Annotated in this window: 32 protein-coding genes (2 of these 32 only partly in view); 22 read left to right on the top strand and 10 right to left on the bottom strand. The window is 72.0% G+C overall.

All coding sequences use genetic code 11. The features are described 5' to 3' along the window. The 4 genes from AB0I83_RS18940 to AB0I83_RS18925 form a co-directional block, all read left to right on the top strand. On the top strand, window positions 1-1,991 hold the 3' portion of the coding sequence (locus AB0I83_RS18940) for a DUF4118 domain-containing protein (protein WP_363305401.1). 553 nt of this gene lie to the left of the window's left edge; only the last 1,991 of its 2,544 coding nucleotides appear in the window; its start codon lies beyond the left edge, outside the window; it ends in the stop codon at window positions 1,989-1,991. 73 nt (window positions 1,992-2,064) lie between these two features. Further along, window positions 2,065-2,772 carry a response regulator gene (locus AB0I83_RS18935; protein WP_356530554.1) on the top strand — a complete coding sequence of 236 codons (708 nt, stop codon included), beginning with the start codon at window positions 2,065-2,067 and terminating at the stop codon, window positions 2,770-2,772. Between the two features lie 80 nt (window positions 2,773-2,852). Continuing rightward, a complete protein-coding gene (locus tag AB0I83_RS18930) occupies window positions 2,853-3,269 on the top strand; it encodes an OB-fold nucleic acid binding domain-containing protein (protein ID WP_356530555.1) in 417 nt (138 codons plus the stop codon). A 3-nt stretch (window positions 3,270-3,272) separates the two neighbouring features. After that, window positions 3,273-4,043, top strand: a complete 771-nt coding sequence (locus AB0I83_RS18925) for a DUF3159 domain-containing protein (protein ID WP_363305399.1) — start codon at window positions 3,273-3,275, stop codon at window positions 4,041-4,043. Between the two features lie 80 nt (window positions 4,044-4,123). Here AB0I83_RS18925 and AB0I83_RS18920 read toward each other — a convergent pair whose 3' ends face one another. Together AB0I83_RS18920 and AB0I83_RS18915 are read right to left on the bottom strand one after the other, a co-directional pair. Beyond that, window positions 4,124-4,804, bottom strand: coding sequence for a TrkA family potassium uptake protein (locus tag AB0I83_RS18920; protein WP_356530558.1), 681 nt, complete (start codon window positions 4,802-4,804; stop codon window positions 4,124-4,126). After that, the gene (locus AB0I83_RS18915; RefSeq protein WP_356530559.1) at window positions 4,804-5,472 is read right to left on the bottom strand and encodes a TrkA family potassium uptake protein; all 669 of its coding nucleotides are present in this window, start codon (window positions 5,470-5,472) and stop codon (window positions 4,804-4,806) included. Before AB0I83_RS18915 ends, AB0I83_RS18920 begins: the two co-directional genes overlap by 1 nt. Window positions 5,473-5,815: 343 nt before the next feature. On the opposite strand from AB0I83_RS18915, the gene AB0I83_RS18910 reads away from it, so the two are divergent. Then, complete coding sequence (locus AB0I83_RS18910; RefSeq protein WP_356530561.1) at window positions 5,816-7,867, top strand: APC family permease; 2,052 nt, start codon at window positions 5,816-5,818, stop codon at window positions 7,865-7,867. Window positions 7,868-7,970: 103 nt separating this feature from the next. Beyond that, window positions 7,971-9,329 (top strand): class I SAM-dependent RNA methyltransferase, encoded by a 1,359-nt coding sequence (locus tag AB0I83_RS18905; protein WP_363305398.1) that lies wholly within the window; start codon window positions 7,971-7,973, stop codon window positions 9,327-9,329. Between the two features lie 345 nt (window positions 9,330-9,674). On the opposite strand, the gene AB0I83_RS18900 is transcribed toward AB0I83_RS18905, so the two are convergent. From AB0I83_RS18900 to AB0I83_RS18875, 6 genes are all read right to left on the bottom strand, one after another. Beyond that, window positions 9,675-10,331 carry a contact-dependent growth inhibition system immunity protein gene (locus tag AB0I83_RS18900; RefSeq protein WP_363305396.1) on the bottom strand — a complete coding sequence of 219 codons (657 nt, stop codon included), beginning with the start codon at window positions 10,329-10,331 and terminating at the stop codon, window positions 9,675-9,677. 13 nt (window positions 10,332-10,344) lie between these two features. Next, entirely contained in the window at window positions 10,345-10,644 is a 300-nt protein-coding gene (locus AB0I83_RS18895) for an RNase A-like domain-containing protein (RefSeq protein WP_363305395.1), read from the bottom strand. Window positions 10,645-10,701: 57 nt separating this feature from the next. Beyond that, window positions 10,702-11,262 carry a hypothetical protein gene (locus AB0I83_RS18890; protein WP_363305394.1) on the bottom strand — a complete coding sequence of 187 codons (561 nt, stop codon included), beginning with the start codon at window positions 11,260-11,262 and terminating at the stop codon, window positions 10,702-10,704. A gap of 97 nt (window positions 11,263-11,359) precedes the next feature. Continuing rightward, window positions 11,360-11,929, bottom strand: coding sequence for a hypothetical protein (locus tag AB0I83_RS18885; RefSeq protein WP_363305393.1), 570 nt, complete (start codon window positions 11,927-11,929; stop codon window positions 11,360-11,362). Window positions 11,930-11,948: 19 nt separating this feature from the next. Beyond that, entirely contained in the window at window positions 11,949-13,724 is a 1,776-nt protein-coding gene (locus AB0I83_RS18880) for an RNase A-like domain-containing protein (protein ID WP_363305392.1), read from the bottom strand. After that, window positions 13,724-14,029 (bottom strand): WXG100 family type VII secretion target, encoded by a 306-nt coding sequence (locus AB0I83_RS18875; RefSeq protein ID WP_363305414.1) that lies wholly within the window; start codon window positions 14,027-14,029, stop codon window positions 13,724-13,726. Before AB0I83_RS18875 ends, AB0I83_RS18880 begins: the two co-directional genes overlap by 1 nt. Window positions 14,030-14,260: 231 nt before the next feature. Between AB0I83_RS18875 and AB0I83_RS18870 the strand changes: the two genes are divergently transcribed. From AB0I83_RS18870 to AB0I83_RS18860, 3 genes are all read left to right on the top strand, one after another. Then, window positions 14,261-14,647 carry a WXG100 family type VII secretion target gene (locus tag AB0I83_RS18870; protein ID WP_363305391.1) on the top strand — a complete coding sequence of 129 codons (387 nt, stop codon included), beginning with the start codon at window positions 14,261-14,263 and terminating at the stop codon, window positions 14,645-14,647. 109 nt (window positions 14,648-14,756) lie between these two features. Then, window positions 14,757-15,335, top strand: a complete 579-nt coding sequence (locus AB0I83_RS18865) for a TetR/AcrR family transcriptional regulator (RefSeq protein WP_363305390.1) — start codon at window positions 14,757-14,759, stop codon at window positions 15,333-15,335. Between the two features lie 366 nt (window positions 15,336-15,701). After that, complete coding sequence (locus tag AB0I83_RS18860; RefSeq protein ID WP_363305389.1) at window positions 15,702-17,012, top strand: cation:proton antiporter; 1,311 nt, start codon at window positions 15,702-15,704, stop codon at window positions 17,010-17,012. 169 nt (window positions 17,013-17,181) lie between these two features. Here AB0I83_RS18860 and AB0I83_RS18855 read toward each other — a convergent pair whose 3' ends face one another. Continuing rightward, the gene (locus AB0I83_RS18855) at window positions 17,182-18,150 is read right to left on the bottom strand and encodes a mannose-binding protein (protein WP_363305388.1); all 969 of its coding nucleotides are present in this window, start codon (window positions 18,148-18,150) and stop codon (window positions 17,182-17,184) included. A gap of 470 nt (window positions 18,151-18,620) precedes the next feature. On the opposite strand from AB0I83_RS18855, the gene AB0I83_RS18850 reads away from it, so the two are divergent. The 4 genes from AB0I83_RS18850 to AB0I83_RS18835 all read left to right on the top strand — a co-directional run bounded on the left by AB0I83_RS18850 (window position 18,621) and on the right by AB0I83_RS18835 (window position 25,457). Next, window positions 18,621-19,445: a type VII secretion system-associated protein gene (locus AB0I83_RS18850; protein WP_363305413.1), complete on the top strand. Its 825-nt coding sequence runs from the start codon at window positions 18,621-18,623 to the stop codon at window positions 19,443-19,445. Then, a complete protein-coding gene (locus tag AB0I83_RS18845; RefSeq protein WP_363305387.1) occupies window positions 19,442-20,755 on the top strand; it encodes a ricin-type beta-trefoil lectin domain protein in 1,314 nt (437 codons plus the stop codon). Before AB0I83_RS18850 ends, AB0I83_RS18845 begins: the two co-directional genes overlap by 4 nt. Window positions 20,756-20,901: 146 nt before the next feature. After that, on the top strand, window positions 20,902-24,213 hold the full coding sequence (locus AB0I83_RS18840; protein WP_363305386.1) for a right-handed parallel beta-helix repeat-containing protein: 3,312 nt from the start codon (window positions 20,902-20,904) through the stop codon (window positions 24,211-24,213). Beyond that, entirely contained in the window at window positions 24,210-25,457 is a 1,248-nt protein-coding gene (locus AB0I83_RS18835; protein ID WP_363305385.1) for a S8 family serine peptidase, read from the top strand. Before AB0I83_RS18840 ends, AB0I83_RS18835 begins: the two co-directional genes overlap by 4 nt. A gap of 67 nt (window positions 25,458-25,524) precedes the next feature. Here the strand turns inward: AB0I83_RS18835 and eccCa are convergent, their stop codons facing one another. Further along, the gene (eccCa, locus tag AB0I83_RS18830; RefSeq protein ID WP_363305384.1) at window positions 25,525-29,541 is read right to left on the bottom strand and encodes a type VII secretion protein EccCa; all 4,017 of its coding nucleotides are present in this window, start codon (window positions 29,539-29,541) and stop codon (window positions 25,525-25,527) included. A gap of 451 nt (window positions 29,542-29,992) precedes the next feature. On the opposite strand from eccCa, the gene eccD reads away from it, so the two are divergent. The 9 genes from eccD to AB0I83_RS18785 form a co-directional block, all read left to right on the top strand. Further along, window positions 29,993-31,399 carry a type VII secretion integral membrane protein EccD gene (eccD, locus tag AB0I83_RS18825; RefSeq protein WP_356530601.1) on the top strand — a complete coding sequence of 469 codons (1,407 nt, stop codon included), beginning with the start codon at window positions 29,993-29,995 and terminating at the stop codon, window positions 31,397-31,399. Window positions 31,400-31,448: 49 nt separating this feature from the next. Beyond that, the gene (gene eccB / locus AB0I83_RS18820; RefSeq protein ID WP_363305383.1) at window positions 31,449-33,062 is read left to right on the top strand and encodes a type VII secretion protein EccB; all 1,614 of its coding nucleotides are present in this window, start codon (window positions 31,449-31,451) and stop codon (window positions 33,060-33,062) included. A 468-nt stretch (window positions 33,063-33,530) separates the two neighbouring features. Next, a complete protein-coding gene (locus AB0I83_RS18815) occupies window positions 33,531-33,866 on the top strand; it encodes a hypothetical protein (protein ID WP_356530604.1) in 336 nt (111 codons plus the stop codon). A 90-nt stretch (window positions 33,867-33,956) separates the two neighbouring features. Then, window positions 33,957-34,265 carry a WXG100 family type VII secretion target gene (locus AB0I83_RS18810; protein ID WP_356530605.1) on the top strand — a complete coding sequence of 103 codons (309 nt, stop codon included), beginning with the start codon at window positions 33,957-33,959 and terminating at the stop codon, window positions 34,263-34,265. Window positions 34,266-34,419: 154 nt separating this feature from the next. Beyond that, window positions 34,420-34,884 (top strand): type VII secretion system-associated protein, encoded by a 465-nt coding sequence (locus tag AB0I83_RS18805; RefSeq protein WP_356530607.1) that lies wholly within the window; start codon window positions 34,420-34,422, stop codon window positions 34,882-34,884. Window positions 34,885-35,033: 149 nt separating this feature from the next. Next, the gene (locus AB0I83_RS18800; protein ID WP_363305382.1) at window positions 35,034-38,504 is read left to right on the top strand and encodes an AAWKG family protein; all 3,471 of its coding nucleotides are present in this window, start codon (window positions 35,034-35,036) and stop codon (window positions 38,502-38,504) included. 193 nt (window positions 38,505-38,697) lie between these two features. Then, the gene (locus tag AB0I83_RS18795) at window positions 38,698-39,150 is read left to right on the top strand and encodes a YbaB/EbfC family nucleoid-associated protein (RefSeq protein ID WP_363305381.1); all 453 of its coding nucleotides are present in this window, start codon (window positions 38,698-38,700) and stop codon (window positions 39,148-39,150) included. A gap of 2 nt (window positions 39,151-39,152) precedes the next feature. Further along, entirely contained in the window at window positions 39,153-39,524 is a 372-nt protein-coding gene (locus AB0I83_RS18790; RefSeq protein WP_363305380.1) for a hypothetical protein, read from the top strand. A gap of 81 nt (window positions 39,525-39,605) precedes the next feature. Then, a protein-coding gene (locus AB0I83_RS18785; RefSeq protein WP_363305379.1) for a lonely Cys domain-containing protein crosses the window boundary here: on the top strand, window positions 39,606-57,671 show its 5' end (the start). 19,689 nt of this gene lie beyond the right edge of the window; 18,066 of the gene's 37,755 nt are visible here — the first part of the coding sequence; it begins with the start codon at window positions 39,606-39,608; the stop codon falls past the right edge of the window.

Here is a 57,671-nt window from a genome sequence, read left to right as displayed (position 1 = left end):
CCGCCCTGTCCAACTACTTCCGCCCCGGCAACCTCACCGCCCTGCGCGAGCTGGCCCTCCTCTGGGTCGCCGACCGGGTGGACGAGTACCTCCAGCAGTACCGCGGCGAACACGACATCAGCGCCCCCTGGCAGGCCCGCGAACGCATCGTCGTCGGGCTGACCGGCGGCCCCGAGGGCCGAACCCTCATCCGCCGCGCCTCGCGGATGGCGGCCAAGGGCTCCGGCAGCGAGATCCTCGCCGTCTACATCGCCCGCAGCGACGGACTGACCTCCGCCTCACCCAAGGAGCTCGCGGTCCAGCGCACCCTCGTCGAGGACCTCGGGGGCACTTTCCACCACGTCATCGGCGACGACATACCCTCCGCCCTGCTCGCGTTCGCCCGGGGCGTCAACGCCACCCAGATCGTCCTCGGCTCGAGCCGGCGCAAGACCTGGCAGTACGTCTACGGCCCCGGGGTGGGCGCCACCGTCGCCCGCGAGTCCGGTCCCGACCTGGACGTCCACATCGTCACCCACGAAGAGGTGGCCAAGGGGCGCGGACTGCCCATCGCGCGCGGCGCCCGGCTCAGCCGCGCCCGGATCATCTCGGGCTGGCTGGCCGGGGTCGGGGGACCGGCCCTCCTGACCCTGCTCCTGCACGGACTGGAGAACGGGCCGGGGCTCGCCAACGACGTACTGCTCTTCCTCTTCCTGACGGTCGCCGCCGCGCTGCTCGGGGGGCTGGCGCCCGCGCTGGCCTCGGCCGCCGCCGGCTCGCTGCTCCTGAACTACTGGTTCACGCCGCCCACCCACACCCTGACCGTGCAGGACCCGGAGAACTTCGTCGCCATCGTGATCTTCTTCGCGGTGGCGGTGGCGGTCGCCTCCGTGGTGGACCTGGCTGCCCGACGCACGCACCAGGCGGCCAGACTCCGCGCCGAGTCGGAGATCCTCTCCGCCCTCGCAGGAAGCGTCCTGCGCGGCGAGACGGCCCTGGACGCCCTGCTGGAACGGGTCCGTGAGACCTTCGCCATGGAGTCCGTCGCGCTCCTGGAACGCAGCAGCGACGTCGACCCCTGGACCTGCGCCGGATCAGTCGGGCCCGCCCCGGTGGCCCGCCCCGACGACGCCGATGTGGACATGCCCGTCGGAGACCACATGGCTCTCGCGCTCTCCGGACGCGTGCTGCCCGCGGAGGACCGCCGGGTCCTCGGCGCGTTCGCCGCGCAGGCGGCCGTCGTGCTCGACCGGCAGCGACTGGTCGGAGAGGCCGAGGCCGCGAGGAGGCTGGCCGAGGGCAACCGGATCAGGACCGCGCTGCTCGCCGCCGTCAGCCATGACCTGCGTACCCCGCTGGCCGCCATCAAGGCCGCGGTGAGCTCCCTGCGCTCCGACGACGTCTCCTGGTCCGAAGCCGACGAGGCGGAGTTCCTCGCGGCCATCGAGGACGGTGCCGATCGCCTGGACCACCTGGTCGGCAACCTGCTCGACATGTCGCGCCTGCAGACCGGCACCGTCACCCCGCTCATCCGCGAGATCGACCTCGACGAGGTCGTCCCGATGGCGCTCGGCGGCGTACCCGAGGGCAGTGTCGACCTGGACATCCCCGAGACGCTGCCCATGGTCGCGGTGGATCCGGGGCTGCTGGAGCGGGCCGTGGCCAACATCGTCGAGAACGCGGTCAAGTACAGCCCCGGCCGTGAGCGCGTCGCGGTCGCCGCCAGCTCCCTCGGCGAACGCGTCGAGCTGCGGGTGGCCGACCGGGGCCGCGGCGTCCCGGACGATGCCAAGGAACGCATCTTCGAGCCCTTCCAGCGGTACGGTGACGCTCCGCGCGGTGCCGGCGTCGGCCTCGGGCTCGCCGTCGCCCGCGGCTTCGTGGAGTCCATGGGCGGCACACTGGACGCCGAGGACACCCCCGGCGGCGGGCTCACCATGGTCCTCACGCTCACCGCGGCGCCCGGCCAGGTACGTGCGGGCCCCGTGCCGCCCGCACAGGTCGCGTCATGAGCTCGGGTCGCGCCATGAGGTCCCCGGGGCCGCCCCCCTCCCCGTACACGTATCCCGGAAAGGCAGGTCCACGATGACCAGGGTCCTCGTGGTCGACGACGAGCCGCAGATCGTGCGCGCCCTCGTGATCAACCTGAAGGCGCGCAAGTACGAGGTGGACGCGGCGCCCGACGGAGCGACGGCCCTGCAGCTCGCCGCGGCCCGCCACCCCGACGTCGTCGTGCTCGACCTCGGGCTCCCGGACATGGACGGTGTCGAGGTGATCAGGGGGCTGCGCGGCTGGACCCGCGTCCCGATCCTCGTGCTCTCCGCCCGCCACACCTCCGACGAGAAGGTCGAGGCCCTGGACGCGGGCGCCGACGACTACGTCACCAAGCCCTTCGGCATGGACGAACTGCTGGCCCGGCTGCGAGCGGCCGTACGACGTGCGGAGCCGGTCGGCCCGGACGGCGGGGACGACCTGGTGGTCGTCGAGACCGAGGGGTTCACCGTCGACCTGGCGGCCAAGAAGGTGCACCGCGCGGGCCGCGACGTGCGGCTCACGCCCACCGAGTGGCACCTCTTGGAGGTCCTCGTCCGCAACGCGGGCCGCCTGGTCAGCCAGAAGCAGCTGCTGCAGGAGGTCTGGGGCCCCTCGTACGGCACCGAGACGAACTACCTGCGCGTCTACATGGCCCAGCTGCGCCGCAAGCTGGAGGCCGACCCCTCTCACCCCAGACACTTCGTGACCGAACCGGGAATGGGCTATCGCTTCGAGCGCGGACGGCCCGTCCCGGAGTGAGCGCGTTCACTCCTTCGGGTGATACTTCTGTGGCCCGGCCCCTCCAGGCCCCTACCACGGGGGACCGGTACCCTTCGGGTATGAGCGCTGTCCCCCGATTCGAGAAGCCCGGCAGGGCGGAACGGCCGTCCGGCCGCTTCCGTCGCATGCTCGACCGGCTTTCCAGCTCCCAGGAGGACCTCGAGTCCGAGGAGCTCCGGGAGGACTCGCACGCCTCGGGCTGCACGCGCATCTCCGAATGCTCGGACCGCCAGATCGTGAAGGTGACTGGTACCTTGCGGACGGTCACCCTGCGTCCGCGCGCCGGAGTGCCCGCCCTGGAGGCGGAGCTCTTCGACGGCACCGCGCCGCTCGACGTGGTCTGGCTCGGCCGGCGTTCCATCGTCGGCATCGAACCGGGCCGCAAGCTCATCGCGTCGGGCCGTGTAGCCATGAGTCACGGCCGCCGGGTGCTGTTCAATCCCAAATACGAACTCCGACCGCTCGGCAAGGAGTAGCCGGTGACGTCTCTCGACAAGCCGACGTCCGACACGGACCAGCCCCACCGCACCGACCAGCAGGACGCCGAGGCGAAGGCGGTCACGGAAGCCGCGCTCTTCGAGGCCTTCGGTGGCGTGCGCGGCATGGTGGAGACAGTCCTGCCCGGGCTGCTCTTCGTCACGATCTTCACCATCAACAAGGACCTGAAGGCCTCGGCGATTGCCGCACTCGCGGTCTCGCTCGTCCTCGTCGTCGTACGCCTGGTCCGCAGGGACACCGTGAAGCACGCCTTCAGCGGCGTCTTCGGCGTGGCCTTCGGTGTCGTGTTCGCGATGATGACGGGCAACGCCAAGGACTTCTATCTGCCCGGCATGATCTACACGCTCGGGCTGGCCCTCGCCTACCTCGTCACGACGATGGCCGGGGTGCCGCTGATCGGGCTGATCCTCGGCCCGGTGTTCAAGGAGAACCTCTCCTGGCGCACCCGTAACCCCGGCCGCAAGAAGGCGTACGCAAAGGCCAGTTACGCCTGGGGACTGATCCTGCTCGCCAAGTGCGCGATCCTCTTCCCGCTGTACTGGTGGGCGGACACGGCCCAGCTCGGCTGGGTACTGGTCGCGCTCAAGATCCCGCCGTTCCTGCTCGCGGTGTATCTGACCTGGGTCTTCCTCGCCAAGGCGCCGCCGCCCATCGACGTGTTCGCGGAGATGGAGGCGGAGGAGCAGGCCGAGAAGGCACGCAAGGCCGCGCGGACCGACCGGACCGCGGAGGTCCGCAACTCCGATCTCTGACGCGCGGGACGACGTACTAACGCGTGGGGCCCCGGACCGTGAACACGGTCCGGGGCCCCACGCGTTACGCGCGGACGGGCTCAGTCCTCGTCCTCCGGCTCGCGGCGCACCGACAGCAGGTCCTCCAGCTGCTCCTCGCGCGCCTGGGCCGCCACGAACAGCAGTTCGTCACCGGCCTCCAGGGTCTCCTCGGGGCTCGGTGTCAGCACCCGCGTGCCGCGGATGATCGTGACGAGCGAGGTGTCCTCCGGCCAGTCCACATCGCCGACCCTGATGCCGGCCAGCGCCGACTCCGGGGGCAGTGTCAGTTCGACCAGGTTGGCGTCGCCGTGGCTGAAGCGCAGCAGCCGGACCAGATCGCCGACACTCACCGCCTCCTCCACCAGGGCGGACATCAGACGGGGAGTGGAGACCGCCACGTCGACGCCCCACGACTCGTTGAACAACCACTCGTTCTTCGGGTTGTTCACCCGGGCGACGACCCTCGGGACGCCGTACTCGGTCTTCGCGAGCAGCGACACGACCAGGTTCACCTTGTCGTCACCCGTCGAGGCGATCACGACGTTGCACCGCTGGAGCGCCGCCTCGTCCAGCGACGTGATCTCGCAGGCGTCCGCGAGGAGCCACTCGGCCATCGGCACCCGCTCCACCGAGATGGCGGTCGGCGCCTTGTCGATCAGCAGCACCTCGTGCCCGTTCTCCAGGAGCTCGGCCGCGATGGAACGGCCCACCGCACCGGCCCCGGCAATCGCGACGCGCATCAGTGACCGCCCTCCTCGGGACCCTCGGCGAAGGTCTCCTCGACCTTCGCGATCTCGTCCGTACGCATCATCACGTGGACCAGATCGCCCTCCTGCAGGACCGTCTGCGACGTGGGCAGTATGGCCTCGCCCAGACGGGTGAGGAAGGCGACGCGGACGCCGGTCTCCTCCTGCAGCGTGCTGATCTTGTGGCCGATCCACGACGGCGTGGTGTGCACCTCCGCGAGCTGCACACCACCGCTCGGGTCGCGCCACAGGGGCTCGGCGCCCGACGGCAGCAGCCGCCGCAGCATCTGGTCCGCCGTCCAGCGGACCGTGGCGACGGTGGGGATGCCCAGACGCTGGTAGACCTCGGCGCGCTTCGGGTCGTAGATGCGCGCCGCGACGTTCTCGATACCGAACATCTCGCGCGCCACGCGGGCCGCGATGATGTTGGAGTTGTCGCCGCTGCTGACCGCTGCGAACGCACCGGCCTCCTCGATACCCGCCTCGCGCAGGGTGTCCTGGTCGAAACCGACCCCGCTGACCCGCCGGCCGCCGAACCCCGCCCCGAGGCGACGGAACGCCGTGGGGTCCTGGTCGATCACCGCGACCGTGTGCCCCTGCTGCTCCAGGGTCTGCGCGAGAGCGGCTCCGACTCGCCCGCAGCCCATGATGACGATGTGCACCTTGCGCCTACCTCGCCGTCCTGGTCATCCGGATGACCTGCGAAAACACCCTGCTCACACTTCTCTCTCAGCTTGCGGGGCAAACAGTGGGGCAACCACCTTCGGCGTCGCCCGTGCATGAGCTTATGCGGCGGGGTCCCCACCGCCTCATCCGAGTGCGCGTATCCCACGGCCCGACCGGCGAAGGGGCACCGCCGAGAGGTCGCCGCCCGTCCGCGGCGCAAGGATTCCGTTAAGGATTCCATGGACTTTTCCGGTGAGTGCGGCTGATTATGAAGGTTTTCGGAGTGCGGAGGGGGTGGTGCCTCGGCGGCGTGTCCCGGCAGCGCTTACGATCCTCACCGTGTCCAAACTGACCGACGTGCCCAAAAGGATCCTGATCGGCCGGGCGCTGCGCAGCGACAAGCTGGGGGAAACGCTCCTCCCCAAGCGCATCGCGCTCCCCGTCTTCGCGTCCGACCCGCTGTCCTCGGTGGCGTACGCACCTGGAGAGGTCCTCCTCGTGCTGTCCATCGCGGGCGTGTCGGCGTACCACTTCAGCCCGTGGATCGCGGTCGCCGTCGTGGTCCTGATGTTCACGGTCGTCGCCTCGTACCGGCAGAACGTGCGCGCCTACCCGAGCGGTGGCGGTGACTACGAGGTCGCCAACACCAACCTCGGGCCGAAGGCCGGTCTGACCGTCGCGAGCGCCCTCCTCGTCGACTACGTCCTCACGGTCGCCGTGTCGATCTCCTCGGGCGTCGAGAACCTCGGCTCCGCGATCCCCTTCGTCATCGAGCACAAGACGATCTGCGCCATCGGGGCCATCGTCCTGCTGACGCTGATGAACCTGCGCGGCGTCAAGGAGTCCGGCAAGCTCTTCGCCATCCCGACGTACCTCTTCGTGGCGGGCGTCTTCGCCATGATCCTCTGGGGCGCCTTCCGGGGAATCGTCCTCGGCGACGCCATGCACGCGCCCACCTCGGACTACGAGATCAAGCCCGAGCACCAGGGGCTGGCCGGCTTCGCCCTCGTCTTCCTGCTGCTGCGCGCCTTCTCCTCCGGCTGTGCGGCCCTCACGGGCGTCGAGGCGATCAGCAACGGCGTCCCCGCGTTCCGCAAGCCGAAGAGCAAGAACGCCGCGACCACCCTCGCGGCGATGGGCCTGCTGGCCGTCACCATGTTCTGCGGCATCATCGGCCTCGCCATGGCCACCGACGTGAAGATGGCCGAGAACCCGGCGAAGGACCTGATCCACAACGGTGCCGCCGTCGGCGCGAGCTTCACCCAGGACCCCGTGATCTCCCAGGTCGCGGCGGCGGTCTTCGGTGACGGCACGTTCTTCTTCGTCTTCCTCGCCGCTGCCACCGCCCTGGTGCTCTTCCTCGCCGCCAACACCGCGTACAACGGCTTCCCGCTGCTCGGCTCGATCCTCGCCCAGGACCGCTACCTGCCGCGCCAGCTGCACACCCGCGGCGACCGGCTGGCCTTTTCCAACGGCATCGTGCTGCTGGCCGGGGCCGCGATCCTGCTCGTCTGGATCTACGGCGCCGACTCGACCCGGCTCATCCAGCTCTACATCGTCGGGGTCTTCGTCTCCTTCACGCTCAGCCAGACCGGCATGGTGCGGCACTGGAACCGCCACCTGCGCACCGAGAAGGACCCCGCGGCACGGCGGCACATGGTCCGCTCCCGGGCGATCAACACCTTCGGCGCGTTCTTCACCGGCCTGGTCCTGGTCGTCGTACTGGCCACGAAGTTCACCCACGGCGCCTGGGTGGCACTGCTCGGCATGGTCATCTTCTTCGGCACGATGACGGCGATCCGCAAGCACTACGACCGGGTCGCCGAGGAGATCGCTGCCCCGGAGACCCGGCCCGACGACAGCATCCGCCCCTCGCGCGTGCACTCGATCGTCCTGGTGTCCAAGCTGCACCGGCCCACGCTGCGCGCCCTCGCGTACGCGAAGCTGGTGCGCTCCGACCAGTTGGAGGCGCTCTCCATCAGCGTCGACCAGGCGGAGACGAAGGCGCTCAAGCAGGACTGGGAACGCCGCGGTATCGACATCCCGCTGAAGATCCTCGACTCCCCGTACCGCGAGGTGACCCGCCCGGTCATCGACTACGTGAAGGGCCTGCGCAAGGACCGGCCGCGCGACGTGATCAGCGTGTACATCCCGGAGTACGTGGTCGGCCACTGGTACGAGCACCTGCTCCACAACCAGAGCGCGCTGCGGCTCAAGGGCCGGCTGCTCTTCACCCCCGGCGTCATGGTGACCTCCGTGCCCTACCAGCTGGAGTCCTCCGAGGCGGCGAAGCTGCGCGCGAGGAGGCGAGCGGACTGGACCGCGCCCGGCTCGGTGCGCCGCGGCCCCGTGGAGCGGCGGCAGCCCAAGGAACCCGCCCGCAAGGGCTGACCCCACGCTCCGCCCGTGGTGAGCGGCCGGCTTCCGCCCACGTAGACTGGTGGGCTGTTGTCCGGCCGTTTCCGCTTTTCCTGATCTCTGGAGCCACCCCCTCATGCAGAACGAATCCACGTCGTCGCAGCCCGGGGAACCTCAGGCAGGGGAGTCCCTGATCGGCCGGGAGTACGAGGTCGAGATCGGCCCCGTCGCCCACGGCGGCCACTGCATCGCCCGCACCGATGAGGGCCAGGTCCTCTTCGTACGGCACACCCTGCCCGGCGAGAAGGTCGTCGCGCGGGTCACCGAGGGCGACAGCGACTCCCGGTTCCTGCGCGCCGACGCGGTCACGGTCCTCGACGCCTCCAAGGACCGGGTCGCGGCCCCGTGCCCGTACGCCGGACCCGGCAAGTGCGGCGGCTGCGACTGGCAGCACGCCAAGCCGGGCGCGCAGCGACGCCTCAAGGGCGAGGTGATCACCGAGCAGCTCCAGCGCCTGGCGGGCCTCACCCCCGAGGAGGCCGGCTGGGACGGCACGGTCATGCCGGCCGAGGGCGACAAGCTCCCCCCGGGCCAGGTCCCGGCCTGGCGTACCCGCGTCCAGTACGCGGTCGACCAGGACGGCCTGGTCGGACTGCGCAAGCACCGCTCGCACGAGGTCCAGCCGATCGACCACTGCATGATCGCCGCCCCCGGTGTCTCCGAGCTCGGCATCGAGAAGCAGGACTGGCCGCAGATGGCCACGGTGGAGGCCATCGCGGCCACCGGGTCCCACGACCGCCAGGTCATCCTGACCCCGCGCGAGGGCGGCCGGCTCCCGCTGGTCGAGCTGGACAAGCCCGTCTCCGTGATGCGCGTCGACGAGAAGGACGGCGGCGTCCACCGCGTCCACGGCCGCGCCTTCGTACGCGAGCGCGCCGACGACCGTACGTACCGTGTCGGTTCGGGCGGCTTCTGGCAGGTCCACCCGCAGGCGGCGGACACGCTGGTGCGGGCGGTCATGCAGGGCCTGCTGCCCCGCAAGAACGACACGGCGCTCGACCTGTACTGCGGCGTGGGCCTCTTCGCGGGAGCCATCGGCCAGCGGATCGGGGAGAAGGGCGCTGTGCTGGGCATCGAGTCCGGGAAGCGCGCGGTCGAGGACGCCCGGCACAACCTGAAGGACCTGGACCGGGTCCGCGTCGAGCACGGCAAGGTCGACCAGGTCCTGCCCCGCACGGGCATCACGGAGTGCGACCTGATCGTCCTCGACCCGCCGCGCGCGGGCGCGGGCAAGGCCACGGTCAAGCAGCTGGTCGCGCTGGGGGCGCGCCGCATCGCGTACGTGGCGTGCGACCCGGCGGCGCTGGCGCGGGACATCGCGTACTTCCGGGACGGGGGGTACCGGGTGCGGACGCTGCGGGCGTTCGATCTGTTCCCGATGACCCACCATGTCGAGTGCGTGGCGATTCTGGAGCCTGCTGCAAAGGGTGCCTGACCTGCGGGTTCACCCAAGAGGTCAGGCGTCCGCAGCGCCTGCGGCGGTGTCGACGATCCGCTCCTCGGGTAGGCCGAGGAAGTGGTCGCCCAGGCCCGTCCGAAGCGCTTTCGGACGGCCTCTGTCGCGCCTGCCGACTGCGCACCCCAAGCTGGAATCACCGGACACGGCGACCCCGGTGCTGAGGCGCCGGATGACCCTCGGCGCACCGCACAGGAAGGTCAGCCGCCTGCTCGGAAACTGCCGGTGTCGCGCGCGCCGCCCCGTGTGCGTGCCTTGCGATGCTGTCCACGTTCGTGCTGTCTTGCGGCTGTGGAGCGCCCGTCCCTCGGCCGTCCAGCCGGATCAGTTGCCGGACAGCGTCGTAGCCAGCGACTGGAACCAGGCGCCGTGGGAGAACGGCTCGGGCGGGCCCACCTCCATGCCTAGTTCGGCGGCGGCCAGGGCGTAGTCCCCCTCGTCCAAGGGCAGGGCGAGCAACTCGTGCAGTTCACCCACGAGGCGGGCGACCAAATGCGGGTTTGTGGTGTATGCGTAGTCGGCGACCGCTGCGTCGTGGCCGGGGAACTCGTCGACGATGTCCTGGGAGAACCAGCCGCCCAGCAGTTGCGCGGTCTCCGGGAAACGCGCGTGCCATTCCCAGTGCGTTTGCGGGACTGATGGCTCCGGGACGTCGCCCTCCTCGATGCTCTTCCTCAGGTGGTAGGCCAGCACCATCAGCCAGTCGCCGATGTCTGACTGGGGCTTTCCGGTGTCCGGGATCGAGTAGAACTCGCCCAGCTCCTGCCGGATGCGGCCTGGAGGATTGCGGCTGTACTCACGCAGCTGGCGCTCCGCCTCCGCGATGGCCGAGGGGCGGGTGTGCCAGGTGTGACGGAGATAGGCGTCCAGGGCGCGGCTGCGCCGCTCCGGGGTGTCGTCGGCCGGCTGCCCCAGATAGGCGCGCATCACCTGGTCCAGCTCGCCGTACCGCCGGTCGTGTTCGAGGGGTTTCATGGACATGTGCGTGTGACCCCTACAGGTAGAACGGAACGGTCGCGTGGACGACGAAGCCAAGCGGGCTTACCGGCTCGCGGCGCAGCACCACGCGTGCCGCGCGCACCTCGACGGGGCCGCGCCCTGCCAGCAGTTCGCCCTCCAGCTGGACCCGGCCCACTGGCTCCCCACGGGACGGCCAGGCGGCCTCGACAGTGAGGCGGGCCCGGGTGTTCTGTGCGAGCCAGCGATGGACGGCCTGCTCGTTGGCGGTCACCACCTGCTGGGTGGCCCATTGGGCGGTCTCGCGGTCGGGATAGGAGGCGGAACGGGTCAGCACAAGGCCATCCTCTCAATCAGCTGGGCACAGGGCCTGCGCTCGTACAGTTGCAGGGGTTCAGTAGTCGGCGAAGTTCCAGAACATGCCGACCTCAGTGTCCGAGACGACGATCAGGCCGCAGTCCTCCGAGTAGACGCTCAGCGGGCTGTACGCCCAGCTCGACGATGTGAAGTCGAGTGTCCCGCGCACGTGACCAGGCATTTTGATGTTGGTGTGATAGATGGCCTCGTCGCCGTAACGCGCAAGGATTGTCTCCGCCATTGCCAGGAGTTCCTCCTCGCTCTCCGTGAAGCGCCTGAGGTTGGACAGGGTGCAGCTGTCGTCCGTGAGGGCAAGGAGCAGGTTCTCGGCGCCGGCCCGGTCGATCTCCTGGAGACGCCTCGCGATGTACTCCGGCGGATGAGCAACGAAGGGGTAGGTGGGAGAAGCCTCACGCTCCGGGTTCTGGGCCGCGTCGTCGAGACCGGCCCAGCCGCGGGGGTCCGGCACCCGCGCCATCAGCGTGATGACATCAAGGACCCAGTCCTCGTGTCGGCGTGGGCCGGTGGCGTCGTACGGGTATGCGTCCTCGTACAGGTGGCGTACGGCCGCTTCCCAGGACTTCTGGTCGACGGGCATGCGGCGTTGGCCTTTCTCGGCAGGGGTGCCAGGGCGTTTCCCGGTCGGGACACGTCCCGGATCCCGTCAGCGTGGGCGCCGGCCCGTGTACGTGTTCTCAGTTCGCGTTGAACGACCAGAAGATCCCGACCTCGTCCGAGTTCACGGCGATTAGCCCCAGATCCATCACATAGTCGGTGAAGGCCCTACCGCCGGCGAGGTCATCGGCGAGGAAGTCCGGCGAGGCGGAGGCCCGGGCCAGCTCCGAGGAGGTACGGAAGACGGCGTCGGTACCGAACCGGCTGAGCACCATCCGGGCGTCGGCCAGCACATCGTCACGGTCGACGCGCGTCCGGACAGGGCGACCCTCGAAGAACCACTCCTGAGTCAGAGAGGCAAGCAACTCAGCGGCTGCGGAGGCCGTGACGTGATACGTCCACTCGTGCACCTGCTCGGCCGTGAGCGGAAGAAACGGAAAGGAAGGGCGCACGTTCTTACGCCCCTCCTTGTCGATCTGCCACTCCAGTGTCCGCCACCCTCGCGGGTCGGTGGCCGACCGGTCCATAACGGCCAGGACGTCCCGCCCCCAGTCGTCGTCCCGTCGGGGCCCGGTCATCGCGAAGGTGTACACGTCGTCGAGGAGCCGTTCCAGTGTGGTGTCCCAGACAGTGCGGTCGATGGGGGGCATTCGGCTTCCGGTCAGTCGGTCACGGGGCGGGCATGGACGTGAGGATGATATAGGGCGGATCGAGTCTGGAATCGTACTTCAGGATCGTATTCACGTTCTTCACGTCGATCGCCTGCGCGTTGAGCCCGTGGTCCTTGTAGCCGGTCCCCGGGATGGTATTGCCCGACCCGTCCGGCACGGGAGTGGGTTGCTTGGACACATATCGTCCGCTGACCTCGCCGTTGGGGGCCGGGCTCGTGAAAGCCTGGGTCTTCCCCTCCGCAGGATTGGTGGCCAGCCAGGCGTCGATCTGGGACTGCTTCGTCCGCAGGTTGTGTTCCGTCAACCGTTGCGCGGCGGCCATGTTGTCGAAGGACGACGAACCGCCGATCGTTGGTTTGCGTTGCTCGGGCCAGTTGTTGTTGTCGTCGGCTTGGTCGCGCAGGCGTTGAGCGAGTTGCTCGTCGGTCTTGCCGACGTGCTTGTCCAGAGTGTGGCCGCCCCCCAGGTACTCGTTGCTCGCCAGGTCGAAGGTGTGATCGCCGTTGGAGCGCGCTTCGGTCCACCGTTGCTCGTGTTTGAACTCGTCCAGGGCCCTGGTGCCGAAACCGTGCGCACGGGCGATGCCGGCCTCGAACTTGGGGGCGCTCCGGTACGCCTCGTCCAGAGGTCCCTTCAGTGTTTCTATCCGGGTGGTCAGGCCCCCCAGGATGCCGGTGTACTTGTCGACGATTCCGTTCAGTCGGCCCGTGTCGATGTTCAGCACTGTCTTGACATCGAACGACAGGACCAGGCCCGCGCCCTTGCCGATCACTGTTGCGGCGGAGCTGAGGACGCCTCCAAGCCCCTTGGGCTTGGCCAGGTCTTCGAGAACCTCCTTGGCCGCCTTCAGCATGGCCAGTTGGAGCTCGTCCGCGACGTCTCGGTTGAGATCGACGGCGGCTTCCGCGTACTCGCGGAGGATGGTGGCGATGTCGTCGGCCGTGTCCTTGAGCACGGCCAGGACCGGCTCACTGCCCGTGGGAACCCGGGGTGTGCCCGGACCTGAGTTGGCGGTCTGTCCCCACTGGTAGCCGTGCCGCTGCTGCCCCCAGGCCGTCCCTCCCCACAGGGCGCTGCAGAAGGTCCGCATCGCGGCTTCCCAGTCGGCCTGCTGCAAGTTGGTTATGGCGCCCACGGCCTGAGTGAGCTGGTCCGCCCCTAGCGACGCGGTGATGGACACGTTCATCCAGCTGTGGCACAGGGAGTTCAGGTAATGCTGCTGGGGGAAGGGGTGGACGTCCGCCACCCTTCCGACCCGGAACACGTTCTTGCACAGTGGCCGGAGGACGTCCCGGACGATTTCGGGGATTCCCTCCATCAGGCCGCGCAGGATGTCGTCGCCGCCGTCGTCGTCGCCCCACTTGATGTCGGGTACCGAGCCGAAGTTCGGGGCCTTGTCGATGACCGTGGGCCGCGGGCGCTGCTCGGCGGTCTTCCCCGGTTTGGGGTGGGACGCCGCGTCAGCCCTGGTGTAGGCGTTGGCCGTCTCGGTGAACCCGACTGCCACGCCGCCGACGCTGAGTACGGACCGGCCCCAGACCTCCAGCCAGCGATTTCCGATCTTCTTGTACGCCTGGGCGAATTTCTCGGCCTCGGTGCCGGCGCCTCCTGCGTCGGGATACTTGCCCAGCTCTTCGAGAAGCTTGTTGGCACCGCGCACGAGGTACTCCTGTTGCGCGGCGACCCGGCCGGAGACCGACCAGAGGTCGCTCGGCTTGACATCGATGGTGCCCGCGCCGCCCGGTGACTGGGCTGGTGGGGAGGGGGTACCCATCAGGCGCCGCCTCCCCAGCCTTCGAGTACGGACCTGTTGGCCGCGGCGTAGTTCAGGTGGCCCTTCACCACGACCTCATGGAGCCAGGCCTGGGTTGCCTTGAGGTCGTCGGCGGAGTGGCTCCACTTGTCCAGCTCGTCGATGAACGCCTCACGCGCCTCGCCGTCCCAGCTCAGCACGGCTTTGGCGGTCCGCTCGTACAAGGTGTCCAGCTTCTCGTTGAGGACGCGGAGAATACCCTCCAGATCACCCGAAAGCTGCTGCAAGGTAGCGAAATTGACAGTGATGCGGTCTTCGTCCGGCACGGTGATGATCCCCCTGGAAGCAATCGCCAACGATGCTACTCATCACCTGAGCGGGGTCGGTGCGGGCGTCGGGTCGCATGTCGGCCATATGTCTGCCCCTTTGCAGCCAGCCCTCTGTGACAGGGGCGATGGAGGTGCGCGCGGTGCGTGACGCCACTTGCCTGTGAAGGTGTGTCCCGTTGTTAGGGTTGTCTCCAGCTTGCGATGCAGGTTCGAACGTGGGGGGCCGGCATGGGTGAAGAACCCGAACTCGCTTACACCTCGTCGCAGTTGAAAAAACTGCACGACGATCTGGATGACATGCGGGAGTATCTTGGCAAGCAGGTCAAGCACATGGACGAGATCGTCGACGGCATCGAGGCCGGCTGGCAGGGACCCACTGCTACGTCCTACCGCTCGCTCCACCGCGGCGCCGCGGAGGACGCCGTTCGCATCGGACAGACCGTTCAGTTCCTGGCAGAGGCCATTCGTCTGAGCGAAGGCGGCTTCACCGAGCAGGAACTCGAAACCCTCGAACAGTTCCGCAAGGTCCAGGCCGACGTCGACATCGAGGCAGCAGCGGACGCCCTGTCCACACCTTCGAACCAGCCGCCGCGCAGTCGCCTGCAGGACCTCTGAGGCACAGACGCCGGCCCCCTGTCCCTCGACCTCGGCGGCCTGACCGAAGAAGACAGGTCAACGTTGGTGCTGCTACCGCTCGATTGTCTAGCGGTGCTAGGATCGAATCGTGTCGGTACAGGAACGCAAGGAGCGTGAACGGGCGGGCCGCGAGCGCCTCATCGTGGCGACGGCCCGCGAACTCGCCGAGGAGAGCGGCTGGGACGCGGTCACCACGCGTCGGCTCGCCGAGCGCATCGAGTACAGCCAGCCCGTGCTCTACAGCCACTTCCGCGGCAAGCGCGAGATCATCGGCGCTGTGGCCCTGGAGGGCGCCGCCGAACTGGCCGCGACGGTGCGGGCCGCGACCTGCGCCGCGGACGGCCCGCGCCCCCGGGCCGCCGCGCTGGCCCGTGCCTACCTCGACTTCGCCGCACGCAACCCGGCGGTCTACGACGCCCTGTTCCAGCTCGACGGCGGCCTGGCGTACGCGCAGGAGGACACCCCGGAGCCGCTGAAGGACGCCTTCGCCGCGCTGTTGGAGAGTTTGGGCGAGGTCGCCGGGGACGGTGTCGACCCGGGGCTGTTCACCGAGGTGTTCTGGGCGGCCCTGCACGGGCTCGCGACCCTGACCCGGGCAGGACGGCTGCTGCCGGGAGACGCCGCGCAGCGGGTCGAGTTGCTCGTGGACCGGCTCACCAGGGTCTGACACGCGATCCCGGCGTCACCGCCGACGTGGGGTCGGCCTTTCCCTACGCGGCGCGAGGCGTCGACGGCCGCACGCAGCGAGACGGGTTGCGTCAGCCGGCCAGGTGTCGCGCTGAGCGGTCCCGTCCGGGCAGCGGCCGGCCGGCCGCAACAGCTGTCCGGCCCCGGCGACGGTGAACCCCGTCACCGGGCGCGCACCACTTGGCCGGTGGCGTCCGGCGTGTCCTCGGGGACGTCCGGGAGCTGCCCTTCACCGACGTGTAGAAGGGTTCGACCGGCGTCCGCACGCACAGCGGTGCCTGCCGTCGGGGCCGCGTGCGCCGGCTTCCCGCCGGAGTGTCCTGCGAGTCGATTCGAAAGGCCGAACGTGAGCAGTGGAGCCTGGATCGGTGTGGCGGTCGCGGCGGTGGCCGCTGCGTACGCGTTGGGATCGCGCCGACTGTCCTCGACGCCGCTGTCGTCGGCGATCGTGTTCGTGGGCTCCGGGGTCGTCCTCGGGCCGGCTGTCCTCGACCTCTTCGACCTGGGGGACGACCCCGCGCAGATCACCGGGCTCCTCGAATTCACCCTGACGCTCGTGCTCTTCACCGACGCCATGACGATCCGTGGGCGGGACCTGTCGACCGGGGGGTTCCTGCCCGGTCGGCTGCTGGGTGTCGGACTGCTGCTGAGCATCGGGCTGGGCTGGCTGCTCGCCTGGCCCCTGCTGCCGGGGCTGACGGTGTGGGAGCTCGCACTCGTCGGCGCCGTCCTGGCTCCCACCGACGCGGCCCTGGGGAAGACCGCCATCTCCGATGTCCGGGTTCCCGCGCTGGTGCGTCACGGGCTGAATGTCGAAAGCGGCCTGAACGACGGCATGGTGCTGCCCTTCTTCGTCCTCTTCATGGCGGCCATTCCCGGTACGCACTACGCGGAAGAGGGCGCTACGGGGGTCTTCTGGCGCGCGCTTCTGCTGAGCACCGCGCTGGGCCTGCTGGTGGGTGGGCTCGGCGGCCGGCTGCTGCAGTGGTGCCGGGCCAGGGGGTGGGTCGAGGGGGAGTGGCGGCAGGCCTACCCCGTTGCTGTCGCGGTCCTGTCGTACCAACTCGCCGTCGTGACGGACGGCAGCGGGTTCATCGCCGCCTGGGCCGCTGGATTCGCCTTCGGGTTCGCCCTGCGCCGGCACCGTGCGGGCGTCGAGAAGGAGCCGGACCGCACGGCTGATCTCGCCGAGAACCTGGGCGGGCTCCTCGCGTCGCTGAGCCTTCTGGTCTTCGGGGCGGTGCTGCTAGGTCCGGCGCTGGAGCACCTGAGCTGGCGGATCGTGCTGTACGCCGTACTCAGCCTCACCGTCGTCAGGATGGTGCCGGTGGCGGTCTCGCTGGTGGGGAGCGGGCTTCGGCCGCCGACGGTGGCGTACCTCGGATGGTTCGGCCCGCGCGGCCTCGCGTCCGTCGTGCTGGGGCTGCTCGTGGTGGAGGAGCAGGTCCACGGGATGGAACTGGTGGGCAGGGTGGTCGCGGTCACCGTCGGCCTCAGCGTGCTTCTGCACGGCGTCTCGGCCGTAGCCCTGGTCGGGCGGTACGGCCGTTGGTACGCCGATGCCGCAGCCACGGAGCCCGACCTGCGCGAGGGCGTGCCCGCGCCCACGGGCCGCGGGCGCCGGGAGCCGGGCTCCCCGGACGAGCCCGGACGGTGAGCGGCGTTCGCTGACCGCCTACGCGGAGCTGAAAGAATCCAGGGTGCTGGGCGGCCGAGTCCTGCCGGGCCCGTACTCCGGACGCCGTGCAGCAGGAAGTCCGGCCCCCGCTCCGAACGGCGTTGGCTCCGGGGCCGGCGGAAGGGGTTCCTCCCGCCCGGTGCCGGCGTCAGGTCGACCAGATCACCGCGCCGTTGGCCACGACGACCACCTTGGCGTCGGGCCGCAGGACCAGTTGGGCGCCCGGGTGGTCGTGGGTCTTGGAAGCCCAGATCGGCCTGTCGTCGCCGTTGTGGATGACGAGGTTGCCGTCGGGCTGGAATATCGCCCGGTGGTTGGCACCGAAGGTCATGGCCGCCCAGATCGGCTTGCCCTCCTCGTTGAGGACCACGAGGTTGCCGTCGGGCTGCATGACCATCTTGATGCGGTTGGTGGTCCAGGCCTGGTTGACCTCCAGGACGCTGGGTGCGGAGACCGCCACGGTGGTCCAGTCCGGCTTCGGGGCCACCTTGGGCTTGGGGGCGGGCTCGGGCTTCTTCTCGACGGTCCTGCTCGGCTCGGGCGCGACCGCGACGGGCTTCGGAGCCGCCGGGGCCACGGTCTTCTTCGGCTTCTCCTTGCTCGGGGACGGACTGGGCTTCCCGGCCACGTAGTCGCCGAGGTCCGCGGGCGTGGCGTTCGCGTTCAGGACGGTGTCGGTACCACCCGCCGGGCTCTTGGGGCCCTTGTCGTTCCCGTCGTCGTTCGCGCTCCCGACCAGCAGCAGGGGTATGGCGATCAGAGCGGCGCCGAGGAAGGCGGCCCCGGCCAGGATCGGTGTGCGGGGACGCCCGCCGTCGACGCCCGTGCCGGTCCGGGTGTCCGGTGCCGTCGCGGCGGCGGACGCCACACCGATGCCCTCGGCGGGCGCCTCGGCGGTGCTGCCGGGGGGCGGCGGGACGGTGGCGGTGCTGCTCGCCGGTGTGGTCCCCGCCTCCGCCTCGGGGCCCGCGGCCGTGCTCGGCGTCTCCTCGGCAGATGCGGCAGATGCGGCAGACGCAGCAGGTGCGGCCGATCCGGCCGGGGACGCGGCCTCGGGTACACCGGGGGCGGTGGTGGCCGCCGCGTTGGCGCCGGGGGTGGGCTGCTGGGGAGGCATGCGGTTACTCCTCATCGGGGCGGAGCCGTCGGTGCACAGCGGTTGGTCCGGATGAATGTCGTTCATCCCCACGGGCGTTGGCGGGTGCCGCGTCGGGTCGGACCGGCTGCCGGGCTGCGAGGTGGTCCCGTGCGCCCCGGCCCGGACGTCCCGGCCGTGAGGCGCTGTACGTCGAAGAAGCCGATGGCGTACACAACGTAACCCGTCCAGGGAACGGCGTGCGTTCCGTCACCCGGAATCTTCCCGTCACTTTGTCCTCCTGTGCCTCACTGCTCCCGGAAAGTTCTCCGATCGGGCGGTAAACGGGCACGTGGGCGGCTGATGCGGAGGTACCGCAAACACCCATGCCCGGAGCTCGTATGACATCCTGTTCCTTCCCCGATCTGATCAGAGTTCGGCGTGCGCGCACGTAGGCGGCACCCGAGATTCGGCACCCGAGAATTCGTACAGACCCAAGAGTTCAGGTGGAGATGCGGCCCGGAGAACGCCAAGAAGCCGGTGACGGTGCCTGGTTCGTCGTTCCCGAGGCCCCCGGACCCGGACCGGCCACCGGCCCGCAGCCACCCGGCTCCGTACCCGGCGACACCCCGCCCGCCGAGAACTCGGCGATACCCGAAGCAGTGAAGGCGGCCGCCCTGCGGGCGCCGGGGCACTGGATCGGGGTGGTGGACCCGGAGTGGGCGGCGGAACTGACGCCGCCGGAGTGGGCCGTGGTCGGGGAGTGGCGGTCGGACGGCGGCGGGGGCGTCGGGGAATACCGTGCGAACCCGGCGTACCGGCCTTCGGCACGCGTCCTCGGCTGGCCGGAGCCCAGCGATCCGGTCGACGCTGCGGCGCAGCGGGCCGCCACCGGTTACGGCTCGGTGGAGGCCGCCCTCGCGGAGCTCGCGGAGGCGGACGTCACCGTGGTGCGCGGCCCCGACGGCGGGCCGCTCACGGCCCCGGGTCGGGACGGCGCTCCGGTGGTCCTGGTGTTCACCTCGCCCGTACACGAGTTCATGTCCGCGGCACTTCACCATGACATGCTGCCTACGCGTGAACTGGCCCACTCGCTGAGCGCTCCTGGCACCCTGCTGATGGTCAACGCCGGGGCCGCGGCCCCGCTTCTCGTACCGGCCGACAGCCTGCCCGGCCCCGCCCGCCGGACGGGTGAGGAGAAGTCGCCCGCGGACGGGGGAGCCGAGGCCGCCTCCTACGCGGCGGTGGGCAGCGCTGCTCCGGCCACGGACTCTTCATCGCACCCGGACGGCAGCTCATCCGAAACCTGGCCCCACACCACAGGGAGGACCCCGTGACTCGTTCGCCCCAGCAGCCCCCCGCCTCCCCGAGAGCCCGCGCCGAGTCCGCCGGCGAGGTGGGCGAGGACACGAACACGCCCGCAGAACCCGGCACGGCGGCGTCCCGCTCCACCGCGCCCACCGGCCTCGCAGGCCCCGAGTCCGGGCCCGAGTCGGCGCCCGAGGCCGAAACGGGCTCCGGCCCGGCGGAACCGAGGAGCTGGGCGAGGGCCGGGACGGCCTCCGGGACCCAGGGCCCGGAGGCCGAGGCCGCAGCCGGAGAGGCGGCGAAGAAGCGTGGAGAGGCCGGCACGGAACCCGCAGAGGGCGAGGCCGCCGAGCCCGGCACCGGAGCCTCCGCCGGTGTTCGGCCCGCTCCCGGGGCCGATCCCGACCCGGATGCCCCTTCCGGCCCCGAGGCCGGTACCCGCTCCGAGCCCGAGGCCGACCCCGGTGCCGCTGCCGCCGCCCAGAGCCGGTTGCCCGCGCTCGTGCGGACCATGACCGCGACCGCCATCGGCCGCCCCCAGCAGACCGGGCCGGTGGGCAGGCCGGGCAAGGCGGTGCTGGCCGGTGCGGCGATCGCGGGCGTGCTGCTCGTGACCGTGCCGTTCCTCGTGCTCGTCGCGAACGACGACGACGAACCCGAGCAGACCAAGACCTCTGCCGGGACCGTGCTCGCCGGCAGCGGGAAGGAGGCACCGGGCGAGTTCGCGGTGACACCCTCCGAGCCCGGAGCGCCCGCCGACGCCGGAAAGGAGTCCACCGTGCCCGAGAAGCCGGCGAAGGTGGTCCCCGTGGTTCCTCCGGCGCACGACGACGAGGACGAGGACGCGCCGAAGAAGGACCCGAAGCCGAAGGCCCAGCCGGAGAAGAAGAGCGACGGGGAGAAGGCCGCGGTGGTGAAGAAGAAGCCCGCGAAGGCCCCTCCGGCCGTCACCCTGAGTGGTCCCGTCTCCTTCCGAAGCCATCTCTCGGGCCGCTGCATCGACGTACCGGGCCATGACTTCAGTGACGGCAAGGCGCTGCACGTGTGGGACTGCAACAACGCCCCGGCCCAGAAGTGGCAGTTCGCCTCCGACGGCACCATCCGCATCCAGGGCAAGTGCCTGGACGTGGCCGGCGCGAACTTCAGCAACGGCACCACCATCCAGATCGCCTGGTGCAACGGCAACATCGCCCAGAAGTTCGCCCTGAACGGCAGCCACGACCTGGTCAACACCGCGGTCGGCATGTGCGTCGACATCGCGAACGCCGACCGGAACAGCGGGGCGCGGCTGCAACTCCTGAACTGCACGGGCAACGACGCCCAGAAATGGAGCACCTGACCGCGACGCCCCGACACCGGGAGCCGCTCCCGGAACCCGCACGCCCCGGGGGCCAGGCATGATGGCACCGTCGGCTCCCCGACACGCGTCCCCGGCGTAGAGGGGGACGCCCGCTGTAGACGTCGCCGTAGCAAGGAGGTTGGTGCGTGTCGCGCCAGGTACTGTCGGTCGGTCCCGGAACCCAGGACCGCTACCGGACGATCGGTGAGGCACTCGCCGCCGCCCGCACCGGTGCGCTCATCAGCGTCCGGCCCGGAACGTACGCCGAGAACCTCGTCATCCACACCAGGGTCACCCTCACCGCCGCCGAGGGCCGGGGCACCGTGGAGATCCGGCCGCGTACGGGCAGCGTGGTCGCGCTGCGCGCCGACGCGGTGATGCTCTCCGAGTTGACCCTGCGCGGCGGTGACGCCGAGCTGCCGGCGGTGGACGTGCGGCGCGGTCAGGCCGCGTTCGACGGCTGCGAGATAGTCGGTGCCGCCTGGACCGCGATGCTGGCCGGCGGCACCGGGTCCCTCGCGCTGCGCGACTGCCGGGTGAGCAACCCGCAGGGCGCGGGCATCGTGGTGACCTCGAACGCCCCCACCACCGTGGAGTCCTGCACGCTGGAGCACCTGGGCACCAGCGGTCTGGTCCTCGCCGAGCAGGGCGAGGCGCGCATCCGTGACTGCACGGTGCGCGGCGCGCGCGGCAACGGACTGCTGGCCAACGGCGAGACCCGTGGCAGTGTCGAGGACTGCGACATCTCCTCCACCGACAAGCCCTCCATCGCCCTGGAGGAGAACTGCGCGGTCTCGGTCGTCCGCACCGTGGTGCACGACACCAGCACCGGCGTGCACCTGAGCAGCACGGGCCGTACGACGCTGGAGGACGTGCGCGTCACCGGTGCCTCCGGGAACGGGATCACGCTGGCCGGGGGCACCGACCCGGTGCTGCGCCGCTGCCGCGTCTCGCGCACCAGAGGCCACGGCGTGCTGGTCACCGACCGGTCGCGCGGCACGTTCGAGGACTGCTGGGTGGACGGCGCGCAGGGCGCGGCGCTGCGGGTCGCCGGGGCCGCCTCCCCGGCGCTGACCGGACTGACGGTCCGCGACTGCGACGGCGCGGGGCTGCTCCTGGAGGAGGACTCGGCGGCGGAACTGGACCGCTTCGAGGTGATCGGCGGTTCGCCCGCGGTCGCCGTGCTGGGCGGCGCCAACCCGCTGCTGCGCCGGGCCCGCCTCGTGGAGCCCGCAGGTGACGGCATCGCGGCCACCCGGGACGCCCGGGGCCGCGCCGAGGACTGCGAGATCGTCCGGCCGAAGGGCGCGGGCGTACGTGTGGCCTCCGGCAGCACCTTCTACCTGGCCGGTGGCGGGGTCTCCGACGCAGCCACCAGCGGCCTGGTCGTGGAGGACGGCGGCAACGTCACCGTCCGCGACTTCCGTGTCGAGACGACCGGCGAGGAGGGCGTGGTCGTCGCCGCGGGCGGTGAACTGACCGCGAACCGCACGGCGGTGCACGCACCCAGGAGCCACGGTTTCCTGTTCCGCGAGGGCGCGCTCGGCTCGCTCAGCGGCTGCGAGGCGACCGGCGGCACCCTGGACGGCTTCCGGGTGGAGTCCACCGCCCCGGTCTCGCTCGTCAACTGCCTCGCCCGGGAGAACGAGGGCGCCGGCCTGGTGCAGACCGCGCCGGGCGAGCGGCTCGCCGTGGACGGCCTGAACAGCACGGGCAACGGCAAGCGGGACGCCTGGGGATCCGGCAGCGCCGAGAACACCGACCCGGCGGGCTCGGGCGCCGCGGACGCGCCCCCGCCGGACCGCGCGGACGGACCGCTCGGCGCCCTCAACGCGCTCATCGGCCTGGAGAACGTCAAGCAGCAGGTGGGCACCCTGGTCAATCTGACCCAGCTGGCCCAGCGCCGCGAACAACTCGGCATGTCCGCACCGCCGATGAGCAGGCACCTGATCTTCGCGGGCCCGCCGGGCACCGGCAAGACCACCGTCGCCCGACTCTTCGGGGCGATCCTGGCCGAGCTGGGTTCGCTGCGCAGCGGGCACCTGGTGGAGGTCTCTCGCGCCGACCTGGTCGCACAGGTCGTCGGCGGTACGGCGATCAAGACCACCGAGACCTTCCAACGGGCGCTCGGGGGAGTGCTGTTCATCGACGAGGCGTACACGCTCGCCTCGGACAGCGGCAACGGCGGCGCCGACTTCGGCCGCGAGGCGGTGGACACGCTGTTGAAGCTGATGGAGGACCACCGCGACGACGTGGTGGTGGTCGCGGCCGGCTACTCCAATGAGATGGAATCCTTCCTCGGCTCCAACCCGGGTCTCGCTTCCCGTTTCTCACGGACCGTCGAGTTCGAGAACTACTCGGTTCCCGACCTGGTGGCGATCATGGAGAGCATGTGCGCCCAGCACCAGTACGAGCTGGGCGAGGGCACCGCGGCGGCACTCGCCACGCACTTCGAGGCGATGCCGCGGGACGCCGGCTTCGGCAACGGCCGTGCCGCACGCGGGGTGTTCGAGGAGATGGTGGACCGTCAGGCGGTCCGCCTCTCCACGCAGCCGCAGGTCAGCGAGCACGATCTGCGCCTCCTGCTGCCCGAGGACGTCTCCGTGACCGCGGCCGCCGCCGAGACCGCCGTACCGGGCGACGACCCGCTGACCCGCCTCGGCGACATGATCGGCCTGGCCGAGGTGAAGCGTGAGGTCGCGGACCTGGTCAACCTCATCACCACGGCCCGCCACCGGGCCGCGGCAGGGCTGCCGGTCCCCTCGCTCAGCAACCACCTGGTCTTCACCGGCCCGCCCGGCACCGGCAAGACCACCGTCGCCCGCCTCTACGGCGAGGTCCTGACCCAGCTCGGCATCCTCGAGCGGGGCCAGATGGTCGAGGCGGCAAGGGCGGACCTGGTCGGCCGCTACATCGGCCACACCGCCCAGCTGACCCGCGAGGTCTTCGAACGGGCCCGCGGCGGGGTGCTGTTCATCGACGAGGCGTACACCCTCACCCCGCGCGGCGGTGGCGCCGACTTCGGACAGGAGGCGGTGGACACGCTGCTGAAGCTGATGGAGGACCACCGCGACGAGGTGGTCGTCATCGTCGCCGGATACACCGACGAGATGGAACGCTTCCTCGGCTCCAACCCGGGTCTCGCGTCCCGCTTCCCGCGCCGGATCTCCTTCGCCGACTACTCCTCCGAGGAACTGGTCACGATCGTGCGCGCCCAGGCCGCGAACATGGGATACGAGTGCGGACCGGGCACCGGCCCGCTGCTCAGGGAGTACTTCGACTCCCTGCCCCGGGACCGGTCCTTCGGCAACGCCCGCCTGGCCCGTCAGGTGGTGGAGTCGATGGTCACCCGTCAGGCGGGACGGCTCAGCTCGCTCGCCTCACCCACCCTGGACGACCTGCGCATACTCCGTCCCGAGGACGTCACAGCCGCCGCACCGAAGGTGGCCCCCCGGTGAGGCCGCCGGCCCGCGGGGTCGCCCGCCTGCTGTCCGGCACCGGCCTCGCCGCCGTGCTGCTGCTGCCCGCCGCCGTTCCCGCCCTGGCGGCTCCTTCCCTCCCGCGCGTGCCGACGGCCGACGGGGAGAAGGGGCAGGAACTGCCGGGCATGCCGTCCGCACTCGACCCCGGGGACGCCGAGGCGGGCTGTACCCCCGCCTCGCGGGCGACGGCGAAGAAGCAGGACTGGTCCCGCCAGCGCCTCGACCTGGACCGGCTGCACGGCATGAGCACCGGTGCGGGCGTGACCGTCGCACTGATCGACACGGGGGCCGCCCCCGATGCCACCGGGCTCGGCGGCCGGATCTCTGCCCCGGGGGCGGCCGGTGACGACTGCGTCGGGCACGGCACCTTCCTGGCCGGACTGATCGCCGGGACCGGCGGGGACAACCCGCGTCTCGCCGGGGTCGCCCCGGAGGCGAAGATCCTGGCCCTGCGCGGGACCGAACCGCGCGGGCAGGCGAGCGCCGCCCTGGTCGCGGAGGCGGTGCGTGAGGCGACCGCGGCCCGTGCCGACGTGATAGCGGTCGCGGTGGCCCTGCCGCTCAGGGACGCGGAGCTGACCCGGGCGGTGGCCGAAGCCCGCAAGGCCGGCGCGGTGGTGGTCGCCGCGGCCACCCCGGATCCGCCCAGGAACGGCACCGACGAGATCCCGTCCCGCACCTACTGGCCGGCCGGCGAACCCGGCGTCGTCTCGGTCGCCGACATGCTTCCGGGGGGCGTCCGACCGGACGGCGCCCTGCCCACCAGCGGCATCGACCTGGTCGCCCCCGGCGCCGGGGTGGTCTCCGTGGGCCCGCGCGGTGACGGCCACTACCTCGGCGACGGCGCCTCGGTGGCCGCCGCGTACGCGGCCGGGGCCGTCGCCGCGGTCCGCTCGGCCTACCCGGGCGAGAAGCCCGAGGACGTCGTCCACCGTCTGACCGCCACCGCCTACCCGGCCGACATCCCGCAGTTGGACCCCTACGCCGCGGTCACCACGGTCCTCGGCGACTCCGGTGCGGCCGTCGCGGCCGGGCGCGACGCGGATCCCGTGACCGTGCGGGACACCTCCGCCGCCGACCGGGCCACCGGCCGGGCCTTCCTCTTCGTCCTCCTCGGCTCCGCCGCGGTGCTCGCCGTCCTCTGGGGAGGCTTCGCCTTCTCCCGGGCCCGCCTGCGGGGCTGGCGTCCCGCGGAAGCCGGCGTGACCGCGAGGGACTGACCCCGAAGTCCGCGGTGACGACGACGCCCTCCCGAAGCCTGACCCGGGAGGGCGTCGTCGTGTTCTCTCAGTCCTGTTGCGCCTGGTTCTCCTCGACCAGCGCGGTCTGCATCAGCCGCGGCTTGCGGCGGGCGATGTGGAGGGCGCGGCCCGGAGGCAGGTTGAGGGGCTTCGCGTTGCCGAAGAGACGGCCTTCGGTGGGCGGGCAGGAGAGGAGGACGGCGGGATTGTTGGCCTCGTCGAGGCGGCGTACCAGCGCGTCGCTGAGGCCGCGGCCGGCACCCATGGCGCTTCGGGCGACGACCAGGTGCAGGCCCATCTCGAAGCCGAGAGTCACGTTCTCGAAGAGCGGCTCGAAGGGGCTCTGGAAGGAGTTGCCCGAGACCATGTCGTAGTCGTCGACCAGGACGAAGAGACGCGGCCCGGTCCACCAGTCGCACTTGCGCATACGGGCGGGGGCGATGTCCGCCCCCGGTACCCGGGTCTTCAGCGCCCGGGCCGCTCCCTCGATGGTGTCCTTGAGGTTGTCCAGCGAGATCACGTGCCCGATGCGGTACTCCTCGGGGATGGCGTCGACCAGGGTGCGGCGGTAGTCCACCGCGATGATCTTCGCTTCGCTCGGGCTGTAGCGGGCGGTGATGCCCTTGGTGACGGCGCGCAGCAGGTTCGTCTTGCCGCTCTCGGTGTCGCCGACGACGATCAGGTGCGGCGTACGGCTGAAGTCGTGCCAGACCGGTTCCAGCGAGTCCTGGTCGATGCCGAGGGCGAGGCGCATACCGCCGCCCTCCGTGGGCTCGGGCGCGGGGAGGTCGGAGAGCGGAAGCCGGTGCGGCAGCATACGGACCTGCGGGGCGGAGGCCCCCGACCAGTGCCGGGAGACTTCGGCGACCAGGTGCGCGACGCCCTCTCCGAGGTCCTCCAGGGAGCCGCTGCCGTCCAGGCGGGGCAGGCCGGCCAGGAAGTGCATCTTGCTGTCGGCGGTGATGCCGCGGCCCCCGCTGCGCGGCACCGCGCGGGCCTTGCGGGTGTCGATCTCGGAGTCCATCGGGTCACCCATCCGCAGTTCCAGGCGGGTGGCCGCCTGGTCGCGGACCTGGGCGGAGAGCTCCACCCAGCGGGTGGTGGTGATGATCAGGTGGATGCCGTAGTTCAGTCCCCGGGCGGCGAGTTCGTTGAACTTCGGGATCAGGTCGTCGTAGTCCTGGCGGACCGTGGACCAGCCGTCGACGACCATGAACACGTCGCCGAAGGGCTCGTCGGGGAACTCGCCGGCGGCCCGGCGCCGGCGGTAGGACTGCATGGAGTCGAGGGTGTGGTCGACGAAGAACTGCTCGCGGCGGGCGAGGAGCGTCATCACCTCGGCGACGGCACGGTGCACCCGCTCCGGGTTGAGCCGTGCGGCTACGCCGCCGACGTGCGGGAGCGCGGCGAGCTGCGAGAGGCCGCCGCCGCCGAAGTCGAGGCAGTAGAACTGGATCTCGGCGGGCGTGTGGGTGAGGGCGAGCGCGGCGATCAGCGTGCGGGCCAGGGTGGACTTGCCGCTCTGCGAGCCGCCCGCGACGGCGACGTGGCCGCCGGCTCCGGAGAGGTCCACGATCAGGGGGTCGCGGCGCTGGTCGAACGGCTTGTCCACGAGGCCGACCGGCACCCGCAGCCTGCCGGTGCCGGACCAGCCGACGGCGCTGAGGCCACGTTCCGGATGGGGCGCGATGCCGGGCAGCAGCGCGTCCAGCGGGGAGGGTTCGTCCAGCGGCGGCAACCACACCTGGTGGGCGGCGGGGCCGGAGTCGCGCAGCCGGTCCAGGGCTACATCGAGCAGCGCCTCCTCGTCGCCGGCCTCCTCGTTGTCCGGTTCCGGCTCGGGGGCGGGCAGGGCGCGGGGCACCACCCAGCCGCTGGTCCACGGCACCACCTGGCTGGCCACCCGGGCCTGCACCACGGTGCCGGTGCGGCGCCGGTACGTCCCGGAGGAATAGGCGGCCCGGAACCTGGTCAGGGCCTCCACCCCGGACTTCAGGTAGCCGCTGCCGGGCTGCGCCGGCAGTTCGTAGGCATCGGGCACCCCGAGCACCCCGCGGCTCTCCATGGCGGAGAAGGTGCGCAGACCTATGCGGTACGACAGGTGGCTCTCGAGCTGGTGCATTCGGCCCTCGTCCAGGCGCTGCGAGGCGAGCAGCAGGTGCACCCCGAGGGAGCGGCCGAGACGGCCGATCATCACGAACAGGTCCATGAACTCCCGGTGCGAAGAGAGGAGTTCGCTGAACTCGTCGACCACCACGAACAGGCTGGGCAGCGGGGCGAGGTCCGCCCCGGCCGCGCGGGCACGCTCGTACTCCAGCGCCGAGGTGTGGTTGCCCGCAGAACGCAGGAGTTCCTGACGGCGGATGAGCTCGCCGTGCAGTGCGTCCTGCATACGTTCCACCAGGGCGACCTCGTCGGCGAGGTTGGTGATCACGGCCGAGGTGTGGGGGAGTTCCTCCAGGCCGAGGAAGGTGGCGCCGCCCTTGAAGTCGACCAGGATGAAGTTGAGGGTCTCGGACGAGTTGGTCAGCGCGAGCCCGAGGACGAGGGTGCGCAGGAGTTCGCTCTTGCCGGAACCCGTGGCACCGATGAGCATGCCGTGCGGACCCATCCCGCCCTGCGCGGACTCCTTGATGTCGAGTTCCACCGCGCGGCCGTCCACGCCGACCGCGATCGGCACCCGGAGCCGGGCCGAACCCGTGTGCCGGTTGAAGAGGGTGTGCGGGTCGTGCCGGTGCAGATCGGGGATGCCGAGCAGTGTGGTGAGCTCGACGTCGGCGTCCAGCGGCTGCGCGATGTCGGTGCCCAGGCTCATCCGGCGGGCGGTGAGCAGCCTGGCCAGGGACTCCGCGCCGAGCGGGCCGAGCCGGTCCGGCAGGCCGAGCGGCACGGTGCGTTCCTTGCGGCTGCGGTCGGTGCGGACCAGGTTCACCTGGTCGGGCCCGACGGTCAGCCGCAGCGTGTTGCGTCCGGGGCGCCAGCGCAGCGCCCCGGAGACGTCGAGCGCGAGGGCGTTGCGGTAGCCGTGCCCCTCCCACCTGTGGCTCTCGGGAACGGTGACGCCGTCCAGCACGACGATCGTGTAGGGCTCGTCACGTCCGGGGCGGGCGTCGGGGTCGAAGTCGGGGCGCTCCGCGAAGTCGGCGCCCAGCAGGTCGTCCAGCTCGGTGATGTCGGCGGTGATCCGCCGGACCTGGCCGGCGCCGTCCTCCTCGTGCGGATCCAACGTGTGCGGGAGCCACTTGACCCACTCCCAGTCGGGTCGCCGCTCGTCGCTGACGCAGACGGCGAGCCACAGCTCCTCGGGAGCGTGGAACACCGCGAGCTGTCCGAGGACGGCGCGCACCAGAGCACGTGCCGCCTCCGCTCCGGGGACCGGACCCGGGTCCTCGCCGGCCTCCCCGGGCACCGGGGTGCCGGGCTCCGCCGGCTCCTGGTCCGGTGTCTCCTCGGGGCGCAGCAGGATCCGGGCCGAGGAGCGCAGGTAGAGGCCGAGGGGCTGCCCGGGGATGGTGGAGTAGGCGCGGATGAAGCGGCGCAGGGCGTGCGCGCAGAGGGGTTCGAGGTCCTCCACCGGGCGGGTGGAGACCGGGTCCAGGGTCAGCGCGAGCTGCTGTTCGCCGACCGCGAGACGCACCTCGCCGAAGTCCTCGTCGGCCGGACGGCGTTCCCACAGACGGGAGGTCCGGGCCAGTGAGCGGAGTGAGTTGGGTTCCGGGTGACGCCAGGCGAGCGCCCGCTGCTGCTCCGCGATGGTGGTACGGACCCGCTTGCGCATCTGTGCCAGGTAGCGGAGGTAGTCGCGGCGTTCGCCCTTCAGCCGCTGCTTGCGCTCGCTGGAGCGCCGCATCAGCTGGCCCAGCAGCATGGCACCGGCGGAGAGCGCCATGACGCCCATCGCCAGATACATGAAGACGCCGTTCCCGCCACCGGGCCGCAGGAACATCAGCATCATGGACACCGACATCAGCGCCATCGGCAGATAGGTCCAGATCGCCGAGGTGTCGGGCACGGTCTCGGCGAGTACCGGCGGTTCCTGGAGGGTCAATTGCCCATCGGGCATCTCCGGTCCGCGCCTCCGGGCCGGCCGGCGAAACAGCACCACACTCAAGGAACAGAACCTCCGGTTTCACGGCTTTCCGGCCCGTACCGAATACCGGTGCACCCGGTAGTGGGAAAGACCGCACCGCGCTGAATTCCCCGGGCCGCCACGTGACGCGGTGAACGCCGGGTGAATGTTTCGAGCGGACAGCGGGGGACGGCCAACTCCCGTGACGGCCAATTGCCTACCGGATTGTGAGTCCGGTCCGCAGTACGACCCGGTGGTCGTAGGCAGTAGTCTGCATTCACAGGACGCGCCCTGTCCACGCGGGAGTGGTGGCCGCCGGGCGCGGACGCAATTCCACTGCCCGGCGCCCCGGTTCCCTGCCGTGCGGACCTTCCGTACTGTTCGCACATCCCCTCTCCGGGGGAGCCTCCTGTCAAAGCCGCCACGGAAGACGAGAGTTCAGCTGATGACCGACAGTGCGGTGGCCGAATCGTGCCGCCTGACCGTACGTGCGCCGAGCGTCACCGTCGATCTGGCCGTGCCCGCCGACGTACCGGTCGCCGATCTGCTGCCCACGCTGCTGCGCTACGTGGGCGAGGAAGCCGAGGAGGCCGGACTCGACCACGCCGGCTGGGTGCTCCAGCGCCTCGGTGACGCCCCGCTCGACGAGGAGAGCACCCTGGCGCGCGCCGGGCTCTCCGACGGCACCGTGCTCTACCTGCGCCCGCATACCGAGGCGTTGCCCGAGGCGCGGCTCGACGACCTCGTGGACGGGATAGCCGACACGGCCGCCAGGCGGCTGCACACCTGGTATCCCGGGGCAGCGCGCGGGCTGCTGGTGGGCACGTCGGTCGCCACCGTGGCAGCCGCCCTCGTGCTGGTGTTCTGGCCCGGAGTGACCGGCTCCGGTGCCTCCCGCGCCGCCTGCGCGGCCGTGACCGGGCTGCTCCTGCTCGCAGGTGCGGGCTCCGCCAGCCGCGCGGTCGGCGACCGGCTCTCCGCGACCGCGCTCGGCCTGCTGGTCGCCCCGTGCCTGGCACTGGCCGGCTGGGTGCTGCCCGGCGGCGACGTGACCGGCCCCGACGCGGCGCAGGTCGTGGGCGCCCGGCTGCTCGCGGCGGGCGCGGCGGGCGCCGGCGGCGCGGTCATCGCGCTCGCCGCCACCGCGGTCGGCGCCCCGGCCCTGCTGGCCACCGCGGTCGTCTCGGTGGCCATCGCCGCCGCAGGGGCCCTGATGGGGTACTCCGGCCTGGACGTGCCGGCCTCGGCCGCCCTGGTGGCGGTGGTCGTCGCCCTCGCCGCCGGGACGGTGGCACCGTTCGCCTTCAAGCTGGCCGGGATGCGCCTGCCCTCGCTGCCGTCCTCCGCAGGTCAGCTCCAGGAGGGCATCGACCCCTACGCGGGCGACGAGGTCGCCGAGCGCACCGAACTGGCCGGACGCTGGGTCACCGCGCTCTTCGCAGCCACCGGCATCATCGCCGCGGCCGCCCTGGCCGTCCTCGCCCAGCACCCCGGCCTGCCCGAGGTGCTGACCGCGCTCACGCTGAGCCTGCTGCTGCTCCTGCACTCCCGGGGCCTGGTGCACATCGGGCAGCGACTGACCCTCGCACTGCCCGGGATCTGGGGGCTGCTGCTGCTCGCCCGCGCCTGGGCGGTGGACAGTGACGCCGACGGGCGCGTGGTGGTCTTCGCGGTGCTGCTCGCCGCCGCCGCCGGACTCGTCACCGCCTCCTGGACGGTGCCCGGACGCCGGGTGCTGCCGTACTGGGGCCGTGCGGCCGAACTCGCGCACACCGCCTTCGCCGTCGCGCTGCTGCCGCTCACCCTGTGGGTGGCCGGCCTCTTCGGATGGCTGCGCGGCCTGTTCGGCTGAGTACGCCCGCCTGCGGGGACATGGGATCACGAGTTGTTGAGGAGAGGCTGTGCAGTCCAAGCGCGACCAGGTACAGGCCCACAGTTTCATGATGGGCAGGCTCAGCTCGGGCCTGCTGACGGCCGACCCTGACGCCCCGGAGAGCCCGCTCGGACGCACCACCCGAGGCGTGGTCTTCGGTGTGCTGGTCTCCGTCCTGATCGGCGCCGGCGCCACTGTCTTCGGGCTGCTCCGCCCCGGCGGCAACGACGGCTGGCGCGACGGCAAGCACCTGGTGGTCAACCGCGACACCGGTGCCCGGTACCTCTGGACCGGCACCGACGGTGTGCTGCACCCGGTCCGCAACTACGCCTCGGCGCGGCTGATCGGCGGCGCCGACCTGGCGACCGTCGACGTCGCGACCGCCTCGCTGCGGGACGTCGCGGTGGGGGCTCCGGCAGGCATCCCCGGGGCACCCGACGCCGTGCCGGGACCGGGCGAGCTCGACGGCGGCGCCTGGCACATGTGCGTCACCGGTCCGGGAGGTGCGCTGCCCAGCACCTCCGGTGCCGTGTCGGGCGCCGGGGTCGACAAGCCGGGGGTCACCACCCTGGTCGCCGGTGCGCCGCTGGACTCCCGGGGTGTGGGCGGGGACCGCGGGGTGCTCGTGAGCGGTCCTGGCGACGACGAGTTCCTGGTGTGGCGCGGCAGCAGGCTGCCGCTGGACGGCGCGTCCGACGCGCGTAACGCCCTCGGCTACGGCTCCGAGGCGCCCACGCCGGTCTCGGCGGCCTTCCTCGACGCGCTGGCACCGGGCCCCGCCCTGAAGCCGCCGGCCGTTCCCGGGCGCGGGACGGAGGGCCCCGAGCTCGGTGGCGAGGCCAGCCGCATCGGCCAGGTCTTCAACGTCAGCGTCCCCGGCGGCGGCAGCGCGTACCACCTGCTGCAGAAGGACGGGCTGGTGCCGCTGAGCCGGCTCGGCGCCGCCCTGGTCCTGGGCGACCCGGCGACCCAGGAGGACGCGTACCAGGGGCAGTCGCCCGAGGTGCGTGAGGTCGGCGCGGACGCGCTGCGCACGCACCGGGCGAAGGACCCGGCCCCGGCCGTCTCCGCGGAGCTGCCCGACACCCCACCGGTCCCGCAGTCGGTGCCGCGCGGCACCGCGCTCTGCGCCCAGGTGGACGGCGACAACGGCGGCACCCGGATCAGGTCGGTGCTGGTGCCGCTGACCGGGCTCGCCCCGGTCGTGGTGTCGGAGGGCACCGCCCAGCCGTTCAGCCCGGCCTGCGTCCGTACGGACGCCACGGTGGTACGTCCCGGGCGCGGCTCCCTGGTCCGTGCCCTGCACGCCAGCGGTGCCGCGCACGCGGGGACGACGTACCTGGTGGCGGAGAACGGCGTGAAGTACCGCGTCCCGGCCAAGGACTCGCTGGCGGCCCTCGGATATGCCGCCGGGGACATCGGCTCGGTGCCGGCTCCGCTGCTCGCGGCCCTCCCGACGGGCGCTGACCTGGACCCGGCCGCGGCCTCCGGCGCCGCCGAGCCCAGGGTCACGGCTCCGAAGTGCGACGCCGACGCGGGGGGCCGGGATGCCGACGGCGGGAAGAGCGGGACAGACAAGACGGACACGGCGGACACGGTGGACGCGGCGGGTGCTCGCGGCGCAGCCGACCCGGCACCCTGAGCCAGGCAAAAGGGGCATAGTACGAGTCGAGGTAATGAGAAGGGGCGCGAAGGGGGCGCCCCGGCGAGAACTCCGTTCCGGGAAAGTCGATTTATCGCGGACCGGGCGCGCCGGAAAACCTCAGAGAAAGCTCAGATATTCCGGCAGGCCGCGATCCGTGCAATCCCGTGAACTCACCCGCATCGCCGGGAAACGGTCCGCCCGTATGACCGTTCGCCCACTCCGGCCGCCCGTTTCCCGACCGTATCGCTTTGTGTCGCGCAGGGGTGACGTCCCGCCACTCCTGCCCTCCGGCCGGGAGCCGTTCATCCGACGGAAACATCAGGACAACTCCGTTGCCACGCAAGGAGTCCGCCGAGCCGACCTATGCTCAAATCTTCCCAACATACGTTGCGCGGAACGCTGGGTTCTCTTTAGCCTCAGCGGGCAACGGTGCAACAGGACCAGCCTGAACGAAGGGAGCGCGACATGGCGGACACTGCCGCGAGGAAAGCGGATTATGCCAAGGGCTTGGGGGGCGTCTCCTCTCTGGAGTCGGCCCGGAGCGCGGTCGAGAAGATCCAGAACAACGTCGGCGAGATCGCCGCGCGTTCGGGTGTCGGCGGCGACGAGGGGCAGGCCCTGCTGAAGCTCTTCCGCAGCTGGAACGCGGAGGCGCAGAAGGTCGTCGTCCAGATCAGCAAGATGGTCGACGCGCTCCAGGAGAACGTGACCTCGGCCGACCGCCTGGCGAAAGAGAACCAGGACCTGACCGAGGTGCTCAACAGCAAGACCAGCCAGGGTGTCTTCGAAGCGCTGCGCTGATCCACCCCCCTGCGGCACCGGCCCCTTCCGGGGAGGCCGGAGCCGTGAGCCGGCCGGGCACTCCAGCCCGGCCACCCGAGAGGAGACGTCATGGCCGACGGCATCATCGATGTGCAGTACTCCACGGTCCGGCACGCGATCGAGGAGCTGAAGGACCAGACCCAGCAGATCATCACGACCCTCAACACCCTCGAGGACGAGCTGAAGCCGCTCGTCACCTCCTGGGAGGGTGACGACCAGCAGATGTACCGCGGGGTCCAGGCGGAGTGGGACCAGGCCACCAAGAACATGGCCCTGCTCCTCGGCGACAGCGGTGAGCTGGTGCAGAGCATCCACGACAACCACTCCCGTGACGAGCGCAAGAGCGCCGACAACTGGGGCAATGTGCGGGCCCGATAGCCCGTGACCGGGGCTCCCCTCCGCGCGTCGGGAGGGCGGGCCCCGGCGTTCGTGAACCCACCCGGCAAGCCGCCGGCCGGGCCGTCGTCCGCACGGGGCGCCGGCCCCGCCGACCGTATCCCCGTCCGGCACCAAAACGGCAGGAGGACGTCCCATGGCCGGTGAGAAGGCCGACGTCAAGCACTTTGACCTCAAGCAGATGGAGCACTTCCGGGACAACGAGGTGCAGCCGGTGTACACGGCCGCGAAGAAGCACCGCGAGGACGGCGACGGGGAACACATCCGGCCGCTCGGCCACCTCGTCGACGGTCACACCACACCGGACAACCTCGCCCAGGACAAACAGCTGCTGCGCATCGGCAGGATGGTCACCGAACCCCTGGTCTCGGGACCCAAGCTGATCGAGGGCGTACGCACCGCGGCCGAGGCCATCGACAAGCTGCTGGGCGACCAGATGGACCTCTTCAAGGAGCTCAAGGAAGCGCTCACCGACACGATCGAAGAGGCCAACAAGACCAAGGACAAGAACATCGACGCGATCGACGCGCAGACACTGCTGCAGACCTTCGAAGAGGTCGACACGCTCACCAGCGGCTCCTCGGGCGAAGAGACCACCTGAGCCCCTGTCGCGCGTACCGGACGGCACCCCGTGCGCCCGGCGCGCCCGAGTGAGGGACATCCGGCCGCGCACCCGCACGACGGAACTGCGCGCAGCCACGTAAGAGTTGTGCGCCGACACGCACGACAACCGACCAGAAAGGGCGCCCGGTGGCCGATCGGTACGATCCCAACTCCCAGACGAACCTCGACAAGTTCGACAACGCCGGCGACCCGTCGACCGACACCTGGGCCACTCTGGTCACCCACATCACCGGCTATCCGGTCCCGGACCGCAGCACCGTCTTCGACACGCTCAAGTCCGACCACGGCGGCAAGCTCTTCCGGATGGACATCAAGGAGCGCAGCCTCAGCCTGCTCGTCAAGGACTCCGGCTTCCTGACGAACAAGGGCGAGGACTACGACATCTGGTTCTTCGACAGCGGCAAGAAGCGCTCGATCATGCAGGCGCGGATCGTCTTCGAGGGCCGTGTGAAGGCCGGTGAGGAGATCATCTTCGCCACCCCCGGCTCCGACAACGTCCACGACGCGCAGGTCCGTGAGGGCAACGAGTTCTCGGACTACAACAAGGACAAGATGAGCACCATCCCGCTCGCCCGGTACATGAACGGGCCGCGGGCGGCGCTCCTGGAGCTGCTGGGCGGCAGCACGCAGGACGCCCGCTTCAGCAGCCTCGGCGTTCCCGGTGCCGACGTGGTGGACCTGAAGTCCTTCAACAGCACGGGGGAGTCCTTCGACTTCGCGGCGAAGTTCTTCAGGGACCACGCGGTGGTGCTGAAGGACTGGGAGGACCGTTTCAGCCGCGAGGACGCGAGCTGGAAGGGCGAGGCGGCGGAGGTGTTCCGCAGCCTGCTGAAGAAGATCCGCGAGAACTACGACAGCTACGTCGAGACCTTCGACTCCACGGTCGGAACCGGCGACGCGACCGGTACCGGTGGCACGGTGTACTCGCGCGCGCTCTCGCTGGGCCGCACCTACCTGGAGGAGTCCGCCAACAAGCTGTTGGAGGCGTGGCTGGCCTGGGCCAAGTCCTCGTACTACGACCCGCACCAGGTGCTGCGCTACGTCCTGGACGAACTGGCCCAGTGGGTGGACGCGAACAACGTCGCCAAGACGGACATCAAGTCGTACACCAGCCGCTACACCACGACCGTCAGCCACAGCCCGCAGGGCGGGTTCTCCCAGGTGCACCCGGAGTACGGCGACCTCTCCGACGTCGCGAACTGGGCGAAGGTCGGTGACAAGGCGGCCAAGATCTGGACCCAGGGGGTCGACGAGTACCTGGGCAAGCCGGCCGCCACGGTGCAGTCGGCCCTGAACAACCACTTCCTCGAACTGGGCGAGGACTTCGCCGACAACGTGCCCAAGCCGAAGTCGACCAGCACGGCCTCGGAGGAGTACGAGGAGAAGAAGCTCGAGGAGGAGAAGGAGGAGGTCAGGAAGGAGAACGAGGAGAACAAGAAGTACCAGGACGAGCTGCGGGAGGAGCAGAGGAAGCAGCGGGAGGAGGACAAGAAGTACCAGGACGAGCTCCGCGAGGAGCAGAACAAGCAGCGGGAGGAGGACAAGAAGTACCAGGACGAGCTCCGCGAGGAGCAGAACAAGCAGCGCGACGAGGACAAGAAGTACCAGGACGAGCTCCGCGAGGAGCAGCGCAAGGAGCAGGAGGAGGCCAAGAGCCTCCAGGAGGATCTGCGGAACGAGCAGAACCAGCAGCGCGACGAGGACAAGAAGTACGCGGACGAACTGCGCGAGGAGCAGCGCAAGGAGCAGGAAGAGGCCAAGCGTGAGGCCGAGGAGCAGCAGAAGGCCGTGACGGAGAGCCTCGGCGGGCTCAACGACCCCAACGCGGTCAACGAGCAGAACCTCGGGAACCTGGACGACCTGCTGAACGGGAACAAGCCGGTCACCGAGAGCCTCGGCAGCCTCGACGACATCAACGGCACCGGTGGCGACCAGAACCAGCCGGCCCCGGTCGCGCAGAGCCTGGGCAACCTCGGCTCGCTCAACAACGGCGGCCCGGGGGCGGCGAACAGGTCCGTCAACGACGCCAACGACGCGATCTCCCAGAACCTCGGCAACCTCGGCGGCCTGAACAGCGGCGGCGGCGCGTCCCTCGACACGCCGACCGGTGGCAGCACCCAGCTCGGCGACGGCAAGCTCACCACGGACTTCCCGGACGGCAGCAGCAGCACCTTCGACCCGGACAGCGGTCTGGTGACCACCACCCACCCGGACGGCAGCGTCACCACGCAGGACCTGGGCGACGGGACCCGGGTGACCAATCCGGACGGGTCCGTCACCTCCCTCGGCGACGACGGCAAGCTGACCACCACCTTCCCCGACGGCAGCACCCAGGTCGTCGACCCCGCCACCGGCCAGGCCGTCTCCACCGATCCCGACGGCAGGACCACCACCCAGGACCTCGGCAGCCTCGGCAACCTGAACAGCCGGAACACACCGGGAGACCTGGGGAACCTCGGAGACATCAACTCCGATCTGCCCACCCAGTCGCCCGGCGACCTGGGCGACATACGTGACCTGGGGGACCTCGGGAACCTCAACGGCGACGGCTCCGGCCTGGAGACTCCGACCGGCGGTCGCACCGAGCTGGTGGGCGACGACTTCACCACCACCTTCCCGGACGGCACCGAGGGCGTCTTCGACCCGCAGAGCGGGATGTTCACCTCGACCGGTCCGGACGGTTCGACCGTGACCACCGACCTGACCCACGGGGCGACGGTGACCAATCCGGACGGCTCCGTCACCGGGCTGGACAACGGCAGGCTGACCACGACCTTCCCGGACGGCAGCACCCAGGTCATCGACCCGGACACCGGCATCGCCACCGTCACCGATCCGCAGGGCAGGACCGAGACGATCGACCTGCACGACCTCAACTCGCCGAACACGCGAACTAGTTCGGACGTCCTCGACGGGCTCCGTGACCTGGACGACCTGGACGGCCTGAACGGCTCCGGTAGCCGTAACGAGTCCGTCGGCCTCGGCGGTCTCGACGGCCTGGGTGATCTCGGAGGTTCGGGCGGCGCCGGTGGCGGCGGTGACGGCACCAGCTCCAGGGACGTGCAGTTCTCCGAACTGGGCCTGGGCGGTGGCCAGGCGGGCGTAGGAGCCGGCGGCGGGCTGTCCGGTGCGGGTTCCCTCTCCCCGGACGGTTCGGGCACGGTGGACCCGCTCTCGGACGGCACCGCGGCAGGCGCGGGCATGCCGCTCGCGGCAGCCGCCGGGGCAGGCGCCGGGGCCGGGACCCCAGGAGCCCCGGGTACGCCGGGCAGCCCCGGCATGCCGATGGGCGGCGGCATGGGCGGTATGGGTGGCGGCGGTGAGAAGGGCAACGGCGAGCGGGTGCGCTCCGTCCTGGTGGACGCGGCGGAGGAGAGCGAGCGCCGCAACCGCCGCCGGCGCAGCCCGTGGAACCGTCAGGAGGACAGTGACACCTTCCTCACGCCGGCCTCCCGGGTGGCGACCACCGGCGGTGAGACCCCCGAGGAGGAGACGGAGCCGCGGCGCAGGGCCACCAGTTCCGCCGACTACCTGGAGGAGGACGCGGACGTGTGGGGCACCGAGGAGGGCGGTACCCCGGCCGTCATCGGACGGTGACCGCCCGTCGGTTCGCGCGCGAGCACGGCCTGGAGAGGATCCCTACCGTGCCCCGGCTTCCGGATCGGGGGCCGGACCAGGCAAGATCATGTCAGTGGTCCACGGACCGCGGAACAGGACGTACGGACCGACCCGGATGTCCGGACGTAAGCAGAGACCTACACGGAGACCTACGCAGAAGGGGGGAACCGACGTGACGGAACCGCTGGAGAAGCGCCTGGAGAAGGCCATGGCCGAGCTTCAGGCGGCCCAGGAGGCGGTCGCGCGCACCGAGCGCGAGCTGCGGAACGCGTCGTTCGCGGCGCTCTCCTCCGACCGTGCGGTCCGTGCCACGGCAGGCCCGCAGGGTGAGTTGAGCGGGATCGAGTTCCTGGAGAACAAGTACCGCGACATGTCACCGCAGGAGCTGGCGGCCAGCGTCCTGGAGGCGGCGAACGCGGCGCGCGTGAAGATGAACCGGCACGTGATGAAGGCGATGGCGCCCTTCGCCGAGCCGAGCAGCAACGTGCCGGAGCTGAAGGGCTTCGAGCTGGACTGGGAGCGCATCTTCGGTCCCGAGGTGCTGCGGGACGACGACGACACGGCACGCGGCGGTCAGGCCGCCCCCACCTGGCGGGACGCGCTCGGCGCAGAGGGAGAGGACTGACGATGGGACAGCGGTACTACGTAGACCCCCAGCGCATCGAGGCCCTGGCCCGGCAGCTCGAGGAGATCGGGACTCTGACCAGGAGCATGACCGAGGAGTTCCTGGACGAGCTGGCGCCCACGGTGAACTGGCCCGGCACCGAGGGCGAGTTCGCGGAGAAGGCGAAGCCGCAGGAGCAGAAGGAACGGCAGACCACCAAGGACACCATGATGTCGATCCGGGACGCGCTGGTGGGCATCACCGACGCCACGGTCAGCAACGTCCGGATGATGAAGGACACCCGCGACCGGAACATCGAGAGCGTCGAGCAGGGCACCAACCGCATCGACACCGACGGAATCGACGGCGGCCCGAGCGGGCATGGGCGCCGCTGACCTCCGCGCCGCAGGCCGCTCCCACGCCATCTCGGGAGCGGCCTCCGAGTCCTGCCCGCGTGCGCTCCAGGACGGCTCCCGATGAGCATCCACGTGTCGCCCGAGGTCAACGCGATGATCTTCATCCTCACCGGGGAGAGGCTCATGGACGCGGACGAGGACCTCGCCTACGAGAGCCGTCGGCCGTACTCCGGTCTGGGCCGCAAGCTCGACAGGCTGTCCTCGCTGATCGACAAGTCGGTCCACGACATCGGCGAGTCCATGCCGGACGACCTCGCCAAGTCGTACGCCAAGGCGATGGGCATGCTCATCGACGACGGCGGCAAGAACTACCTGCGGGACTTCGCCGGGCAGCTCGACAAGATCGCCCAGGGCCGGCGCAAGACCTCCATGGACATCATGGAGTCCAAGTGGCAGGTCATCGCCGAGATCATCCGGCTGCTCATCGAGATCGCCATCTACCTCGCGATGTCGTTCTTCACCGGCGGCGCCTCGGCCAGCCAGATCATGATGGCCAAGCTGCGCAGCCGGTTCTTCATCCTCACCACCCTCAGCCACCTGCTCCAGCGGCTGCACCTGGCGCCTTCGCTGACCGAGGCGTTCGCCGAGGCGTTCACCACGTTCGCGGTGCGGCTGGCGATGATGAACTTCGCCCCGGACGGGCGCCGTCCGGACGGCATCGACTGGAGCGACATCGGCAAGGCCGCCGCGTTCGGTGCGGCGGCCGGTTTCCTCACCGGCGTCTTCGACAGCTTCGCGAGGAACATCGTCCGGAGCTACGACAAGAACTTCCTCAAGAACGGCCCGGACCTCGACTTCAAGAAGGGCCCCGGCTTTCGGAACAACCCGACCCCGGACCTCAGGAACAACGGCCCGCACCCGAACCCCAAGCCGAGTCCTGACCCCACACCGAGCCCCAAGCCGCGCCCTGAGCCCACTCCGTACGGGAACGGCCCCGACCTCCCGAAGAACCCGCCGGTCACCTTCCGGAACAACCCGCTCTCCTTCCGGAACAACCCCAACCTGTGGCGGAACAACCAGATCCTGCGACACAACGCCGACCGGCCGGGTGCGCTGGCCGGGCACTACGGGCTCAAGGGGACGGCCGACTTCCTCGCCGCCGGCTCCGGCGAGGCGCTCGCGGAGATCCTGATCAAGGGCGCCTTCGACGGAGACTGGTCCACCAGCTGGTCCACCTTCGTCGGCGCGGGCATCAGCAGCCAGGTCGAGGCCACACTCAGCGACTCCGCCCTGAACAGCGGCGCCGAACTGCGCCACGTCATCGACAAGATGCGCAACCTGCCGCCCACCGCCTCCGGCGGCCTCGGCGACTCCGACAGCCCGTCCCGCTCCGGCTCGGGCGACGGCGAATCGGACGGCACCGACCGTACCGACGGCCCCCCGCGCACGGATTCCACCGGCGGCGACGGGACAGCGCTCACCTCGCCCCCTCCCGTCACCCGGCAGACCACCGGACAGGGCGACATCGACACCGGCAGTCAGTCGCCCCCGCCCTACGTCGCGGGGGACCCGCCGCCGTACTCCACCGGGAACCCGCCGTCGTACTCCCCGGGCCCGATGCCCGTGACCGCCGCGGAGAACGAGCTGTGGCAGCAGGTCCACAACGGCCCCGCCGAGGTCCGTGAGCAGGCGCTGCGTGACCTCGCCGCCCTGCGCGGTGCCCAGCCGCCGGGCAGCGCCGAGATCGGTGTCCGCGACGGCCTCCAGGGCAACCTGTCGCACGTCCCCGAGGTGCGGGTGGTGCCCGCCGGGAACGGCCCGGCCGCCCAGATCGACGCCGACGAGGTACGCCGTGCCCTCGGGGGCTTCAACACCCCCGTCACGGTGGACGCGCCGCTCCCCGTCGCCCGGGGCGGCAGCTCCGGCACGGGCCCGGCCGGCTCCGCCGCGGGCCCCGGAAGCGTCGGTGGCCCGGTAGGCGCCGGTGGTCCGGTGGCCGGGCAGGGCCCCGACGCCCCAGTCGGCGGCCCGGCCGATCAGCGGGGTGCCGCACCCGCGCCCGAGGCCGCCCCGGAGAGCGCGGCCGTGGACGGCCCGCCGGACCTGGCGGAGACGTCTCCCGGGAACAACCCGGCCGTGACGACCCCCGAGAACCCGGTGGGCGAGGTCCAGGGGCCCGCGGGCGAGTCCGGTGACACGGGCGAGGTGGGCGGTCCGGACGACCGTACGGTCGATGGGCCGGCCCAGAACGGCGTTCCCCCGGTCGCCACAGGCGGTCCCGCACCTTCCGCCGCACCCGGCACGGGCAGCGGCGGCCGAGCAGGAGGCGTCCCCACCAGCGGCGCCCAAGGCCCTTCCGCCACCTCGCCCCAGGGCACCCGCTCACCGGACGGCACGGACTCGGTGGACGGCTCGCAGCCGGCGCCGGACGGCTCACGGGACACCGAGCCCTCGTCGGAGGACGCGCCGGTCCCGGACTCCGCCGACTCGACGGGTACGGACGGTACGCCGGACCCCGGGGAGCACGTCACCGCCCCGGCCGCCGGGACCGGTACTCCGGGCGCCGACACCACCACGGCCCAGGCCGCCGGCACCCACACGCCTGTCGCCGGCACCGACACCGCACCGGCTTCCGACACCGCCACGAATCCGCCGAAGGTCAGCACCGTCGGCTCGTTCGCCGACACCGGTGACGTACGCGATGCCGGCGGCACGACCGACGTGAAGACCGGTCCCGACCGCGCCGAGGGCCCCGGGCCCACCCGGGCGACCCCCCTGACGATCGTGGTGTCCGAGGTGCCGCCGCCGGGGGAGGGCTCCCCGGAGACCGCCCGGCTGCTGGACCGGGCCGGGACAGACCGTGCCGTCGTGCTCGGTCCGGCGGTCGCGACGGACGGGTCGGGACGCCCCGTGCGAGCCGCGGTCGAGCTGACCCGCGAGGGGCCCGGGGCCCCGGTGCGGGTCCGCCCGCTCACCGGCCCGACGCCCACCCCGACGGCGGACGGCACCACGGACACCGCGTTTCCCGGGGCGGACGTGCTGCTGCCGCTCGCCGACGCCCTCGGCCCTGCCCCCGGCCCGGTGTCCCGCCCCGTCACCTGGAGCGGCGCGACGAGCGACCTCGACACGAACGACACCAAGACCAACGTCAGCCGGACGGACGACGGCACGACGAGCGACCTCAAGACGAACGACCTCAGGACGACCGTCCGTGCGGCGACCGACAGCTCACCCGCCCCCACCGCCCCCGCCAAGCTGAGCACTTCGTCCCGCCCCTGGACCGAGACGGCCACCGACCTCCACCTGGAGTCGGGCGAAGGCGACAGCGGCAGCCGCGGAACCGGTGGGCAGGCCCCCGGCCTCGGTGCGGGACCCGGCACCGGCAGCGGCGGCACCCCGCCCCCGACCGTGCCGGCCACACCGGAGACCTCGTCCGAGCCGCCGGCCGTGGCATTCGCCCCGCCGCAGGCCCGGATCGTCGTACGCCCCGTGGGCGGTGCCACCGACAGCGGCGCGGACGGATCCCGGCGTCCGGGAGGCGAGCCCTCCGTCGTCACCCTGGACGGCCTCACGGTGCCCCTCGACCAGCTGCGGCGGCTGGTGTCGGACACGACGGTCAAGCCCTCCGCGGGCCGTGCCGTCCGGACGTTGACCATCTCGCAGAGTCCTGCCGAGGACGGTACGGCCCGCGCGGCGGGGCGGTGGGCCCTGGCCGGCCAGGACACCTTCCGCGGCGTACGCACCGTGTCCGGGCCGGACTCCGCCACCGGCACGGAAGCGGTCCCGCCCGTCGCCCGCACGGTGTTCACCGGCCCGCCGGCACCGCTTCCCGGCAGTGACACCGAGCAGGGCGCCGACTACTTCGTGGGGCACGCCACCCCCCGTACCGTCACGCTCGGCACCGACGACCCGGTGCGGCCCACCGTGAAGGTCAGCGGTGTACAGCTCGGCGAGGTGCTCAAGTCGTGGGCGGTGGACGGCGATCAGGACCGGCCGCTGGTGCTGTTCTCCTGCGAGACCGGACGGCAGCCCGAGATCGCGGGCCTGCCGGTGGCACAGCACGTGGCGAACCGGACCGGGCGCCCGGTGTACGCGCCGACCGCCGAGGTGGGTACCGCCCGGGACGGGGACGGCAACGTCCGCGCGGTACTCACCGAGGGTCCGGACGGGCCGGGACGCTGGCGGCTGTTCACCCCGGAGCCCAGTGGCGCGGACCTGGACCGGTCGGCGCGCGACGCCGGCCTGCACGCGGGCCCGGGCCCGGCCGACCCGTTCGCCAGGGCTCGCACCCTCCAACAGATCCGCACGCTGCGCGACGCTCTCGGCCCCGACGCCGAGAAGAGCCCGGGCAACGCGGAGTTGCTCGCCGGTCTTGCCTACGTGGACGGTCTGCGATGGCTGAGCGCGGAGAGCGCGGCCCGTTACGGCGACGGCCGCATGACGCCGGACCTGCTGCGCCGGATGGTCACCGACCGGCTCACCGCCATCGGAGCGGCGACCGCCGGTCCCGCAGCCGGCCCGTCCGCCGATCCCACTCCCGAGCAGTACACCGACTTCCTGCGCGCGGCCGCCGGGTTGCGGGCCGGTGCAGGGCCCGACACCACGCTCGACGACCTGCTGCCCCCGCCGCCCCCCGAACTGTCCCCGGCCACGCCGGTCACCCGGGACGACGTGCGCGGCCTCTCCTACGCGCCGTCCGCGGATGTCGCCTGGTCGCTGTCGACCGAGCCGCTGCCGCTCTCCGACCTGGCCCTGAGTCCGCAGGACACCGCCGAGCTGGCGCGCCGCATGCACGCCCCGGCGTCCGAGGCCACCGTCCAGGAGGAACAGCCGGCACCCCTGCCGCCGCCGACGCCGCTCCAGCCGAACTCGACCGAGGTCAACTCGTACGTGGCGCGTCACATGTACGGGATGCCGGAGAAGAGCTTCAAGGGGTTCCGTGACCTGGCGCGGGACAAGAACCTGGTCATCGACGTGCGTCCGACGAACCCCTCTGCGCCGAAGTGGCTCGATGCCGGGGCTCTCGCGAAGCCGGAGGAGATCAAGGCCAAGACGATCGACGAGATCGATGTCCTCCTGGGTGCTGATGCCGGAAGCGTCGGGCTCGTCGGTTACTTCAAGCCGGTGCTGGCTGATTCGGTGGTCCTCCCGGAGGGTGAGCGGGATCGGGTCCTGTCGCGTTTCAACCAGCGTTCGACGGAGTTCCGCGAGTTGGCCGCGAAGATGGCGGCGTTGGAGACGGAGAACCGGTACGCCGTCCGGAACGGCGTGGTCTTCGGGGTGGGTGAGGACGGTGGACATCGCCCGATCACGGGTGACCATGACGTGTTCGACGTGTCCACGCCCGGCGGCACGCGGATCTCGCGTCCGGAGCACGATGCGCTGATCGAGGAGATGCGGGCGAAGGACATCGCCGTGATGCACGGTGCGCACATGTTCTGGAATCCGCCGACGGCCTTCGACAAGTCGGTCTTCGACAAGATCGTGGGTTCTCACGAGGGCCCGGACGGCAAGCCGCTGATCCGGTTCACTCCCGGGAACCAGAACGCCCAACTCACCCGGCACAAGCCGCTCACGCCGCCGTCCGGCCTGCCGCCGACCACGCCGGTCTCACAGGAGGACGTGCGCGGGCTGCGCTACGCGCCTTCGGCGGACACCGCCTGGTCGCTGTCGAGTGCGCCGCTGCCGCTGTCCGAGCTGGGGCTGAGCGCCGAGGACACAGCCGAACTGCTGCGCCGCAGGCCCGACCTGGCCTCCGTGCCGAGCCGTCCCGAGAGCCTCGTCGGCGACCTGACCCTGTTCAGCAAGGGCGCCGGGACGCCTGGCCCCGCGGACGCCGTGCACGCGGACGGTCTCGCCTTCCGCCGGCTGAACACCCCGGGCGGGGGCAACTGCCTCTTCCGGGCCCTGCTCGACAGCGCGCGCAGCCGGGACGTGCCGCCGGCCTGGGCCGCGCGGAACGTCGCCGGGCTGCGCCGCCTGCTGCGCGACCGGATCGCCGGGTCCGAACTGGCCGCGGCGGCGGCCGAGGCGACCCCGGACCCGGTGCTGGCCGTCGTCGACGACCTCCGGATGACCGCCCTCGCGGGTGTGACCGACCCGGACGAGCGGGGCCGGATCGCCCAGCACTGGAACACGATCGCGCAGGCGGTCGTCACCGACGGCGACCCCGGCGCGTGGCAGCGGATCCTGCGGGACAGCGACTACCCGCACCTCGCCGACGTGGCACCCGCACCCGCCGACGCGCGAAGGCTCGGCACGGAGGAGCTGATGGCCGCGGCGGCCGAGCTCCCGGGGCTGTGGGCCTCGCCGTTCTCCGATCTGCTCCCGCAGGCGCTGGCGCACACGCTCGACCTCGACCTGCGGCTGGTCCAGCCCGACCAGCTGTCTCCGGGGAACATCCTCGTCACGGCCATGCACCCGGGCGGCCAGGCCGGCACCCTGCACCTCGCCTACAACGGCACCGACCACTTCGACGCCCTGGTCCCCGCCTCGGCCCCGCTCCCCCCGACGCCGGACCCGGTCACTCCCACGCCTGACCCGACGACGACACCGGACCCGGTCACCACGCCCCAGGAACCGGACGGTTCCGACCCCTTCGGGGAGTGGCTGCGCGGCATGGGCGGCATCACCGACCTGGACCGTCCGGACGCCGAGACCCCCGACCGGGGCGACCCGGTGCCGCTGGAGACCCAGTTGGAGCGGCACCGCCCGGCACGGCTGCTGACCGGCCCGGACGCCCGGCCGCCGGGCCCGGCGCCGCGTACCGTCACCTTCGAGGACGGCAGCCGGCTGCCCACCGTCCTGATCAGCCCGGACGCCGATCCGCACGACGGAGGCCCGGGCGCCCGTACGGACGGGACCCCGGGAACCCCCGGGACCGGCCTGTTCACCGGTCCCGGCGCCGTCACACTGCGCTCGCCCGAGCAGGTGGCCCGGGAGATCCTCGACAAGCTGCCGAAGAAGATCCGCGCCCAGTTCGACGAGGCCGAGCTGCTGCGCCTGCTGACCGACCAGCCCGGCGCCTTCACCGCCCCGCGCGGCGCGCGTCTCGTGGGCCGGGAGAAGTCCGGCGTCGGCCATGAGATGACGGTCGAGGCCATTCCGTACCACCGCTGGCAGCGCTTCTCCGACGTGAACGGCGCCACCGTCAGGATCGACACCATGCGGCGCGGCCAGGCTGGTACGGGCGGTGGGCGCAGCGTCGGCGTCGGGCGCCGGATCGCGGCCGCCGTGAGCATGGGCCCGCCGCTCAACTGGCTGCTGAAGATCGGCTTCTCGCTGGGCTGGACCCGCAGGACCGACTACGCCCTGGGCACCCAGGCGTACAACCAGTCCGAGTACCGGGCCTGGGAGGGCTCGCACCTGCACCTGGACGACGTGCACTACCGGGTACGGGTCCACCGTGTCACCGAGGCGCCGGACGCCACCCGCCGGCCGGTGGCGGGTCCGCCCGGCTCGCCGGCGCCGGGCCCCCGCTGGCAGCGCAGCCAGGTGCACACAGCCGAGTTCGCCATGCGGGACGGGCTGAGCTGGCGGCTGCCGGACGACCTGACCGTGCCGTTCAAGGGCCTCCGCCGGGCACCGAGGACGCTCACCTTCCCGGACGGGACCGAGCCCCGGGTCACCGACACCACCGGACTGCACCTGACGGACCCGCCCGAGGACGTGGCTCTGGCCATCTCCGGTGCCCGACCTGGAAGTTCGGCGCACCGCACACTGGTCTCCTACGTCCGTCCGGGGCGGCTCCTACCGCTGTTCGGGAGGTTCGCCGGACCGGTCAGCGGGCCCGAGCTGACCCGTGGCAGCGGTCAGCACCCGCTGGGTCACCTGATCGTGGAGCGGTCGATCCCGCAGCGGGCCACCCTGGTCACCGAGTCGGTCAAGGCGGAGGTGCGCGACCTCACCCAGACCACCTACCAGAACGAGCGCGGCCATGTCCGCGACACCCGTCTCGGCGTCCAGGTCACCGCGGGGCCGAACTACAGCATCGCCGGCCCGGAGACGGACGTACGTCTGCAAGGCGGGCCGCTGGTCCGCGCCGACCTCAGCGTCGGGCGGGGGCACTACCTCGGCACCGACGCGGCCCGCAAGACCACCGGCCGCGTCCGCAACCACCCGGTCGCGCTCTACCGGGTCGAGCGCACGCTGATGGTGCGCAAGGCCGGTGAGCCGTCGTCCGCCGCCCGTCCGGTCCGGGTGGTCAGCCTGGACTGGATCTCGACCCAGGACGCCCGCCGGCTCGCCGGCTGGGACAGCCGTACGCCCGGCCGGACGGGCCCCGACCCGGATGTCGAGCCGCCGGTGCCGTGGTACCTCACCCGGGAGGACCCGGTCCACCTGAGCGGCCAGGTCCGTGCCGAGGGCTTCCGCCCCGACCAGCAGCCCCCCACGCAGCCGGGCCAGGACCAGCAGCCCTCCACCCAGCCGGGCCAGGGCCAGGACCAGCAGCCCCCCACCCGGCAGGACGACCCGCAGCAGCCCGGCACGCGGCAGGACCAGGCGGGGCAGCCCGCCGCGCAGGACCCCATGCGGGTCTTCGCCGACAGCGTCCTGGACACCCTCCACCGCTCCTACCCGTCGCTGTTCGTACCGCCGCTGATGCTGCGGCACCCGAGGCTGGCGAAGTTCTGGTACGGCGACGGGCGGATGCGGACGGCGCTGCACAACGACCGTCAGGTGCGCGAGGCGCTGAACCGGCCGAGCCTCGCCCAGAGCCTGGACGACCTGACGACCACCGGAGTGCCGGTGACCCTCACCGAGGACGGGAAGGTGCGCCGCGGCCACCACACCCTGATCCTGCGGGCGCGGCTCACCGACCGGCGGTTCGAGACCACCATGAGCGAACGCTCGCTGCGCAACGCGGTGATCGGCACCGAGATCTCCGGCCAGGGGCAGCAGACGTCCACCATCCTCTCCGCCGGTGCCGAGCTTGGCGTCTCGCCGCGCGACCACGACAAGGTGCCCGAGGCAGGGGTGCCCCGGCAGACCGGGAACGTCTCCGTCGGCGCCCGCTACGCCAGGACCGGCCAGCAGGCCACCAGGAACACGGTCGCGGTAGCGCACGACAACCTGATGTTCCAGAACAGCGCGGACCTCTACAGCTACCAGGTGGAGCTGGGCGCCACCTTCGAGGGCCACCGCCGCCCCCGCGGCTGGGCCCGGCTCGCCACCATCGGCCTGCTGGGCGCGGGCGTCTTCGTCAGCAGGATCGAGGAGCGGCCGCTGTTCAGCCGGGGCAGCGAGACCGTGGGCCGGGTGGAGCTCGCGGTGCCCGCGGCGCACGGCTCCGACCGCCACGCCCCCGCCGGCCCCCCGGCCACCGGTACCGCGCCGCGCCCTGCCCCGGTGCCCCAGCGTCTCTCCGCCCTGGAGGCGGACCAACTCCTCGACGGCACCCGCCCGCTGCCGAGGGTGGGCCCGTCCGACCGGCAGCTCGTCCGCAGACTGCTCAGCGCCCCCCACGTGGTGCTCAGCACCGAGGGAGGCCGGCAGCGCCAGCGGCTCATGCAGGACACCGCCGACCGCGCCTCGGGCACCTCCTGGCATGTCAACGCCCCCGGTACCCCGGTCCGGGCAGCCCTGCGCCGGGCGATGGCGAACCTCGGGGTGGCCGGGCAACTCGGCCAGTACCTGGGCCCGTTCGGATCGCGTGTCACCGGACTCACCGGCGCCGGACCGTTCGAAACCCACTACCTGAAGGCCGCGGTCCGAGGCGAGCTCGAGCACATACGGGTCATGAGCGATCCGAAGCCTGCCAACCTGGAGGCCACGATCGGCAACGAGCACCGCGTCGTCGGCAGCGCGAGCACCACCTCACGCACCACTCTCGGCCTCCAGGGTGCCGACATGCCGCTCCAGCAGGCCCCGGGCGGCCCGGCGGTGATCGGCTCCTACTCCACCGCCCTCCAGTACGCCTGGGGCAAGGGCCGCAGCGTCTCGCAGACCCTCGCCCGTGGACACAACACCACCGTCAGCTACGCCGGGCGGATGTACCTGGTGGTCGCCGACGCCGCCGAGACCGTCGCGGTGCGGGACCGCTGGACGGCGGCGATGGGAATGGTCGGCACCCGCGCCGGGACCCGGATCAGTTCCGCGGCCGGGCGGATGTCCGGGCGGCTCGCACGCGGTCTCGCTCCGCGCCGGGCCGCCGCCGCGCTCCAGCGCATCCGCGACGCGGTGATGTTCCACCTCCCGATGCAGGACGTCATCGAGGCCGGTCTCGCCCCGGACGGCCTGGAAACCACCACACCGCGCAACCTCGGCGCCGGCTACCGGCTGCCCCCCTTCCTGCGCCGCCGCTTCCCCACCCACCCCAGCGGCCAGCTCGACGCGAGCCACGCGGCGCAGCAGCTCATGGGGAGGCTGGAGAGGATCGGAGTGCCCTCGCACGACCGGGAGCAGGTCCTCCAGCGGCTGTCCCCGGACTTCCTCCGCGCCCACCTGCACGAGCTGACGACCGACGGGATGGCGCTGCCGGTCCGCTACCGCGCCTGGTCCAACCCGCTCCACCTGCCGGTCGGCGGCAGCCCCGGACAGGTCAGGTTCAAGCTGACTCCGGTCAGCACCACCGTGGAGAGGCTGCGCACCGGCTACGAGCTGGAGGACTACCGCACCATCGCCCGCGACGACGCGACCGGCACCTCGCAGGACCGCGGCGCCGACGCCACGCTCAGCGCCGGTGAGCGCGCGGCGAGCAGCGGCATCCTCGTCGCCAACCCGTCGCTCCAGGGCACCGCGGCCAAGCAGCGTTCGAGCAACCGGACCGAGACCGTCGGCAGCACCTCGATGCCGAACATCGCCACCACCCAGGCGCACGCCGAGATCGTCACCACCTACACCCTGACCGTCACCATGACCGACGCCACCGGCGATACGCTCGCACCGCGCGCCGTCGCCCAGGTCGGCAGCCTCAACGAGTTCCTCCCGGCCGGACTGCTCACCCCGGACGGGGACGGCGCCGACGGCGCGCTCACCGAACAGGACGTGCCCGAACCCGAGTCCGCGGTACGCGTGCTCACCCCCGGCCAGGCCCGCTCCGAGGGCATCGCGGCCTGGCGCACCTCCGCCGCCGGGGACCCCGCCGGCGCCGCCGACCCGGACGTCCTGCCCTTCGACGACCGGATCGGCTCCGGCATCCTCGCCGTCGACATCCGCGGCGCGTCCAACGTGCAGGACGCCCTGACCCTCGCCACCGCACGCGCCGACGGATTCGGCGACGGCGACTCCGGTGAACGGCACACCGGCAGCACGCTCCGCTCACGGGTGCGCATGGCCCGGCTCACCCCGCTCACCGGCCTCGGCACAGCCCCCGCCCAGGCCCAGCAGGAGGCCACCACACAGGGCGGTCTGACCGCCGGCTTCCGCGAGGCGCTCGGCGCGAACGGCTCCCAGCTGCCCACCCAGGCCTCCGCCCGCCTCCTCGGCCAGTCCCACACCGCCGACTCCCGCCTCTACGCGAAGATGCACCGCCGCGGAGCGCGGCTGCTCGCCGTGGAGAACAAGCCGCGCATGGAGGCCATGCAGCGCCGCAAGACCTCCGACGGGCTGGAGGCCGGCATCACCGACAACATCGAGGGCGCGGCGGGCACCGCCCCGCTGGCGGGGAACAGCAACGCGGGCGTGACCAACCCCGGTGCCACGGTCCCGATCGGCGGCACGAACGACGGCACCGCGCTCAAGGGCGCCGTGGACACCACCCTCGGCACCCACGTCAAGGTCGTCACCGACCGCAGCATGCTCTTCGCGGTGCCGGTGAGCTGGCTGTCCGTGGCCGAGGTGGACCACAGGTTCACCGACAGCCGCCCGATGCACGCACTCGGCAAGCCCAGGCGCGGGCCGCGCGCCGTCGAGGCCGAAACCACCGCCCTGGTCTGGCTGCGCGAGGACATCGCCCGCGACTACGGCCTCCTGGACGACGACACGTTCCCCGACGAGGTCCGCACCGCCTGGGACGGCATGGCGAAGGCGGCGGGCGACCTCGCCACGGCGGAGAAGGCGTACTACGACGCACGGGCGAGGACCCGGGAGACGTGGCTCGGCCTGAGCACGGACGAACAGGCCGCGCTCGGCGACGGCCACCCCGACCGGGCGACCGTCCTGCCGCGGTCGGTGGCGCAGTCCCCGGCCGTCGCTGCCTGGCAGGCCGCCCGCGAGGAGGCCCGCAACTGGGAACGGCGCACCGACGCCGCCGCCGCCGACCACCACCGGCTGCACCTCGCCGCCTCCCGCCTCACCGCCCACCACCAGGGTTCGGCCTCGGTCCCGGTGAAGGACCTCCCGCAGGAGTACGCCGAGCCCGGATGGCGCTCCGAGGCGCCCGCGCCGTACACGGTCACCGACGCCGCCTCCACCCCGCGCACCATCACCTCGCCGGACGGTGCCACGGTGCGCGAGGTGCACGAAGTGCCGCACGACGGCGCGTCGTTCTTCCACGCGCTGCTCGCCGCCGCCCAGGACCGGGGCCGCCTGGCCCAGTTGCTCGGGAGCGACCTCGCCGACCGGTTCACCGGCACCCCCGGAGACCCGGCCGTCACGGCAGAGGCCGTCGGCGCCGCTCGCGACCGCCTCGCCTGGGCCCTGGGCGCCGACGGCAACGAGGACCTGCTCGACGCCCTCGCCCTGGACGCCGCCGACACCTTCACCCAGGACGAACTCGACGCCGCGCAGATCCTGTTGACTCCGGCTCAGCAGGCCGAGTTCGACGCGCTCGGCCGCCTCCCGCAGACCCTCTGGCCCACCCCTGCGCAGCGGGTCGCGCTGGCCGTCGCCGCTCTGTCCCGCCCGTTCGCGAGCGAGCCGCGACAGGACGGCGCGACGGACCCGGACGGCGAACCCGCGCCGCCCGAGCGCCGTGCGGGCGACCACGGCGGCGCCGACCTGCTGCCCGCCCTCGCCGCGCGCGTCCTCGGCACCCCGCTCAGCGTCGTGACCGGTGAGGGCCGCGAGCAGCTCTTCCTTCCGCACGGCACCGATCCGGCCGCCGTCGACCCCGCCGCGGATCCGGTCCTCTTCGCCGACGGAGGCTTCTTCCACGCCGCGCTCCCGCAGGGCACCCCGGCTCCGGCCGCCACCCCGCTGCCCGCGCCGCCGGCCCCCGCGACGGCCGGTACGGACAGCACGCGTCCGGCGGATCCGCCCGCACACCGGAGCCACACCACTCCGCCGTGGATGCCGCCCGCCGACAGCGGCGGCGGTCCGCGCTACCGCCTCGCCCGCGACGGCGTCCTCACCGCGCCCGACGGTGCCACCTATACCCAGGGTGCCCACTCCGGTCGCGGCAACGGCTTCTTCGGCGCGCTCTCCACGGCCCTGCGCCTGGCGGCGCAGCAGCCCGGACCCGACCGGCACGAGGCGGCGCGGCTGCGCAGCCGCGCCGGGGCCTCGCCCGCCCAGCTGATGCGCCTGAACGGCCTTCCTGGTGACCCGGCCGAGCGGAGCACGCTCTTCACACCCCCGCCGCTCCGTGTCCGCCCCGGCGCGCCCGCGCCGAGCCAGGATGCGCGGGAGGGGCACCTGCGCCGCCATCTCGCGGAGGCTCCGTGGGGTCCCGGGGCCGACCGCGCGGTCGCCGAATGGGCTGCCGCCGCCACCGGTACCACCGTCACCCTGATCGAGGAGAACGGCACCGCCCACACCTTCGCCGGCCCCTCCACCGACAGCGCCACGCTCCTGCTCCGCCGTCGTGGCGGCGACTTCGTACCCCTGCTCCTCCGTACGCCGGCGCCGGCGCCGGGACCGAAGACACCGGGGACGGAGGAGGGCGCGCGGTCCGAGCCCACCGCCCCGCCGGTGTCCCAGGAGGACGCGGCCGCCGTTCCGCTGCCCCCGTCCCCCTCTTCCCTGACCGGTACGGACGCCCCGGGGCTGCCCGGACTCCCCGCGGAGGAGGAGGCGTACGAGCTGAGCACGCTGTCCGGCGCCGACTCCGAGGCCCAGGCGCTGGCGCGGTTCCGGTTCACCGACGACACCAGTGGCGACGAGAGCTCCGACAGCGAGGACGGCGCCGAGGACCGGGCCGAAGGCGGGGCCCTCGACACGCCCGAGGCGTGGCTCGACCTCCTCTTCGGACCGGCGACGCGGGACGACCACCCGTCCGACCTGCTCGTCGGCACGGCGTTGTCGCTCAGGGAACTCGCGCGCGAGCACTCCGACCCGTCGGCAGGGGGCGCCGACATGCTGGACGCCCTGCACAGTCTGACCAGGCGGGTGCTGGACCTCGGCCCCGACGCCGAGGTGCGGGGGCGGCACCTGCTGCTCCTCGGTTCGGTGGCACTCAGCGCGTCCCCGGACGAGACGGCCCACGAGGACGCCCTCGCCTCGTACCTCACGAGCCACGACGCGGCCCTGGGCCGGGGGACCCGACTGGTGTCGGCCGACGCCACCGGGCGCAACTGGACCGGCACCGGGGACGAGGTGCCGCCCCTGGACTCGTACGCGGTGGAGGGCGAGGACGGCGGGGTGAGCAAGTGGCCGGCACCGTGGTCGGAGCCCTACGTGGTCCTCGCCCAGGTGGGCAGGGACTCCGTCCTGCTGCACACGCCGCGCGGCACCCTGACGCTGGACGACCCGGGGGAGCTGGCCCGGCTCATCGCGCGTGACCCGGCCCGGCCCGAGGGCGCCGACGTCGTACTGGCCTTCCCGCACCACGACATCGAGTCGCTCGCGGGAGCTGTCGCCGACCTGACCGGCGCCAAGGTCTGGTACTCGGAGCACGCTCCCCGTCCGTCGACGGACTGGCGTACCGGCACCGGCCACATCATGCTGGGGCCCGTCCGCGACGGCGTCGGCACGGTGTGGAGTTCCGTCGGGCCGGGCCAGGACTCCGACAGCGACGGGGGCGTCTCGGACATCGTCGGCCTGTACGAGAGCGACTCCGACCAGGACGACGCGGACCGGGACGAATCCGACCGGCGCGACGGTGTGCGGGCCCGCACGGCCGAGCCCCTGTCGACGACGAACTACGGCGTGGTGGACAACCGGGACGAGGGCGTGCTCTTCCGCAGGCCGGGCGGTCTCCGGGGCAGGCTGCTCACTCCGCGGTCCCTGGTGGGTACGGAGGACGCCCCCGAACTCGCCATGTCCACGCAGGACTACCTCGAGACGCCCGTCAGCGAGCGGCCCGAGCTGCGGATCTCCTCGGACCGCACGCTCGCCGTCGAGAGCGACAAGTACGGACAGCAGGTGTTCGCGACGGCCGAGGCCGTGGACCGCGCGTCGGCCAAGCTGGCTCGCGCCGGCACGGCGGTGCGGTTGCGGATCGATCAGGACCTGAGCGTCATCCTGCCCACCGAGGACGGAGGCAGCAGGCGGCTGTTCCTCGTCACCCCCGTCTTCCTCACCGGCTCCGGCAGGTCCACGGAGGAGGTCTGCCGGGACTTCGCCGACATGCTGGCCGACGGAGCCCGCACGTCGCACATGGTCTTCCGCGCCCCCGGGGGCGGCCCGGCGGTCACCGCCCCGGTCAACGCCTCCGACGGCGTGGAGGTCACCGGCACCCACCACCTCGCCTACGCCCTGAGCGGCGTGGCGGACGGCGAGACGCCCCCCGGTACGGCGGATCCGGCGTGGGCGGCCTCGTTCGTGCGCCGGGACGACCGGCCCACCGGTGGCGACGGCGGGCCCCTGCCCGGCAACGCCTACGGAAGTGCGCTCAGCCTCGCCCAGCCGACCGACCCACGGCGCGACGCCCTGTCGGACGCCGCAGGCCGTATCGGCGTCAACGAGCACGCGTGGGCCGATGTCGGCGAGGGGTACGTCGTCCAGTCCGTCGCGGCGGTCGGCGCGGAGGGCCAGCCGAGCCTGGAGCGCAACTACGCCAAGCCGCAGACACCCAGCGGCTCCTACTTCGGCTACCACTTCGCCACGGTGGTCCTGGCCAGTGAGGACGGCAGCCACCAGATCTCGCTGGAGAACCACGCGCGGGTCTCCCAGCGCAACCAGCGCAGCCGCAGGGCGGTCCAGGCGAACCTGAACCACCACGACCTCGAGGACCTGCGGGCGATCGCGGCGCGACTGCGCCAGGAGATCGAGCGGCGGGAGGAAGCGGACGCCGACGAGCACATCGCGGACCTGCGCGGCCATCTCGACCTCACCCTCGCCCTGATCATGGCCAAGCGGGCCGGGACGGAGGCCGAGGAGGCACCCGCCGACTCACCGGAGCGCACAGCGGCCGAGCGGAGACTGGAGGGTGCCATCCGGGCCGCCGCACTCCGCATCGGACGGCTCGAACCGGTCATCCCGGGCAAGCACCAGTGGTACATGCGGATGTACTCGCAGCGGCCGGGCGAGTCCGCCCACGACACCAACGCCGAACTGCTGGGTGACAGGCCATCCGCCGAGGCCAATCCCCTCACGGCCGTGGTGCTCCGCGGCCAGCAGCCCATGCCGTTGTCCGTCTCCTTCGACAAGGGTGCCCAGCAGACGCCGGAGGGGGCGAAGCACCCCGTCCGGCACCTCGCCAAGGTGGTGGCGAGGACGGCGCTGTGGAACGCCGCCAACGGGCTTCCGCTGCCGGACGTCGAGGTCACCACCCGGCGCTCCGGCCGCTTCGGCGGCCGTGACGTGGCGAGGGCGCGTGCCGAGGCGGTCGCGGCCACGTTCCGGCAGGAGCTGGCCGAAGCACTCGCGGCGCTCCAGGACGGCACCCCGCAACCGCGCCTCACCGCCGACCGGTTCACCGTCGATACGGTCCTCGCGTCCGGCAGCAGCCGGCTCTCCGGCAGCGAAGCCGGCACCGCGACCGTGAACGTCACCGTCGACGACCACCGCGGCGGACCGCGGCAGGTCGCCACCCGAGGGCCGGGAGGCCTGCGCGGCGGATCCCGCGACGACGGCCTCGACCCGGTGGCCGAGCAGTGGCCGATCGGCCGCCCGATCACCGTCATGCGGCCCCGCTTCGGCGGTGTCGACCCGGGCTCCGTCGTACCCGTGACGGATGTTCCCGCGGCGGACGCGTCCGTGACCGTCGCACCCCCGGCCGACGCGTCCGCCGACACCGGGAGCCACACCGGCACCGGCAAGGGCAAGGCCGTCGAGACCGCGGACGAGCCCGGCGCGCCGGCCGTCGCGGACCCGCGGCCGAACCGGTGGTTCACGTACACGCGTTCCGCCGAGTCCCGCTCGGAACCCTTCGCCTACGAGGTCGCCGACACCGGGCACATCAGGCTGCCCGGAGGGGACGAGATCCCGCCGACCGGGTGGACGCGGTTCGGGCACGACTTCGTCCACGAGGCCACGGGCGCGATCCTCCGGGGCGACAGCGGCTGGATCGGCCGGGTGGACAACATCGACACGCTCTCGGCCGTGATGGCCGACATGGACCAGCAGTCCGCGCCCCACCGGGTCGTGGCGGACGAATCGGCCCTGTACCTGGTGCCGGACGGCGACGGGGACACGGCCCTGCGCATCCCGCTGCGCGATGACACCGGCTCCGCCGCCCCCGGCACGGCCCCGGCCACGCCGGCGGAGTCCGCACCGCCGCGCGCCCGCCTCGACGACCGGCCGCGCATCGTCGTGCGATCGGCCTTCGACGTGCGGCGCTTCACCCACGGCGGCGAGACCGTCACCGACCTGACCGTGCGGCTCGCCTTCCGGCCGGGGGACGGGCAGGCCGACACCGACGCCGTCATGGCGCGGGTGGTCGAGGGCGTGGAGGAGTTCTACAACCGGCCGGGGCACCGACTGCCGAACGGCGACCGGCTGCACGTCACCGTCGAAGGCGTCGAGTCCGACCAGGAACCCCACCTGACGGTGGATCTGGTCGACCGGGACCAGGGGATGAACCAGCGGGCGTGGTGGGCCGACGCCGACCCGGTGGAGTTCGCGCACGAGTTGGCGCACCAGCTGTTCCTGCGGGACGAGGCGCGCGACGCGGGCAACCCCGAGCGGCTCCACGCGCCGGGCAGCCTGCTCGGACCGTTCCGCGAGCAGGCCCCCGAGGGCCTCGCGCAGAGCGGTCTGCGCCCGCGCCACCTCCAGCTGTGGGCGGCGGTGGCCGGGGACATCGAGCCGCACATCCCGCCGCGGGGGACGAGCTGGGCCGACGCGCGGACGGGCGCGACGGCGGAGCTCCGGGAGCCGGCATGGGTCGACCCGGTGTCGCTCCCCGCGGCCTCCCCGCAGACCGGTACGGACGGCGCGGTGCCGCCGCCGCTGCCCCCGGGGCGCGACCTGTCCCCGCTCGCG

The organism is Streptomyces sp. NPDC049970, assembly GCF_040660235.1.
Classification (GTDB): Bacteria; Actinomycetota; Actinomycetes; order Streptomycetales; family Streptomycetaceae; genus Streptomyces.
Note: the sequence above shows the minus strand (reverse complement) of the source record. Positions and strands in the feature narration are given on the sequence as shown.

What these genes read in the sequence shown, in the direction of transcription:
- AB0I83_RS18810 (WP_356530605.1), top strand. Translation starts at nt 33,957, where the DNA reads ATGGCCGACGGCATCATCGATGTGCAGTACTCCACGGTCCGGCACGCG.
- eccCa (WP_363305384.1), bottom strand. Translation starts at nt 29,541, where the DNA reads ATGCCCGATGGGCAATTGACCCTCCAGGAACCGCCGGTACTCGCCGAG.
- AB0I83_RS18880 (WP_363305392.1), bottom strand. Translation starts at nt 13,724, where the DNA reads ATGGGTACCCCCTCCCCACCAGCCCAGTCACCGGGCGGCGCGGGCACC.
- AB0I83_RS18930 (WP_356530555.1), top strand. Translation starts at nt 2,853, where the DNA reads ATGAGCGCTGTCCCCCGATTCGAGAAGCCCGGCAGGGCGGAACGGCCG.
- AB0I83_RS18890 (WP_363305394.1), bottom strand. Translation starts at nt 11,262, where the DNA reads ATGCCCGTCGACCAGAAGTCCTGGGAAGCGGCCGTACGCCACCTGTAC.
- AB0I83_RS18920 (WP_356530558.1), bottom strand. Translation starts at nt 4,804, where the DNA reads ATGCGCGTCGCGATTGCCGGGGCCGGTGCGGTGGGCCGTTCCATCGCG.
- AB0I83_RS18905 (WP_363305398.1), top strand. Translation starts at nt 7,971, where the DNA reads ATGCAGAACGAATCCACGTCGTCGCAGCCCGGGGAACCTCAGGCAGGG.
- AB0I83_RS18815 (WP_356530604.1), top strand. Translation starts at nt 33,531, where the DNA reads ATGGCGGACACTGCCGCGAGGAAAGCGGATTATGCCAAGGGCTTGGGG.
- AB0I83_RS18850 (WP_363305413.1), top strand. Translation starts at nt 18,621, where the DNA reads ATGCGGCCCGGAGAACGCCAAGAAGCCGGTGACGGTGCCTGGTTCGTC.
- AB0I83_RS18855 (WP_363305388.1), bottom strand. Translation starts at nt 18,150, where the DNA reads ATGCCTCCCCAGCAGCCCACCCCCGGCGCCAACGCGGCGGCCACCACC.
- AB0I83_RS18935 (WP_356530554.1), top strand. Translation starts at nt 2,065, where the DNA reads ATGACCAGGGTCCTCGTGGTCGACGACGAGCCGCAGATCGTGCGCGCC.
- AB0I83_RS18870 (WP_363305391.1), top strand. Translation starts at nt 14,261, where the DNA reads ATGGGTGAAGAACCCGAACTCGCTTACACCTCGTCGCAGTTGAAAAAA.
- AB0I83_RS18805 (WP_356530607.1), top strand. Translation starts at nt 34,420, where the DNA reads ATGGCCGGTGAGAAGGCCGACGTCAAGCACTTTGACCTCAAGCAGATG.
- eccD (WP_356530601.1), top strand. Translation starts at nt 29,993, where the DNA reads ATGACCGACAGTGCGGTGGCCGAATCGTGCCGCCTGACCGTACGTGCG.
- AB0I83_RS18790 (WP_363305380.1), top strand. Translation starts at nt 39,153, where the DNA reads ATGGGACAGCGGTACTACGTAGACCCCCAGCGCATCGAGGCCCTGGCC.
- AB0I83_RS18900 (WP_363305396.1), bottom strand. Translation starts at nt 10,331, where the DNA reads ATGTCCATGAAACCCCTCGAACACGACCGGCGGTACGGCGAGCTGGAC.
- AB0I83_RS18885 (WP_363305393.1), bottom strand. Translation starts at nt 11,929, where the DNA reads ATGCCCCCCATCGACCGCACTGTCTGGGACACCACACTGGAACGGCTC.